Genomic DNA, 57,671 nt, shown 5'->3' with positions numbered 1-57,671 from the left:
CCCAAAGACCACCAGCAGCAGGATCAGGACGAACATATAGGGGATCGACATCAGCACATCGACGATCCGCATCATCACATTGTCGATGCGCCCGCCGAAATACCCCGCGATTGCCCCGTAGAGCGTCCCCACAACCACCGAGATCAGCGCGCCGACGATGCCTACCAGCAAGGAAATCTGGGTGCCTTGCACTGTGCGGGCAAAGAGGTCGCGACCCACGGGATCGGTCCCGAACCAATGGCCGCTTTCGAGCGAAGGCCGACCAGCTTCAATGATGTTGCCCAGCACGTTCCAGTCGATGTCTTCATTGTTCCAGGGCGCGATAAACGGACCGATCAGCGCGAAGGCCGTGACCAGCATCAGTACGATCAGCCCGGCCACCGCCGCCCGGTTGCGAAAGAAGCGTTGCCGCGCATCGGCCCAGAGCGACCGACCCTTGATCGGGGCCGCGCCCGCCAGATCATCAGCGATGGATTTGGTCGCAAACATCGGCCTAATACCTGATTTTCGGGTCGATCCAGGCATAGAGCACATCGACCAGAAGGTTGAAGAAGATGGTAAGCGCGCCCAGCAGGATGGTAATGCCCATCATCACGCCGTAGTCGCGGTTGAGCGCCGAGGCGACAAAGAACTGTCCGATGCCACCGGTAGAGAAATAGATATCGATGACCACCGACCCGGTGATCATACCCACGAAAGCGGGCCCGAGGTAAGAGATCACGGGCAGCAGCGCAGGTTTCAGTGCATGGCGGAAGATCACACGCCGCATCGGCAGCCCCTTGGCCCGGGCGGTGCGGATGTAGTTCGAGGTCAGCACTTCGAGCATGGAGGCCCGCGAGATCCGCGCAATCGAGGCCATGAAGCTGGTCGAGAGTGCAATCACGGGCAGGATCACGAATTGCCACTGGCCGCCCTGCCAACCGCCGCCGGGCAGCCAACCGAGCCAGAGCGTGAAGGTCAGCACCAGAATGGGCGCCAGCACGAAATTGGGCAGCACCTGCGCCCCGATCGAGATGCCGACCGCCAGATAATCAAGCCAGGTGTTGTGGCGCACCGCAGCGAGGATGCCGAGCGCGCCGCCCACCACCACCGCGACCAGAAAGCTCCAGAACCCGTAGGTCAACGTCACGGGAAAGCCCTGCGCGATGAGACTATTCACATCCTGATCGCGGTAGATGAAGGAGGGGCCGAAATCGAATTCGGTCACGACGCCGGTGATGTAGCGCCAGATCTGCATGTGAAAGGGTTGATCCAGCCCATATTGCGCCTGCAGATTTGCAAGGACCGCCGGGGGGATGCCGCGCTCGGTCGCGAAGGGGCTGCCAGGGGCTGCATACATCAGCACGAATGTGCAGACGATCAGGATCAACAGAACCGGGATCGCGACCAGCAGGCGCTTGATTATGAAGACAATCATCTAAATTAGGTAGCTCTGGAGCGGGTAAAGTCACCCGCTCCGATGAGCATCACTCAGGTGCGACGCGGTAAATGTCCCGCACGTACCAGTTGTTTTCCACGTTCTCCATCGGCCAGTTGTTAATGGTCGGGTCGAGCACGAAGTTCTGCGTGTAGTGATAGATCGGCAGGATCGCCATATCCTCAGCAAGAATCTGTTCGACCTGCGTATAGACCGGTTGCGGGTCGGACATGGTGACGCTTTCGGCCATCAGCCGGTCGACCTCTTCGCTGACGTATTTGCCGTCATTGTTGGCGTTGTTCGAGGTCAGAAGGTCGAGGAAAGTCGAGGCCTCGTTATAGTCCCCACACCAGGCCGAGCGTGCGATGTCGAAATTCTGATTGCCCCGAATGTCCAGGTAGGATTGCCATTCGTAGTTGTTCAGCACCGTCGTGACCCCCAAAGGTCGCCACATCTGGCTGATCACGGTCGCGATCTGCTTGTGGTTTTCCGAGGTGTTGTAGATCAGGTTCAGCTCAATGGGATTATCCGGGCCATAGCCCGCTTCTTCCATCAGCGCCACGGCCTTTTCCATCCGCTCCTGCTGGCTCCACAAGGCATATTCGATGGCCGGCAACTCAAAACCTGCCGTTGCCCAATGGGTGAAACTGAAGGCTGGCGCCTGACCTGCCTTGAGCACCTGATCGGTGATCACCTCGCGGTTGATCATATAGCTAAGCGCCGTGCGCACGCGCGGGTCCTGCAGCGCCTCATGGCCGCTCTCGGACTGATTGACGGTATAGTAGTACGAGCATAGCCGGGGCACAGAATGCGCCACATCCGGCGTCTCTGCCTCAAGGCGCGGATAGCTGCCCGCGGGCAGATCATCCATCATGTCGAACTCGCCCGCCTGAAACCGGGTCAACGCCTGATTTGCATCGTTGATCACAAAGCCGGTGATCTCGGTGATGATCACATCCTCAGCGCCCCAGTATTCCGGGTTCTGAACCAGACGCACAAATTCGTTCGTCGCCATGTCATCAAGCTTATAGGCCCCGTTCGAGACGATATTCGCGGGATTGGTCCAGCCCGCACCATGCGCCTCCACCGTCGGTTGGTGCGTCGGCATGAAGGTGTAATGCACAGCCATCTGCGGAAAGTAAGGCAGCGGCTGGGCCAGCGTGACCTCAAGCGTCAGATCATCTACCGCGCGCACCCCAAGCTCTTGCGGGCTTGCGTCACCGGCAATAACGACCGCTGCGTTGGTGATCTGGCTGAGCTCCACATACCAGGCGTATTCAGATGCGGTCGCCGGATCGGCGGCGCGCTGCCAGGCAAAGACAAAATCCTGCGCCGTCACCGGGTCGCCATTGGACCAGCGCGCATCCTCGCGCAGCTTGAAGGTCCAAGTCTGATTATCCTCGGACGACCATTCCTCGGCGACCCCGGGGCGCAAGGTACCGTCCGCGTTCTGAGTCAAAAGCCCCTCGAACAACTGGCGCGCGAGGTGGCCGCCAACCGTTTCCTCGATCAGTTGCGGGTCAATCGATGGGAACTGATCCAGCAGCCGGTATTGAAAGGTCTGATCCTCGGCAAGCGGCTCTCCCGTGACCGGGTGTGTGTCCGCGGCCCAAATTGGGGGACAAAGAGCCAGCGTCAGAAGTGTCGAGGTAGCCAAAATTCCATGTTTGGTCATTATTATCTCCCTGATGTTTGCTGTTGCGGCGTCTGATAGGTTTGCACCTGGCATCGCCATATGGCTGCAAAGATTGGTAGAAATGCCCGCATTGTACACCAAGAAATTTGGCATCGACCGCCGGATCGGCGACAAAACTCCGATACAGGCTTAAACGCCGCGCTTTAGATGAATAGACGCAATGAAAGCCGAGGGCCTGTAACCCGCAAAGCTCCTATCCGAAACTAGCGGGGCGATGTGGCGGCATAGCGCGCGATTTCGCGGATGCTCCATTCAATCGCATCTCGCATGGTGTCGCCGAGCGCCTCGTCGAAGGCTGCTGTCACGTCGCCGGGCGTATCGGAGGTGGCGGGGACAATTTCCTCGAAAGACCGGGATCCGATGATGCGATCAGAGAAAGCATCGATGATCTTGATATTCAGGCGCACATCAATCTGCAGCGCAGACCCTTCGGCACCAACCGGCACAATCGCCTGGAATTCGCGAATGTCCGTCACGATCAGATAATCCGCACGCAGCCCGATGGTGGAGCTTCCGACCGCGGGCACCTTGCCCGTGTTCTCAAAGCTCTCGATCAACAATGCCTGAACAATCAGCGGTGCCCGGTCGACCCAGCGCGCACCGGGCAGATATTGAACCTGCAGCGGCGTGGGCTGCACGGCGATCTGATCGGTATCCACCGCCGCCGTCGCGGTTGGCTGATTGACCACGATCTGATCGCGCAACTGGGGCAAAGATGCGCTGAACGTGCTTTTGGGGCTGAGCACGTAGAGGTCTGTCGGCGTCGCGACCTCGGTCAGGCTTGCCAGCCCCGTGCAGCCCGCCAGTGCCGTCAACAGCAGCAGCCCCCTCATCCATTTCATACTATGTGTTATCATCGGCGAAACTCGGAGTTTTGGGTGCCAAGGAGGAACCGCGCGGGGTCACGTTCGATCTTGTTCACAAGGCGTTCCAGATTAACGACAAGGCTGCGCGCCTCCTCGGTAAAGCGCAGGAACTCAGGTAGCCCCAGCCGCAGGAACTCGGACACCTGTCGTTCATTCCCTGTCACCACCTCGTCCAGCGTATCGGTGAAACTCGCCGCAGATTGCGATGCTGCGAGGACCTCATCCGAAATGGCATCGATATTGGTCGCGGCCCCTTCGACGGCGGTGGTGAAGGCCGTTGCCGCGCCGCGCAGATCGCTGATGATCGTGCCAAAGTCATCTTCGATCAGCGCATTTGCCGAAGAGAACGTCTGATCGGCCGAGTTCAGCGTTTCGGATGCATCCCGCATTGCCGTGTCGATCAACGCCAGCGTCTCGGTCGCGTTTTCAAAGGCCTGCGTCGCGGAGGCCAGCGCCGCCTGCCCATCGTCCGCCAGCACACCTAACCGCTCCGTCACGGCGCCGACGTTTTCGCCAAGCCCCTCGATCACCCGCTCCCCTGTCTGCACGGTTGTGCGCAGATCGGAGGCCAGCGGCGTAAGCTGGTCTTTCGTGAAGGTATCGATGGTCGCAATCGTATCGGTGGCGCTCTCAAACGCCTCCCCCGCGCTGTCCAGCGTCTCGGTGGCAGTCGTCAGCGTCGTTTCCGCCGTATCCCCCAGCAGCGCAAGCCGGTCCGAGAAGGCGGCAACCTCGCGCGCCGCCGAACCCAAATCACTGGACAAGGTTTCAAAGTCGCCAAGCACGCCGTCCAATCGACCCGATGATGTCGCCAGATTATCGAGGATGGTGCTGACAGCCGCCCGGTTTTCGGCGTCAAAAACAGCATTGACGTCTTCGAGCAACGCAATCGCGCGTTCAAGCAGTTCAGGCGCCCCTTCGAAAACCGACTGCAAGGGCGAGCGTTCGGAGCGGATGACAGCATCTTCTGTTAGTGGCTGTGCCATGATCGATCCGCCCGACAATGCAACATAGCTCACGCCCGTCACACCCTGGGCCTGCAATCTGGCGACTGTCTCCGTACTGACCGGTGTGTCGGCATCCACTTCGATGCGCACGCGAACGCGGGAGGGGTCCTCTTCGTCGAGCATCAGTTCGATCACCTGACCGACCGGCAAACCGCTGTAGCGTACGTCGCTCGCCGCGGCCAGTCCGGCCACGTCTTGAAACAGGATATCGTAGTAGGCGTATTGCCGGTCCACTTCGATCTTGGCCAACCACAGCAACAGCCCGACCGCGCCCAGCACCCCTAGCAGGGTGAAGACGCCGATCAGAACGTAGTTGGCCTTGGTCTCCATAAACTGCTGTCGCCTCTACATCTTTTCCTGCGCGGCCCGTGCGCGCGGGCCGGTGAAGTATTCCTGAACCCAAGGGTGGTCCACCTGCGTCATCTCCTCAATCGGCCCTTCGACCAAAACCCGCTGTTCCGCCAGCACTGCAATTCTGTCGCAGATCGCGTAAAGACTGTCGAGGTCATGGGTCACCATAAACACCGTCAGGCCCAGCGAGCGCTTCAATTCGCCGATCAGGTCATCGTAGGCAGCGGCCCCAATCGGATCCAGCCCCGCGGTTGGCTCGTCCAGAAACACGATCTCGGGATCCATCGCGAGCGCGCGGGCCAAGGCCGCCCGCTTGCGCATGCCGCCCGATAACTCCGACGGCAACTTGCCACAGCTGAAAGGGGGGAGACCGACCAGACTGATTTTCAGCTCGCCCAGCGCCTTCATCAGGCTATGGGACAGGTTCAGATGCTCCCGCATCGGCGCCATGACGTTTTGCAGCACGGTCAACGACGAGAAGAGCGCCCCATCCTGAAACGCGACCCCCCAACGGCGTTCGGTCTGCGCCCGCTCCGCGCGACTGCCATGCAGCACATCTGCACCAAGCACATGGATCGAGCCTGCTGCGGGACGGTTCAGACCGACAATTGTGCGCAGCAAAACCGATTTTCCGGTCCCGGACCCACCGACAATCCCCAGGACCTCGCCGCGCCACACATCAAGGTCCAACTGGTCATGCACCACCTGCGGCCCGAACTGGTTGCGCAAGCCGCGCACCCTGATCACCGCCTCGCGGCTGTCGTCCTGCAGACGCGTCATACCCCGATCTCCGCAAAGAAGATGGAAAACAGAGCGTCCGCCGCGATGACCAGAAAAATGGATTGAACGACGGAGATCGTGGTGTGGCGACCCACACTGTCGGCTGAACCGCGCACCTGCATTGCCTGCCAGCAGGCGACGATAGCGATGATCGCTGCAAAGACCGGTGCCTTGATCATGCCGATGGCCAGATGCCAGACATCGGTGTTTTCCTGCAGACGGGTGATGAACATGCCCGGACTGACGTTCAACTGGCTCCAGCTCATCAACGCGCCCCCCAGAAGGCCCGAGATATTGGCGATGAAGCCCAGGATCGGCAGCACGATCACAAGCGCGATCACGCGCGGCAACACAAGTACTTCGATGGGGTCAAGGCCAAGCGTGCGCATGGCATCAAGCTCTTCGCGCACCTTCATCGACCCAATCGACGCGGTAAAAGCCGAGCCCGACCGCCCGGCCACGATGATGGCCGTCAGCAGGATGCCCAATTCGCGCAGGATGGAGATGGCGATCAGGTCGACCACGAAAACCTCCGCCCCGAACTGGCGCAGCTGCGAAGCCCCCTGGAATGACAGGACCACCCCGATCAGGAAGCTCATCAGAACCACAATCGGGATGGCGTTGAGGCCGGTCTCCTCCATCTGGCTGACCAGCGCCGCCGTGCGCCAGCGCCGCGGACGGAACACGGTGGTGGCAAGTGACGCAAGCGTTTGGCCGACAAAGCTGAGCAGAGACAAGATCGACTGGCCCACGCCCGCCGTCTTCAACCCCACCCCGGCGATCCAAGGGAGAATACCGCGCGGCAGATCCTCGATCCCTTTCTCCGACGGCAGCGCCGCGGCGACCGTCGCAATCAGATCGGTCCGCGGGGTGGCCTTTTCGGTGAATTCCACCTGCACGCCCTGTTTTTCCAGACGCGCCTTCAGATCCGCGATCAGCCAAGCGCCACCTGTGTCCAGGGCTTCCAGATTGCTGAGATCGACGTGCAAAACTCTCGCCTGAACCGATGCGCGGGCAAAATCCGCTTCAACCACGCCCAAACTGTCGGTCACCAGCCGTCCGGAGAGGCGCAGAGTGGCCATTCCGTCGGAGTCGTCCAAGCTGAGCATCGGTCGTGACATCAATCGTCCTGGTCAGGCCGCAAAAGACCAATTGGGGCGCGTTTTCGGTATCTTAGAGATTGCGCGCCGGGCAACAAGTCAAGGATGGGCCGTCAGCGCGATTGCGCATGTCCCATATCGGCAAAAAGGGACGGTTTTGGTTGAATTGGGAAGGGCGGGCTTCCGGCCATCGCACCCACCAAGGCGCGGTGATGGGGCAAGAGCAAACTGCGCAAGGCGCCTGTCTGCGCACCGGGAAGCTGGAAAGCTTCACGCGGACGCGCGCTGAGGAAACAATAGAGCTTCCGGACCCAAATAAGCCAATGATCCCCTGCCAATGTCGGCTTGCCATCGAAAGAATTCGCCTGAATACTTTTAGGAGAGTCGACAACCCAACTGTCCAGTTATAGGTGTACTGTCCTAATATGACGCGTCGAAAATCCCGGCGCCAAAACCTTTACGTTAGAAAGTAACCCAATGGGCATAATGCGTTATCCATTGGGCAAAACGCAAATCCGCGTGGAGAGCGATAGTTTGTATCAGACCAAAGGAAATGCCGAAGTCACCGTGGCGATGCTCCGCGCATTTGTGACCTTAGGCAAAAATTTGAATTTAACGAAAACCTGTGAGGAATTGGGCGTTGCCAGGCAGACGGTGCGTCGCCACATCAATGAGCTGGAGGGGATCAAAGGCCAGCCGCTTTTCTCGGTCCAGAACCGCGAATACTCCCTGACCCCCTTTGGGAATGCACTGCTGGCCGATGCCGAGATCATCCTGCGGCAGATCAAAGCCTGGTCCGGTCAGTCCAGATTGACCCGCCGAAGCTCGAACTGGTTGGAAATAGCTCACTATCTGGACGCCAGCGAAAGAGAGTTTTTTTCGCAACAGCATCCCATTAGCAAAATCGCCGAAGACGGCCTTCCAATCATGAAACGGACCCTCTCCGCCTGGGGGAAGGCGCATACGCAAATCGAAGATCCCGCAATGGCCGACGTCCGGCCATATCTGGTGATCTACAGAAAGAACCCGAGTGGTTGGATCTGCGTCGAAATCGGTGTGAAATCGGCATATGCGAAATGGTTCGGGTGGACCTGGTCAAAGAGCGCGATCGGAAAACTCTCAGAAGCAGACAACGCCGGGGACGACTACAATGACTTCATTTCAGGCGCCTATGCCCGGATCCACGGCGAAGGTGGCGTGCGTCTCGATCATCTCTTTGCCTATCTGCCGCGTGAAAGTAATCCAGACCCTATTCCGATCAGTTTTCAGCGCTTGTTGATGGGCTGCGCCTTCCCGGATGGCGCCCCGGGGCTCGCAGTTCTCGTGTTGATGACGAATCAGGTTGAAATCGACGCGCTCCCCGAGAAGGACGTTTTATTCGTCCCGAACGACCTTGTTATGGACTTTGAACCCTGAATTTTACCGTTGCTACAAAGACGTATGCCCTAAAATGGTATTTCGATGATATTTTTCCTTTTATGACTGTAGTCATTCAAAACAAAGGAAAGCAAATGTCGGCACTCAACCTCTACACAATGATTGTTAACGTCGCGAACATAACCAAGGAACTTGAAGCTGCGGGGATGCGCTTAGAGATTGGAGATGATTTTGCGGCATACCGAAGATTACGGAACTCCCAGACGGATCGTTCACCGCTCTACCCGATGTTCGATGTCGCCTGTTCCTATGTCGATGTCTCCAACGCCTTCTGGGTGTGTGGTTTCAACGACAACAACCAATTGATCCACACGCAGGCGATCAGGCTGCTGGACTTGTCCGGCGTGGCTTTGGGCGAACACATCAATATGCATCGCCACAAATACATCACGCCCAATTCAACGCCTGATCCTGACAGAACCTTTTACTCGCGACCGCCTTCCCTGGACCAAATCACCGGGAAGGTTTGCTATCACGGCGAGTTCTGGCTGAGCGGTGGCGAAGGCGGGCACAGAAAACAAGGCTTCACGGCACTGCTGTCACGCGTCGTTTTCGAAATGGCGCTGAAGATGTGGGTGCCGGATTATGTTTTCGGCCTGGTGCCGGAACCGCTTGCGTTCAAGGGCATTCCCAGTCGTTATGGGTACACCCGGTGTGAGCCAGGCGCCTGGTACGGGCCAGACAACGAGATCACAGAAGAGGATTCGCTTGTTTGGATGAACACAGACGACATCGTTCACTTCCTCGAAACCCCGCCAAAAGCGCTTTCGCGTGAACGTCAGATCCCTGCACGCAGATTGAGGACGAATACTATTGATATGGTCGCATGAAAGAATGTCAGGAATCGATAGAGCGTATCTTGGAACCATGACAGTGAGTTGTTGAGTTGAATAAGTTATTTCGGTGGCGGTTGTGACCATGTCCCTGTTCAGGGCAATTGCAGGTCCAATCGCCGCCAGCATCGCCTTCGTCATGGAACTTACGCTGGTTCCTCTCATTCTTCCTGCGATTCAATCGCACTATGACCTGAGCCTTGGAAGCATGGCTTGGGTTTTCAATGCCTATGGCATTGCTGTGGCCGTGGGTGTCATCGCCGGCGGCTGGATCGGTGATGCCTTCGGCGCCAAACGGATCTTTGGCATCGGCGTTCTGATGTTTGCGTTGGGTGCGGCCATTGTCGCATCCTCGGCAAGCTTTGAGGCGTTGATTGCCGGGCGCGTTTTGCAAGGCTTTGGCGGCGGTGTCTTCTCTCCGTTGGTGCCGCTGCTGCTTACAAAAGCCCTGCCCCTGCGGCCCGGGAAAATTCTGATCATCTGGGGCAGCGTGACAGGCTATGTGGCTGCGTTCGCCCCATTTGCAGCAGGTCAGGTGGTCGCCTTCGTCGGATGGCAATCCGTTTTTGTGTTCTTTGTGGTGCTCTCCGGTGCCGTGCTGTTGCTCTCCGCCGGGAATGGCGCCGCACAAACCGAAGCTGCCCCACGCACGACGCCAAATCTGTTCCTGCTGACGAAGGCACGCGTTCTGTGGCTGGTCTTCGGCTACATCTTTTGCACCTACGGGGCGATCACGTTCTATCTGTTCCGGTTGCCGCTCTTACTTGCGGAGACAAACTACACTGTCGAAACGATTGGCGTCGTTCTTGCGACCATATGGATGAGTTTCTCAATCGTCGGCACTCTGCTTCGGAACTGGGTCGATGGCTCCCACATTCGCAGCATCGTGTTGGCGGCACCTGTTCTGATCGCGGCCAGCTTTTTGACGGCATATCTCTCCAGCGACGCGATCTGGCTCATGATCTCCGCGATTTTGATCGGGGCTGGGTTTGCCTGCAGCAACGCGCCGTCCACGCAGTTGGTTCTGAAATTCGCGCCGCCGGGCCTCAGTGTCATCTCTGCCAGCCTGGACATCACCTTCGCAAGGCTGGGCGGCGTCGTTACTGTCGCATGGCTGGCGCAGTCGGATTTCAGCCATTCCGTTTTGGTCATCGCAGGCCTGTCGCTCGCAGCGGTGGTTTTTGCGATGGTTTTCCTGCGCAGAAATAGCGAGGCCTAGCCCGGAGGCGACGGTCGAGCAACAGCCGGAAAGCTTCAGGCTAACAAGAAGAAATCTCGCCGAGAGCCCTCAGCGGTAGGATCACTCATTCGGATATCAGCATACCACCTAAGGTTGACTGACCCTCGGTTATCGCGTTTCATGGCGTGACTAGGGGAATGAGCCATGAAGTGTGCCAAAGCGCCCGGTGCGACGCCTGTGGCTCAAACCGCTACCAATACTGCATCAGCCCGTCGCGAAACATCAGATGGTGCTTTGCGAGGCTTTCAACAATCCGCCGCTACAAGTGCAGCTGTGACACAACTGCAAGCTTTGCAACGCGCCGCAGACGGCGCTGCTGTGGTGCAGCGCTATACGACGATCAAAGGCGATCCCGACAAGCGCATGTCTGGCGGCAAAAAGATCGTGCGGACCGGCCCCAAGACCGTCTTTGCCGACGAAAGCCTGATCGCCGAAGCGAACTCAAAGCTGGAGGGTACCGCCTCCTATGTCCGCCTTGCCGCAGATAGCAGCCGCGAATATGCCACGGATGACAGCGGTGATACCTTGCCGATGATCAAGCTGAACTGGAACGCGCGCATTGATGACAGGAGTTTTATGGACGCGGCATCGGTGGCAAACGAGGAAGGCGGCTTCAAGAGCTTCGCGGACTGTCACCGCACCGCCCAGGCGGTGATGGGATCGACCCAGACCGAAGGTGTCGATACTGAAAAACCGGTGCGGCGCAATTCCAAAGGCGCAGAAACGATTGAGCCCACATCGAAGCGGGAAGTGCGACGCGGTGTCAATGTACGCGGCGACGCTGCCAATCGGGGCGCTTATGCGGTTCTTGGCGATGCTTTGCCAAAGGTGAAAGCCGCCGTGCATGGCATGGGTGAAGTGATTGGGGATGCGCTCAATACCGCAGTGCCAGATGGCGGCGGCCCGATCTCGGGCAAACCCTTCAAGCAGTGGGCGGCCTATGCCGCGATTTACGCCGACCCGTGGCGGCGCGATCTGTTCAGCAAGTTTTCAGGCAGCAACGAATTCGCGACACCGGAGGTTGGCGAAGCACTCACCATCGTGTCGGGTTTCATGGCGAAAGACGCCTTCAAGAACCGTGCCACCTACGATGATCTGGTGGCGCGCATTGGACAGCAGGACGTGGATGCTCTCCACATTACCGCTGACGATAGCTTCGATCAGATGTGGCGAAAACTCGGGGACGCCGGGGATGCACAAAGGGAGAAACTGGCAAAAACGCATATGCTCGCCAAGCTGAACGCCAACGCGGCCGTCTTGGAGGGCTTGTCGGTCTCCGGCACTATTCTGGACGAGTTGCGCGGCGATACCGCGCTGGAGGCAATCGTTTCACGCCTCTCGCGCGAAGATTTCCTGGCGCTCTATAAGTCCGGCGCGATCGACATGGGCCAGACAGCCACCGCCAAGGCAGACGCGAGCATCGATCACGTACCGCCTGACATCGTCGCCGCCTCGGGTGCCATCGCGGCAGGTGCGAGAGACGCATCGACAGCGACAGTGCGCCAGCCCTGGAATTTTCACTGGGCTGGTGTCATCCTGAAAGACGGGGGTGACTATGTCACGCTGGAAAACCTATCGGTCGAAGATCCCGGTACGCTCAATGAGAATTGGTTCTTCCAGATGTTTGGAACAGAGCAGAAAGATCAGACGTTCCACGCACAATACGCCGAAACGGGAGAGTTCGGGAACGTGCCTCTGACGATCAACTACAGCAACCATCCCGAAACGTGAGGTTGTTTCAAAGGTAATGAGGGAGAGCGTCGGGGGCGACCCCTCGCCTACACCCTCTCGCCGTGATCTTCCACAACCTGACTACAACGACGGCAGCCACAAAGCGATTTGCGGAAAGGCGATCAAAAGCGCGACCAATAGCAGCGAACATCCGATGAACGGGAAGGCCGACGTATAAATGACGCGCATCGTCGTGCCTTTGGGTGCCACCCCTTTCATGACAAAGAGCAAGAGCCCGAAGGGTGGTGTCGTAAAGCTGATCTCAAGCGCCAACAGCATGATCAACCCGAACCAGACCGGATCGAAACCCAGGGTCTGGGCCAGTGGAAAGAAGATCGGCACGGTCAGCAGCATCATCGAGATCTGCTCCATGAACATGCCCAGCAGAAGCAAAACGGCAAACATCACCATCAACATGGCAAGGGGCGCCAGTTCAAAAGACGTGGCCCAATTCACCAATCCGCGTGATGCGCCCGAAAACGCCAGCAGCTGACTGAAGGTCGCGGATCCAAAGACGATCAGATAGGCCATCAGCGTCACCCGCAGCGCGCCGACGACGGATTTTTGCATCGCCTCCCACGTCAGGCACCGAAACACGGCGGCCAGGATCAGCACACCAAGTGCGCCGAAGGCGGCGGCCTCGGACGGGGTGACAAAGCCGCGGATCATCAGCACGATGATCACCACCATGACGCCGACCATCGGCACGACCTCGCGCAGCAGCAAGGCCAGCTTCTGTCCGAACCCCATTGGCACAACGTCATAGGCGGGTGCTGCTGTCGGATCGATCTTCGTCTGAAGCCAAATCGTCGCGATGTAGAAAAACGCAAGGATCAGCCCCGGAATGACACCCGCAATCAGCAAAGCCGCCACGTCGATCTGCGCCAGGGTGGCCAGCAAAACCGCAAGGGCCGAGGGTGGGATGATGATCGCCAGCCCGCCAGTGCCCAGGATCGGGCCAATGCTCATATGCGATTTGTAACCCCTGCGGCTCATTTCCGGCACCATCAGCGACCCCAGCAGGGCGGTCGAGCCCATGGACGATCCCGAAAGTGTGGAAAAGGCGGTCCCGCCCAGCACCGTGACATAGCTCAACCGGCCCGGTAGCCGCCCCAAGAGCTTGTCAATCGCATTGAACATCCGCCCACCAAGACCGGTATGAAAGAAAATCTCGCCCATCAGCAGAAACAGTGGGATTGGGACAAGGGCATATTTCGTGAGCGATCCAAACCCGTTGTTCAAAAGCTGGGTCACACCACGTTCCCCGCCCATGAACACCCAGGCGCCGAGGATATTGGCCGCAAGGAACGCCAGGGCTACCGGCATCCCCATGGCCATCAGAAACAGGATCGCGCCCAGCAGCAGCGCGAGCGCCTCAAACCACTCCATTACTCGTGTATCCCCGCTTCGCCCGTGTGCATCAGGTCGGTCCCGAACACGAAACGCGCAAATTCGACGGCCATCAGGCCAAAGCTGATTGGAAAGGCGATGGTGAGCATCCAGCGCGGAACGTAATAGGCGCGGGTATCGAAATCGCCGCGTTCGATATTGGTCAGAAACAGCTCTGCCCCTTTCCATGCCAAAATCAGGCAAACCACCACACAAGCAACCGCGACAGTCCTGCTGACAATGCGGCGCAACCCGTCGGGCAGGGCCGCGGTGACCAATTCGATGTGCACATGCCCCTTTTCGCGCACCAGCCAAGGTGCCCCGAGCATGGTCATGTAAAGAAGCCCGTATTCAGCCGAGGTGAAAAGCCAGGCAAAGGGTTGCAGACCCGCGTTGCGCATCAGCACTGAGGCAATGACCGAGATCATCAGCCACACCAATGTGACGCCCGCAATGACCGCCAAAGAATAGACAAGGGCAGAATACGCCTTGGAGATCATCGCCTTGGGTCTTTCATTGAGAGAACATGCGGACCCGCCTCAGAACGGGCCCGCAAACTGCTTACTTGGCGGCATCGAGGTCGTAGAACAGCTCCAACAGGCGGTCGTAGTTGCCGGTGCCGCCGGGTTGCTCTGCCATCACGCTCTGCATACGCTCCCAGGTTTTTTCACGTGCGGCGGCAAGGTAGTTTGCCTTGGCCTCACCCTCCAGCGACACAACCTGCATGCCTGCGGCCTCCAGTGCGGCAAAATCCTCGTCCCGCTTGATCCGCAGGGCCGCCACGCTGTCTTTTTCATGCTGGGTCGCCACGTCCTGCAGGATCTTTTTCGCCTCGTCGGACAGGGAATTCCACTTTTCAAGGTTCACGATGACCCCGAGATCAGTCGAGAAAAAGCACGGCTCGATCCGATAATTCAAGAACTCGTTCCATTTCAGATCAATGAGCCCGATCTGGGTCCAGCCGGTTGCATCCACAACACCGCGCTGCAGGGCCGAGTAAACCTCGCCGGTGGGCAGGTCGATCACCTGCGCACCCAGATAGTTGTTAAAGAATGCGTTGTAGACGTTGTTGCCGCGCAGCTTGAGCCCTTCGACTTCAAGGTTGCCGTCGGCATCAAAACTGGGCGCATCCCGCGTCCAGAGATTGTAACACACGCCGCTGTCAAACCAGCCGAGGTATTTCAGGCCCATCTTTTCCTGATGGATCTGGTCAATCAACTCGGTGCCGCCATTGGCGCGTGTCTCCACCGCCGTAAGGTTCGACGCCACCATCGCGTCTTTTTCCGGCAGCGCACCGCCATAAAAGGAACCCGGTGTGTAGACCATATCCACGATCCCGTCACGCACGGCATCAGGCTGCTGGAACATGCCGATCGCCTCCGGACCACCGCGCACATCGATCTGGATCACGCCCGTGCCCACATCGTTGACCTTATCCACGAAGGTTAGAAAGCTCTTGGTGTAGATCAGTGTCTCAGGAAACGCGTGTACCGCCGAGATCGTTTCTTCGGCCTGCGCCATGCTGGCGATCAGGGTTGAACTGGCGAGAACACCGCCCAGAAAATTCGTCTTCATGTGATAACCTCCGATTTATTTTGGGGTCGGCGCTGTGCCCTGACCCTTACTTTTTGACATCTTTGCGATGCCGATCTGCGCTATTTTAACCTGCGCGTTTCACTCCACCGCTGCGGGCCAGGCCCAAGCGGCGGTTCGTCTTCGATGATCCTTGAAAGTGTCGATACTGTTGCGGTGCTGCTGCGTCAGATCGATGTCGTCCCAGCCGTTGATCAATTTGATGCGCCAGCTTTCATCGAGCACAAATGTGACGATGGTTTCAGCCAAGGTGATCCGCCCCGCTTCCAAATCAACGCTGGCGCGCACCGTGCCACCTCCGAGTTGATCGATCAGGGCGTCATAGTCAGCGGCGCCAATCCGTGCTGGCAACAGCCCGTTGTTCACCGCGTTGCTGGCAAAAATATCGCCGAAGCCCGGGGCGATTACCGCGCGAAATCCGGCATCAACGAGCACATAAACCGCGGCTTCCCGCGATGATCCGCTGCCGAAATTATCCCCTGCGATCAGGATGCTTGCGTCCGCATGCGCATTGAGCGCGCAGTCTTGCTTCAGGGTCCCCTCCGCGTCGCGACGCAGATCGTGCAGCAGATATTGGCCATAGCCGTCCGCCCGCGGCACAGACATGAAACGCGCCGGGATCAGCTGATCCGTATCGATATTGGCCAAAGGCAAGGCAACGGCCAGCCCCGCATGTGTGCTCCATCCCGCCATCACGGGGCTCTCCCCTGCAACAAAGGGCGCACGTCGGCAATTGTGCCCGTCACCGCAGCCGCGGCCACCATCGCGGGGGACATCAGATGGGTGCGCGCCCCGCGCCCTTGTCGCCCACGGAAATTGCGGTTGGTCGAAGAGGCGCAGCGCATGCCCGCGCCCACCAGATCACCGTTCATCCCCACGCACATCGAACAGCCCGAAGCGCCCCATTCCAGCCCGGCCTCGATAAATATCTCGGCAAGCCCTTCCTGCTCCGCCTGCGCTTTGATCGGCTGGGACCCGGGTGATACCAGCCCCGGCACCTTGGCACGGCGTCCGGCCAGCACTGCAGCAGCTGCGCGCAAATCCTCGATCCGCCCATTGGTGCAGGATCCGATGAAAACCTGATCCACCGGTGTGCCTGCCAGGGTTTGACCGGGGCTCAGACCCATATACTCAAGCGCAGCACGGGTGGCTTCGGCTTTGCCCGCGGCAAGCGCGGTTGGGTCTGGCAAGGTGGCATTTACGGGCAAGGCCTGCTCCGGACTTGTGCCCCAGGTGACCGTGGGCGCGATTTCCGCAGCATCAATCCGGATTTCGCGGTCAAACTCGGCGTTTTCATCGCTTGCAAGATCGCCCCATGCCGCGACGGCTGCTATCCAGTCTTCGCCCTTGGGCGCAAAGGGGCGGTCTTTCACATAGGCCTGCGTGGCCTCATCCGGTGCAACCATCCCGAACCGCGCACCCCCCTCAATCGACAGATTGCACAGCGTCATGCGCCCTTCCATCGTCAGGTCCCGAATGGCGCCACCCGCATATTCAATAGCGTACCCCTGCGCGCCCCCCGTGCCCAACCGCGCGATCCAGTTCAGCGCGATATCCTTGGCAGTCACACCGCGGGCCACCGCCCCCTCGACGATGATCCGCATCGCCTTGGGCTTTTTCTGCCAGACAGTCTGCGTGGCCAATACATGCGCCACCTCGGTCGCCCCGATCCCGAAGGCAAGCGCACCAAAAGCACCATGGGTCGAAGTGTGGCTGTCGCCGCAGGTGATAAGCAGCCCCGGCAGCGTCAGGCCTTGTTCCGGTCCGATCACATGCACAATCCCCTGCCGAGGGTCGTCCAGATCGAAAAGCTGCAGCCCGTGTTCACGCGCGTTGGCCCGCAGTGTTTCGATCATGCGGGCAATCTGCGGGTCGGCGATCTGGCCTCGGTTTCGCGTGGGCGCGTAGTGATCCACCACAGCAAACGTCAATTCGGGGGTTGCAACTTGCGCCTCACGGGCCGCAAGCTTTGCAAACGCATGATGGGAGCCTTCGTGCACCAGATGCCGATCCACCCACAAAAGCGAAACACCATCGTCCCGCCTGAGGATTTCATGAGACGCCCACAACTTGTCGAGCAGAGTTCGCGGCTGGCTCATGCGCCCCCCTGCTCAGCTTGTCCAATGGCAGGTTCCCAATGTCGTCCGCCCCCGTCACCGACACGCTCCAGCGGCATTTCAAGACTGAACATATCGGGCCGATAGAGGCCCGACAGATACTCCACACCATTGCCATCGACATCCCGCACCACGCGTTTCAGGGACAAAAGCGCCGAGCCCACTGCGACCTCCAGCGCCTCGGCGACATCCGGCCCCGCCAGCGTCGCAGATACCGATTGATGCGCTTCCTTGATCTGCACGCCACTGCGTTCCAGCAGCTTGAAAAGCGGGGTGGTCGCCAGATCGTCTTCGGAATAATTCCGCGCGATCGCGGTCGGAACATATGTCGTCAGATGGGAAAAGGGCATGCCATCCGCCATCCGTACGCGTGTCGCGATCTGTGCTTTTTCACCGATCTCCAAACCCATCGCACGCGCGACAAAATCTGGCACCGGGCTGTAGGAAAAGGACAGCAGCCGCGCGGTGGTGGCCTGCCCCATTTCCACCAGTTGCGGCATCAGCGTGTTGAAATTCATCGCGGCCCGCCGACCTGTAAGCGCCTTGGCCCGGACTGTTGTGCCGCTGCCCGCGCGCTTCTCCACCAGCCCGGATTCGCAGAGCGCGTCCAGTGCCCGCCGAACCGTCACCCGCGAGACACCGTAGCTTTCAGCCAGCCGCAATTCACCGGGCAGGTTTTCCCCATCACACAGCCGCCCATCGGATATCTGATCGCGCAAGGACAGATAGACCCGGCGCGCTTTTGCGCCTTCAGGCAATGGTGCTGCGCCGACACTGTCCAAGCGATGATTCCCCTTACGAGACACTTGATAATGGTAAATGTGTCATATGAAAAATCAAGGGATTGTATATCATGGCAGCCAAATTAGACTTAACAAAATCATGAAATATGTATTATCTATAATACTGATATCTTGGAGAGGGCATTATGCCGACGGTCGAGCTTCATGTTCTGGAAGGCTGCTCTGCGACGGAAAAACAGCGACTCGGGGCGGCGCTGACGGATGCCGTGCGTCTCGTCATTCCAGCGGCACCTGACCTTGTAACGGTCATCATCCATGACATGGCGCCCGAAGAGGACTACCGGGGGCGCAGCACCCGCGTACCAGCTGCGGCACGTTCCGATCCCGCCAAGCTGGTGCGTAACTATCTCGCCGCCATGGAAGCGCGCGATCTGGCCCGGGCCGAGGTGATGCTGGGTGACAGCTTTGAGATGCAGTTCCCTGGTGCGGCCCCCATGCGCAAACTAAAAGAGCTGATCGATTGGGCTAGACCCCGCTATCGATCGGTGACCAAAACCTATGAAGGTTTTGACGCCCTGCAAAGCACCGGCGCGGCTGCTATCGTCTATTGTCGCGGAACACTGTCAGGCGAATGGTCCGATGGCACCCCCTTCAGTGGCATCCGCTTTATCGACCGGTTCGAGGTCATTGACGACAAGATCACGCGGCAGGATGTCTGGAACGACATCGCAGAAACAAGGGCACAGTCATGACCGAAATTGACCCGATCACCCTATCCGTCTTGTCGGGGCGCATGGAACAGATCGCTGACGAGATGGACGCAACGCTGTTTCGCGCTGCCTTCAACCCAATCATTGCCGAAGCCCATGACGCCAGCCATGGCCTCTATCACGCGCGCACCGGCGACACGCTGGTGCAGGGCAAATCCGGCCTGCCGATCTTCGTGGGTGTGATGGCCTTTGCCGTGCAGGCGGTGATCGAAAAGGCGGCGAAAGACGGCGATCTCGCTGACGGCGACATCTACATTTTCAATGACGCACATATCGGCGGCACACATCTCAGCGACATGCGGCTGGTGCGCCCCTATTTCCGGGATGGGGAACTCTTTTGCTACCTGGCGTCGGTCGGGCATTGGCACGATGTCGGCGGGGCGGTGCCGGGCAACTACAACCCCGCCGCCACCGAGGTGTTTCAGGAGGCCTTTGTCCTGCCCCCGGTCAAACTGGCACGCCGTGGCGTGATCAATCAGGACATCATCGACATCCTGCTGCGCAATACGCGCCTGCCGCAATCCGCCATGGGCGATCTGAACGGGCAGCTGGGCGCATTGGATCTTGGCATCAAGCGCATGGACGAATTGCTTGACGAATATGGCGCCGCTACGGTGGCGGCGGCGCTTGAGGCCTTGGGGCATCGGGCGGAGGCGCTGATGCGGTCGGAGCTGCAAGACTTACCCGATGGCCGCTGGGAGGCCGAGGATTTCCTCGACAATGACGGCATCACCGATGAACCACTGGCGATCCGCGTGACCCTGGAGATCAAAGACGACAGGATGACGCTCGATTTCACCGGTTCGGCAGCGCAATGCGCGGGTCCGGTCAACATTGCCCTGCCAACCACTGTCGCCACTGCCTATGTGGCGATCAAACACATCTTCCCGACCCTGCCCGCAAACGCGGGCGTGATGCGCCCGATCGAGGTGGTTGTACCCGAAGGATCCCTGTTATCGGCAGAATTCCCGGCGCCCACCGGCGGGTACACCGAAACGATCCTGCGGATGATCGATGTCGTCTTTTCCGCCTTCGCCAAAGCGGCGCCGACCCGCGTGGTGGCCAACGCCTATGGCACAATCAACGCGCTGTCGATTGCCGGCAAACGCAGCAACGGCCAGCCCTGGGTCATGTTCAGCTTTTACGGCGGCGGGCACGGCGGATCGATTGATAGCGACGGGCTCAACCACGGGAATGCACCAATTTCCACCGCGACGATTCCGCCGATGGAAATCCTCGAGGCCGCCTATCCCGTGATGTTCCGCACTTGGGCGCTGCGCCCCGACAGCGCTGGCGCAGGAACCCATCGCGGCGGGCTGGGCGCGATCTATGAGATCGAAGTACTTGAGGAAAACGGTGCGGAGGCCTTTCTCTTTGGTGAGCGCGGGCGGTTTGCGCCCAAAGGCATTGCCGACGGGTCAGATGGTGCCATGAACGTCTTTTCCTATGAGCAGGATGATGGCTGGGCGCATCCCCCGCTGGCCTCGAAAATGCGTGGCATCACCCTGCGACAGGGACAGGCGGTGCGGTTGGAAACACCCGGCGGCGGTGGCTACGGCGCACCGCAGGACCGCGCGCCCGAGGATGTCGCACGCGATGTGGCCCGCGGTCTGGTCAGCGCTGCAATGGCCGATCAACTGCATGGACCCTCCTGGCGGGAGGTTTCACCGTGAGCGGGCGCATGATTGGTGTCGATGTCGGCGGTACCTTCACGGATGTCTTTGTGCTCGATGAAGCCAAAGGTACCGCCACGGTTGCCAAGGTGCCGACCACCCGCCCCGATCAATCGGCTGGGTTTCTCGATGGTATCGGGCGCGAGGTGACGGATCTGTCGCAGACTGCTGTGGTGGTGCATGGCACCACGGCGGGCACAAACGCCCTGCTGGAACGCAAGGGTGCAAAAACCGGGGTGATCTGCACGCAAGGCCTGCGCGATGTGCTGGAAATGCGGCGTCGGGACCGACCGCGCACCTGGGGTCTGCGCGGGAATTTTGAACCGGTGGTGGACCGGCAGAACCGGCTTGAGGTACCTGAACGCACGCTCGCAGACGGTTCAATCCGCACCCCCGTTGATCTGGATGCTGTGCGTGCCGCAGCCCGGCAACTGCAGGCGGACGGATGCGCGGCCGTGGCGATCCTCTTTGCCAACGCCTATGCAAACTCTGAAAACGAGGCCGCGGCGGTGGCCGCCGTGCGGGCGATCTGGCCTAATGACCACGTCTCAGCCTCCCACGAAATCCTGCCGGAAATCCGCGAATTCGAACGGTTTTCTACGACGGCTTTGAACGCCTATTTACAACCCGAAGTCTCTGGCTATCTGGGTCGGTTGGAAAGCGCGTTGCATCAGGGTGGCTTCGAGGGGGAGTTCATGATCGTGCAGTCCAACGGCGGTGTCATGGCGGTGGATACCGCCTGCCGTCTGCCGGTACGCACCGCCCTCTCCGGACCCGCCGCCGGGGTGATTGCGGCGGGCTACATCGCCCAATCGGCGGGCTTTGACAATGTGATTACCGGCGATATGGGCGGCACCAGCTTCGATGTGTCCCTCATCGCCGAAGGCCACTCCATGCTGTCCCCGCAGACCTCGGTTGATTTCGGTATGGTCGTTCGCACGCCGATGATCGAGATCACGACCATCGGGGCCGGAGGCGGTTCCATCGCCTGGGTCGACAAGGGCGGGCTTTTGAACATCGGACCGGAAAGCGCCGGGTCAGACCCCGGCCCTGTTGCCTATGGAATGGGCAATGACCGCCCCACCGTGACCGACGCCAATGTGGTGCTGGGTCGGATCGATCCGGACAATCCGATCGGCGGCAAGCTTGCGCGCCTCGATGTCGAGACCGCAGCCAAAGCGATTGATCTGCATGTGGCCGCACCCCTGGGCCTTGGCACATTAGAGGCCGCCGAGGCGATCCTAACCGTCGCCAACAGCCGCATGGCCGGGGCGATCCGGCTTGTGGGCATCGAACGCGGCTTTGATCCCAAGCGCTTCGCCTTCATGCCGTTTGGCGGCGGCGGCGCGCTGCATGCCGGGGCGATGCTGGCGGAGACGGGCATCGCGCGCGCCATCGTGCCCCGCTATCCCGGTGTAACCTCTGCGATGGGCTGTGTGATCGCGGACATGCGGCAGGACTTCGTGCAGACGATCAATACGCTGGTGAGCACGCTCGACGCAGCGGCGCTGACACGCTTCATGCAATCCCACGCCGATCAGGGCATGGCGCTGCTGGACGCCGCCCGCACCATTTTCGAGGCCCGCGACATCAGTTTCGAGCTGGACATGGCGTACATCGGGCAGACCCATACCGTGTCTGTCCCGCTCAGCGTGACGGTGCAGAACGGCACGGTGCAACCGCCCACGCAGGCAGAGATCGAAACCGCTTTTGACACGGCCTATGACGCAACCTTCGGGCGGTTGCTGAAGGGTGGCGTGCGGCGCATTCTCAACCTGCGCAGCGCCGTCACCGGCAGGCGACCCAAGTTCGATCTCACCACGCTGGCCCCAACACAGGAAGGCGCGGTCAACCCGACCGCGACACGCCCGGTTCATTTCGGGGACGACTGGCAGGACACCGCGATCTATGACCGATTGTCCCTGCCCGTTGGTACGGTGATCAAAGGTCCCGCCATTCTGACACAACCCGATACCACGGTGCTAATTGAGCCGGATCTGCAGGGCCGCGTGGACCAATTCGGCAACACCATCATTGAACCTGCGGAGGAGGCATCATGAGCAGCCCAAGAGACTGGGATCTGGCACGCACCGCGCTGTTGACCATCGATTTGCAAAACGATTTTCTCCACCCCGAAGGCGCCTATGGTCGCGCCGGGCAGGGCTCCGACAGTATCGCCGCGCTGCCGGATCGCATTGCGCCGCTGATCAAGGCCCTGCGCGATCAGGGGGGGCGGTATTTCTCGGCGCAGTTTTCGCTTGTGCCGGACCGCGACGGGACACCACTGATTGCGCCACATCTGAAAGAGTTGCGCCCTTTCCTGGGTAAGGGCGATTTTGCGCCCGGCGGTTTCGGTCACAGCTTGGTCGAAGCGCTGCAGCCTGCGGATTTCGTGATCGAGAAAGTGGCTTATTCCGCGTTCTATCAGACGCGACTGGAATACATCATGCGGGCCGTCGGCGTGGAGCATCTGATCGTCGGCGGCATCGTAACGAATGGCGGCGTGGCCTCGACACTGCGCGACGCCCACCTGCGCAACATAGAGACCGTGATGCTGACCGATGGCTGTGCCGCCTTTCGGCAGGAGATACATGACGCCACGCTGCTTTCTCTGGGCACCGTCACGCATCAGATGACCTGCCGCGATGCCCGGGACTGGCTGGAGGGCACGGCATGAGCCTCAGATCCCGCCTGCAAAGCAAGGACATTCTGGTCGCGCCCGGCGTTTATGACGGTCTGACGGCCTCCCTGGCGACAGATGCGGGGTTCGAGGCGCTGTATCTCAGCGGAGCGGCGGTGGCCTACACCCGTCTAGGGCGCCCGGACATCGGACTCAGCACCGCAAGCGAGATGGCCGACACCATGACGCTGATTGCGGATCGCACGGCCCTGCCGGTGATCATCGATGCCGACACCGGGTTTGGCAACGCGCTGAACTCTCAGCGTACCATGCGGCTCTATGAACGCGCGGGGGCCTCAGCCCTGCAGTTGGAGGATCAAAGCTATCCCAAGCGATGCGGTCATCTGGCGGACAAGTCCCTGATCCCAGCAGCCGAGATGGCGGGCAAGGTCACGGCAATGGCCGACGCGCGCGCAAGTGGTGAAACGTTGATCATCGCCCGCACAGACGCCATCGCGGTTGAAGGGGTCTCGGCGGCGCTCGACCGGGCCGAGATCTATCTGGAAGCGGGCGCCGACGTGCTTTTCATCGAAGCGCCGCAGAGCGCGGCGCACCTGCAAAGCATCACACGACAATTCGCCGGGCGCGTGCCGCTGCTGGCCAATATGGTCGAAGGCGGCGCGACCCCGATCACCAGCGCCGATGATCTCGAAGCGCAGGGCTTCTCCATCGTGATCTTTCCAGGCGGGATCGTTCGGGCGCTGGCGCGCACCGCGCAGGATTATTACAAGAGCCTTCAACAACATGGCAGCAATCGCCCCTTTGCGGATCGGATGTTTGACTTTGACGGGCTGAACAAGGTGATCGGCACCGCGGACATGCTGAAAAAAGGCGTGCAGTATGACGCCAATGACTAGGACGGCGCCGCCGCCCGATACCTTTGATATTACAATCGAAACTCTGATCATCGGCGCGGGTGCCTGCGGGTTGGTTGCCGCCTTGTCCGCTACAGAAACCGGCCAGCAGGTTCTGGTGATCGAGGCAGACCCGGTACCCAGCGGCTCAACCGCATTGTCCGCCGGGCTGATCCCGGCGGCAGGTACGAAAATTCAACGCGCGACTGGCATCGACGACAGTGCGGCCCTCTTTGCATCCGACATCCAGGCCAAGGCGCAGGATGAAAACGACCCAGCACTTGTTGATCTGATGACGAGCGGGGCCGCCGAAGTAATCGACTGGTTGGCGGAAGTACACGGCTTGCCGTTTTCGGTTGTGACGAATTTCGACTACCCCGGTCACTCGCGGCATCGCATGCACGGGTTGCCCACGCGGTCTGGCGCTGAACTGATCGACGCGCTGCGTACCGCCTGCGAGGTCAAGGGAATTGACATCATCTGCGACCGGCGCGCCAGCGTGCTTTTTCATCGCGATGGCGAGGTTTACGGCGTTACGGTGAACCGGCCTGATGGCGGGGTCGAAACCATTGGATGCAAGCGCATGGTCCTTGCCTGCAATGGATTTGGCGGCAACCGGGCACTGGTGAGCCAACACATGTCGGAAATTGCCGACGGGCTGTGGTTTGGCCATGATGGCAACCGCGGCGAAGCAGTGCTTTGGGCCGAAGATATCGGCGCTCAGACCCAGCATCTCGGGGCCTATCAGGGGCATGGCAATGTGGCCCACCCACATGGCATTCTGATCACCTGGGCGGTCATCACCGAAGGGGGCGTGCAGGTCAATCGGCGGGGCGACCGCTTTTGGAACGAAGCACAGGGGTATTCCGAAGCCGCGCGCGCTGTGCTCTCGCAACCGGGCGGCGAAGCTTTCGCCATCTTTGATCATCGTATCGCGGGCATCGCGCGGCAGTTCGAGGATTTCAAACGCGCCGAAACCGCCGGGGCCGTGCGCACAAGTGACACCTTGGAGGGGCTCGCGCAGACGCTTGGCCTGCCGCCCGACAGGCTTGCAAAAACACTCGCTGAAATCCCGCTGGAGGGCACGGACCGCTTTGGTCGCCGGTTTGGAATGACCCCACTCGCGCCACCATATTGCGGCGTGCGCGTGACCGGTGCCCTTTTCCACACACAGGGCGGCGTGCAGGTGAACGCGGATGCGCAGGTCCTGCGCAGTGATGGCACGCCGTTTGATACGCTTTACGCCGGCGGTGGCGCAGCATGCGGCGTGTCGGGCAAGGGCGACAGCGGCTACCTCTCTGGCAACGGTCTGTTGAGCGCGGTGGTTCTGGGCCGACGTGCCGGTATCGCCTCTCCAAGATAAATCGATTTGACAGCGGTAATCCTCACCGGCTGCTTTCGCTGCTTGCGACGCAGATAGATCACCCGCGTTTACCCGGCGCAAAACGCGGCGATCACGCCCCGCTGCCCGCGCCGATATAACGAACCATTCCTGTCTTGAAAGCCACATGAAAATTAGATGAATTCGGCGTTAAGAATTTCTTATTTTCATGTTAAAAAACAATAGCTTGATTGATAATCAAAGTAAACCCCTTCATGCTTGAACCATGCCTGCTCAGCGGCCGCAAGGTCCGGACAGTAGGTGCTCAGCAGACACCGGTTCCAGCGTGTCGAACCCAAAGAGGAGATTCAGATGAAGTACTTCAAGCGCCTTAAGGCAGACGTAGATCCGACCCCGTTTCTCGACGAAATCAACGGCATCGATCATGCATGGGACGCCTCTACCGGGCGGCAGGATAAGATCGCCGTGCAGCGCGAAGCAAAAGCCATTCCCCTACGCGGCCTGCGCAAATCGGCCATCGGGGACCGCAAGCGGCGCGATGTTCATGAAAGCCGGTGGACCACAGGCTCAAAGGACTATCCCGTCGCGCGGGCCTTTCTTGAAGAATTCGCGCGCGATCAGGACAGTATTCTGGGCCGCGCAAAAATCGTCTGCCTGCCCGCCGGGAAACGCGTTTATCCGCATATTGACCGCGGGCTCTATTACCGCGTGCGCAACCGCTATCACTTCGTCCTGACCTCCACCCATGGGTCCTGGATGAAAGCGGGCGACGAAGAGGTGCGCATGCAGCAGGGCGAGCTGTGGTGGTTCGACAATGATCAGATGCATGAGGCCAACAACGATGGCGATCAGGACCGCATTCACATGATCTTCGATATGCTGCCAGGCCATCTCGCCGAAGAGGTCCTTGGCACGGCCGCCTGAACCCATTGCAGAAGGGAGCGTCGCCATGTGCGTCAGTTTGAACACCACGAGACCTGAGGGATCGTCCTATCAGGTGATATTTCGCCCCGGGAACGGCCGAAACGGATTGGCCTGTTGGCTGGCGCTCCCGCATACCATTACCCCCGACGCGCCACCGCTGGTGGCCGTTCATGGGATACGGCGCGGTGCCGAATTGCAAGCAGCACTGTTTGCCGACCGGGCCGCGGCGCTTGGACGGCCCGTGATCGCACCTGTTTTCGACACAACCAACTGGCTTGGCTACCAGCAGGCGTTCCTGTGTGGGCGCGCCGACTTGGCGCTGTTGGATTTGATCTTGTCACTCCGAAACATGGGGGTCGTGCAATCAGAAAAGCTTGATCTCTTTGGATTTTCCGGTGGCGCGCAGTTTGTCCATCGCTTTGCCCTGCTGCATCCGGAACGCGTCTCGCATCTGAGCATCGCGTCGCCGGGGTGGTACACGTTTCCGGACACCGCCTCCTATCCTTATGGGCTATGGCCCCGACCTGAACATGCGGACGAATGGAGCTACAGCATCATCGCGAACCTGGACCGTTTTCTGACCTTGCCGATGAATGTCTGTGTCGGCGAAAATGACCGTGTGCGGGACAAGAATACCCGCAGCGGCGCCGCCATCGATGCGCAGCAGGGGTTGCACCGTCTGGATCGTGCACGCCGCTGGACGGACGCGGTGCGCACGGCGGCAACCGATCTGAAAATCGAACCCGACGTGTCCTTGCACGTGTTGAAAGGCTGCGGTCACGACTTCGAAACATGCGTCACAAAGGGCCAGTTGGACAGGATTGTGATCGCCGATGAACCGACAGAATCCGCTGGCATCTGCCGCGGTACCTGTTCCGCACAACAGCAGCGCGCCTGTCACGTGGCTCGCCACCTGAAACCCTTTGACCAGATGGAGGCCACGGCATGAGCACGATACCCAAAATCCTGGGCGAAGGACGCCGCCGCGGCATCTGCTTGCTGATCGGATTGGCCTTGGGCCAGGCCACGGCAACCGGTCTGGCGGCATTCGCCACCCGCGATGTTTTCGCCGCCTTTCGCGATACGTCCCCGGTCCTGCCAGTTTTTGCGCTGGCCGCACTGGCGATGGCCGGTTTGGCCATTGGCACCTTTCGGTTCTACGAACGGCTGGCGGCGGAAAAGGTCGGCCAACATTTCGCGGCGTCGCTTCGAATGAAACTGTTCAAACATATGGCCCGGGTCTCCGCACGGGACATCGCCGCACGGCGCAATGGATCCTTGGCCCTGAGGTTCGTGGGCGATCTAACGGCGGTGCGGGCCTGGGTCAGCATGGGGTTGGCCCGGATGATTTCCGCGCTGATTGTCCTGCCCGTCGCGACCGGCGTTTTGTTCTACATGAATTTCGAAATCGGTTTGGCCGCTGCTGTTCCAATTGCGCTTGGCCTGTTGATTTCGGCGATGCTTGGGCCACGGCTTGGCCCCGCACACAAGCGGCTGCGCGCCCGACGCGCCCGGCTCGCGGCGGATATGAGCGAGCGGATCCCACATGCGCCGGAACTCCGGCTGCTCGGGCGTATGCAGACCGAAACCCGGCGGATCAAGGTGAAGACCGACAAGCTCGTTGACGCGGCCCTTGCGCGTGCGCGCGGCGCGGCCTTGTTGCGTGCGATCCCGGATGTGGTCTCCGGAATAGCCGGCGCAAGCGTCTTTCTGGTGGCGCTGCACCGCGGGCTTCCTGCCGCAGAGGCCGCTGGCTGTCTGGCCGCCGTCGGGCTGATGATCCAGCCGATGCGGGATCTTGCCGGTGTTTGGGATCGCCATCGCGCCTGGCGCAATGCGCGTGAGAAATGCCTCAAACTGCTGAACATGCCAAAGCTTGAAATTGACCGCTCCACGGATACTGCAGTGCCCGATGCCCCGCCCGCGCTGATTTTTTCGGATGTCTGCGCCGGGGCCTTGGCGGATATCAATCTGACCGCACTGCCCGGTCGCAAGATCGGTGTCGTCGGCGCAAACGGCGCTGGCAAATCGACATTGCTGAGCCTCGCCGCCGGGCTGGAGCATCCGCAGTCCGGCAGCGTGTTGCTGGGCGATATCTCGCCCGCAGCTCTCACCACACGGGAACGGCGTCAGATGATTGCTTTGATCGGTACCCGGTCACCGATCCTGAAGGGGTCGCTGCGCCGCGCGCTGACGATGGGGGTGCAGGGGCGGCCTGATGATGCTGACATTCTGCGCCAGGCCGACAATTTTGGTCTGAGCAAGGTCATCGACCGTCTGGATGGGCTGGACGGCACCGTCGCCGAGGGCGGGCGCAACCTGTCCGCCGGGGAAATTCGCCGCATTCTGCTGACACGCGCGGCGCTGTCCAAACCACGTCTGATGTTGCTGGATGAACCCGACGACGCGCTGGACCGGGACGGCCCGGACCTGGTGCGCGCATTGGTTCAGGGCAGCGACGCAACCACAATTCTGATCACGCACAACATGGAAATCGCCAAAATGATGGATGAGCTTTGGGTGATCGAAGACGGGCGCATCGCGCAAACGGGCACACCGGATGCCGTGCTGGTTGATTTTTGAGATCAGGTAGATTGGCATGCGGCGCTTGCGCAGTTTGAGGTCTGCTCCCTCCCTCAAACTGCGCAATGCGTATTTAGGTCAGGAGCATGCTCCTGGCCGATTACATGATGAAGATGGAGGAGTGGCACGCTTTTCGGTGCTGGCCTTGCCACCAGCCCCCAGGTGCGATCAGCCGAAACGATACCCCGCGCCGCGTACGGTGGTGATCAGCCTGCCATAGGGGCCGAGCTTCTTGCGCAGGCGACCGATATATACGTCCACAACGTTGGTCATCGGATCCTCGTGGGTGCCCCAAACCGAATTCAGGATACGCTCTCGGCTCAGCGCCTTGTTCTTGCTGGCCATCAGAATAGCGATCAACTCACGCTCCTTGGCCGACAGATCCACGGCAACGCCATCAACCGTGAGCACCATAGCGCTGCTGTCGTAGATCAGGCCCTGATGCTGCAGTTTACCCTCGTTCGCATCACTGACATAGCCGGTGACACGGCGGTGCAGCGCCTGAATACGTGCGATCAGCTCATCAAAATCAAAGGGTTTGGGCAGGTAGTCATCCGCCCCCAACCGCAACCCGGCGACGCGTTCATCTGTGCTGTCCAAGGCTGTCAGCATCAAGACCGGCGTGACATTCGAGCGGGCACGCATTTTCTGGCAGACCTGTTGCCCGCTGATCCCGGGCAACATCAGATCAAGCACAATCACGTCGAAGTCCCGATCCTGCATGATTTCCAACCCGGCTTCGCCGTCGCTGGCATGTTCGACGACCCAGCCTTCGGCTTTCAATCCGCGCCGCACAAAATCGGCGACCCGCAATTCGTCTTCAATCAACAGGATATTCATAGTCTTTGCGCCTTCTCGTTGTCTTTCGGGCGCGTTGCTGTCGCCCCTCTGAAAAGACAAACGGGTCGGACCGCTGGTTATTCCCAATTTTATTCTTGGACCCAAATTTTCCTGCAAAAACTGTTTCAGGATTGGGAGACAACCCGCAAGGGCGCGGAGACGGGCAACTCCATGATGCTCGAAAGTCCGCCGCCGTCCCGGTCACGCAACAGCGCATTTCCGCCATGCGCACGCGCAATGGAGCGCACCACGGGTAGGCCAAGACCGGCCCCGTCCTCATATTGATTGGCCGCGTTTGATCCACGAAAGAAGCGCTCAAACGCTTTCTCTTTTTCGCTGTCCGGCAGCCCTGGTCCGTTGTCCTCCACGCAGACGCGGTATCCGGTGGCTGTCCGTATCAGACGCACCGCAATCTCCGGACCACCATAGCGTCGGGCGTTCTGAATCATCGCCGCGATACATTGGCGAATGCGGGAGACGTCCAGCGACATCTCGGCAGTTTCCAGATCACTGATAACGGGAATGTCCGGGCCGAAGACGTCAACCGCGTCTTGGAGCAGCTGTTTAAGGTCGACCCGTTCCAGCTTGAGGCGGGTCTGACCAGCCTCTTCGCGGGAAATGAACAGCAGATCGTTCACCAGTAGATTTGTGTGTTTGGCGGTCTCGCGCGTGCGGCGCAGAGCTTCGCGATATTCTTCGATCGTCTTGTCCTGCCCACGCAGGGCAACATCACTTTCGCCCTGTATGATGGTCAGCGGCGTGCGCAATTCATGACTGACATCCGCAAGCATCTGGCGGCGCGCGTCCTCGGCAAGGCGCGATTTCTGGAGCAGGTTTTCGAGCTCCGCCGTCCGGTCCTGAACGGCTTCCTCCAATTCGATGTTTTGTGTGGTGAGCGATGCCGTGCGCGCTTCAACCATGGCGGCCATATTGTCCATGACGTCGCCGATCTCGGAAATCTCGCTCCGCCCCCGCAACCCCATACGATGAGAGAAATTCCCATCCGCCAGAGCGCTTACACCTTTCATCAAATGACGCATCGGTTGCACGATGGCGCGAGTATAGATCCATAGGGCGCCACCGGCCACGCTCAGCGCCAGCATCACAAGAAAAAACGCAACGCTATTGGCCAACCGGAGATGTCGCTCCGCAGCGACGCGGGTCTCTTCGACCTCTTCCAGCTCTTCCGCGAGGGCGGCGTTGATCATGGAATGGAAATCGCGATCAATCTCATCGTCCAGCATGACGGAGAGACCTGTCCAGTTGCGCCCGAATTGCTCCACCGCGGTGTCTTTGCGCACGATTTCAAAGCGCGCGATCAGGTCTTCGATCTTGCGCTCGATCTGGGACAGCAATTGAAGTTCCTCGATCTCCTCATTGCCCACCAGGTCAATTTCCTGACCGATCAGGGAACGGATGCTGCGAATGTTCGCGCGGATCAGGCGAATCAATTCCGCTTCACCCGCACCCTGGTCGCGATCCCCGATCAGCATGGCATCGCCGTATTGCTTGAACAGCTGATAGGTATTGCCGCTCAGCTGCAGATGCTCCTCATAGGACTCATGCGCCAGGTTGATGCGCGCGTTGAAGAATGCGGCGCGTTGTGCGGTCCAGTAGGCAAGAACAGTGCCGCTCAGCGCAACAACCAACATGATCGCGGCAAGAACGCGTAGCAGATTGGCGATGGTCATCGTTTACTCTCCGGTGGCCCAAATGGATGCGATCTTCGACGGGTATTCTCTCGGCAACGGTGCACGGCTTCGCATAACCTAGCGCGATAGCGCGGCGTTACACTACGCGCAAATAGGGCCGCATGAAACACGCGGCCCCTCCTGACAGATATCAAGATTGTACTCATGCGGCGGTCATCTTTTCAACCAGGACAGGTTCTTGGGCGTTGTGAGACTTGGGCGTGCGCAAAATACCCCGCGCAACCGCCATCACCGCGGCGGGTGTGCACAGGTCCTCTCGCGACAATTGCGGGATGCCCGTCGCGATCTTCGCCTCCATCATCGCCAGCGGTGACTGCGTCAGCTTCCCCGACATCGCAAACGGCCGCAGCCCGTGATCTGCCAGCACCTTGGTACCACCGACAGCGCCCAGAGCATCAGGTGTTGCAAACAGGATGGCATCCAAACGATCCCGTATGGATGATCCGGCGAGTATTTCCTGGGTTTCCTGCTGGAACACACCGTCCGCAATCTCCACCACCACGATATCCGCGCCGTTTGCAGCCGCCGTGCCCACCAAAGTCTCGAAGCCCTGCTCGACCCGGTCCATTGGCATCCGGTAGGTCGTTGGCATACCGGCATCCGTGAAGTCCATGGCGCTGACGCCCGCGTCCTCGAATGCGTTGAAATCCCCAAAGGCGCCGGTGCCGGTCGCCTTGATGCCCGCAACGCTGAAACCAGCACGCGAAAGACCATGTGCCAGGCTGACCGCCGCTGTGGTTTTGCCCGCATTCATCGACGCGCCAAACACGCCGATGACGGTCACATGGTCAGGAATTTCAGCGGCTGGCAGCCCGTAGCGCGCAATGTTGATCACCTCGCCGGAGCGGTCAGTCAGCAAGCCAATCGGGCGCAGTTTCGTGGGTTCGGCCATCCGCGCGTGGGCGTGCTCCATGGTGCCGACAACGCCACCACCGGCCAGCAGATCCGCACCGTCGGCGGTGATCCGTGCGGCCCCCTCAAACTGATCGGGGGCATAACGGTCACCGATGCAAAGGACCACCTTATCCCCCAGATAGCTCGTCGACGCACGCCCGCTGGAAAGCTGGATTTTCTGGTGTTGGTTGATTTCAGTAATCTCGCAGAGCACCAGATCACCGGCAACGCCAAGGGCGACCGCAGCGTCCAGACCAGCGACATCATCATGATTGACGCGGCGGGTGGTGAACGCCCATTTCGCACCCAGGTGCAGCATTGTCAGGTCGAAATCAAAGTTGTGAATGGTCATGTCAGTCATCCTCTTGGGTTGGTTTGTCTGAGGATCAATTTAAGCAGGCGGGGTGTCAGTATCCTGTTGGCGGAATGAATGGTTTGATAAAATTAAATGAACGGAGGATGAACTTTTAATGTACTGTTTTAAAACAATAAAAACGGCCCCGAAGAAGAGGCCGTGGCGCGCCGAGAATTTTGTGTGAAGGGCTTAGCGCAGCGCCGCCAAAGCAGCGGCTTCGTCACTTGGATCGAGCGGCGGACCGGCATTATTGGCGGAAAGATACGCGTCCAATGTATCCAGCGAAGAGGCAGGTGCGTAACCGGTGTCCGTCGCCGCAGCAGCTGCAACCGCCATCTGAACATCCCACTGCCCGCCTCGTTGGCAGGCGACGGAAACGATTGTCATGCCGTCCGTACGGTCAAACTCAAATTCCCGACACAGCGTTTGCGCACCGTCAAAGAAGGTGGCAATTGGGGCAATGCGCGCACCATCCGTCAGCAAGGCGTCCTCACCAGACGGTACCGTATTGAGGGCCGCGATGATCCGCGCATCCGTGAGCGCCGCGATTTCGATACTCCCCAAGCCACCGCTGCTGTTCGGTGACAGCATCAGGCCTGCGCCCAGGCCAACGGCCAGGGCCAAGCTCGCCGCCAGTGGCAGCTTCCAAAGTGGGGGCGCCGCTGGTGCGGAGGGTTTCGGCTGAAAGGCGACCACTGTGTCATCGGATACGGTTTGCACTTTCTGACCCGCGGCCGCCAACTCCCGCACACGCTGAACCAGATGGTCTGGCACGGGCGCATGCAGCGCCGGCTCCCAGGCTTCTTTCGCAACAGCCCTTGTCTCAATGAACAAAGCCAACCGGTCCGCAAGCTCGACACTGTCGGCCAGGGCCAGGTCCATTGCGGAAGCACGATCCTCAGGCAATTCACCGTCGGCATAGGCCATCAATTCTTCATCTGTAAAATCAGACTGTTGCATCTCAGCTGTCTCCTTGACTTCCAGAAGAACGTGCAGTGTCGCGGTTTATTCCCAGTTTTTCGCCAATGGCGATACGTGCCCGTGCAAGGCGGCTCATGACAGTGCCGATTGGCGTGCCCAAAACCCCCGCCGCTTCTTTGTAGCTCATCTCCTCCACGCAGATCAGCATGATCACGTCGCGTTGATCCGCCGGTAGCGTATCAATCGCGGCCTTGGCGGATTGCAGCATCAGGGCGGTTTCGGTTACCTTGGTGCCATCAACGGTGCTGGCATCGGGCGCATCGTCGATATCGATCTGGGTGCCACGCGTTTTGGTGCGGCGCGTCATGTCGATCCAGGCATTGCGCAGGATGCGAAACAACCACGCCTCAAGGCGCGTGTCCGGATCAAATTGCGTGCGTGCCGCAAAAGCACGTTCAACCGTGATCTGCACAAGATCGTCAGCCGTATCCGGCGATCTGCACAGCGAGATTGCGAAACGCCGAAGGTTGGGGAGAAACGCAATGATGTCGTCTGCAAACTTGTCTGACATCGTTGTTCTTTTCTCTCACTTTTATGAGTGGAATTTTTCGCGCTTTGCATCGTTACCTTTATGGCAATCTGGAACTGTGGCGCAATAACTAGCGACATGAGGCTGCCAAAACGTGCAACTTGCGGCTTAGATGGAGACCCCGAATGCTGAAGTACTTGTTTCATATTGCGCTGACGCTCTTGGTAATCGCGGCGCTGCCACTTGTCTCATCCGAAGGTCCGTTTTCCGCAGTCGCTTTGGCGGATGACGACGACGGCGACGATGGTGACGACAGAGATGATGATCGTGATAACGACGATGATGACGGGCCGGGGAGCCGGGGCAGAAACGGCAATGGTGCAACAGGTGGGGCCAATCCGGGTGGCAATCTGCTCGACCTGCTTTTCGGTCGAACACCGCCCGCGCGCACCACACAAAGCCCGCCGCCGCAGCCGCTTCCAACCCGCGCCGCTGATGAAATCGTTGTCCTCGATTTGTCGCAGGAAGATTTGGACGGATTGCTGGCACTTGGATACGAAGTGCTGCAGGTCACCGAGGTCACGCTCTTTGACAGCACCCTGCGACGGATGCGTGTACCTTCCGGCACACCGCTGGAAACAGCCCTCGAAGAAATCCGCCAGCTTCCCTCCGGGCAAGCGGCTGACTTCAACCATTTCTACAGAATGAGCGAGGGGTTCAACACGCCGTGCGAAGGCCTGCACTGCACCTCCTTTGATCTGATCAGCTGGCGACCGCCTGCCTCTGCCGTGGCGAGCTGCGGCCGGCCGACAGTGCGCATCGGACTGATCGACACCGACATCAACCCCGACCATGAGGCCTTCATCGGCAGCCAGCTCTCGGTGTTGGACTTTGATACCGGGGGCCTTGCGACATCGGGCGCGCAACATGGCACAGCCGTGGCGGCAATCCTCATTGGCTCGCGCACGGGGCGGGCACACGGGTTGCTCCCCGAGGCCCAGCTTGTTGCGGTGGACGCCTTTTATGCGGCTGGTCGGGATGAACGCAGCGATGCCTTCAACCTCGTGCAGGCGATGGATCAGCTCGCAGAGGCTCAGGTCGATGTTATCAACATGAGCCTCGCTGGCCCCCACAACGTCCTTTTGGAAGAGATGGTGGCGCAGATGAGCGACGCGCAAATTCTGATTGTCTCGGCGGCAGGCAATGACGGCCCGCGCGCAGCACCGGTTTTCCCGGGCGCTTATGATCCGGTTCTGACAGTCACCGCAGTGGACGCCTCGGGCCGGGTTTATCGCCGCGCGGGCCGAGGACCACATGTCGATCTGGCAGCCCCTGGGGTTGAAGTATGGACGGCCGCATCGGTGCGGGGGGTGCGCACCAAAACCGGCACTTCCTTTGCCGCGCCATTTGCCACCGCCGCCGCTGCCGTTTTGATGTCCGAGCAGCCCGACATGACGGTCGCGCAGGTCAAAGCCTTCCTGCGCGAGACCGCATTGGATTTGGGCGACGAAGGCCCGGACGAGGTATTTGGCGCGGGGCTCGTGCAATTCGCGCCGATCTGTTCCGGGCTGCCGCCAACAGAACCGCTGCTTCTGGAGTAAACCTTACCGCCACCCACTCTCTGATCACCGCGCCAAACAGCGACATCAGGTCAAAAGGAATCCGCGGGACAGGCGCCCGGCCGTGGCGTTCCGGTGCATAGCAAATGTATCCCGTAACGGTTGGTTTCTCGTGTCGGGAGGCGCTTGATTTTGGAGTTATTGCTCTGCGGTCATCCGACGATGTGTTGGAGAGAAAGCCAAGACCCAACGCTTTCAAGCGGACTTCCGGGGGCGATATTCCCCATACTGCCGCGGGTCTGGGCGGATCTGCGCCAATGTTACGATTTTATGACAACCGCAGGAATAACCGGCCCGACATCACGTATTCCCCCCAACACTGTTACTGCGGAAGGAAATCAGATGACCGGCCTTGCACTGTCCCAAAAGCTGTTTGGAGATTGCCCGTTGCGCGAAACGGAGGTGCTGGCGGTTCCCTTGGCTATGGCCGCCGCGCTGCTGTTCTGGGCGGTGCCTGAGACGCTCGATGCTGGCGGTCGCAACGCCCTGACCATCACCGCGTTTGCGGTGATGGGCTGGACGATGACGCGTGTTCCGGATTCATTGGTGGCCATTGCCGCGGCACTCGCCCTTGTGCTCACCGGCACCCTGCCAGAGGAACGGCTTTTTGCATCATTGGGTCGAGAACTGGTCTGGTTGCTGGTGGCGGCTTTTGTCATTGCCTCCGTGTTGAAAACCAGCGGATTGATGGAACTGCTGGTCGCCCGCGCATTGGTGCCTTTCGGCAATTTCATCTCGGTCGCCTATGTTTTGACCTTCATGATCACCGCTACGGCTTTCTTCATTCCATCGACATCGGGCCGGGCCGCGCTCTTGCTGCCCGTCTTTCTGGCCCTCAAAGAGCAATTGCCGGACACGCGGCTGATCCGACCCCTGGCGCTGCTTTTCCCCACGGTGATCTTACTGTCTGCTGGTGGTTCGCTCCTGGGGGCCGGAGCGCATCTGATTGCGGTGGACGCCATTGCCCGATCCGGTGGCGCCGCTATTGGTTACCTGGAGTGGATGCTGCTCGTCCTCCCGGTCTCCTTGATCTCCAGCCTCCTCGCAACCGGATTGATCCTCTGGCTCTTTGTACCAGCCGACCTGCGCCGCGCACCGCTTGCCCTGCGCCGGCCCCCTGCACCGCTTGATACACGGCAAAAACGATTGGCCCTCATCCTCATCACACTGCTTGCGTTGTGGGTGACAACCGGCCTGCATCATGTGTCGATTGTCGTGATCGCATTGGGCGGTGCGCTGGCGCTGCTTGCCAAACCCTTCACCGACCGCAAAACCAAGGATATTTTCCGCGACGTTGACTTGGAACTGATCCTGTATCTGACGGCGACGATTGTCATTGCGGATGCGATGATCGTGACCGGCGCAAATCGGGGGCTCGCTGACGGGATGCTTTCGTTTTTGCCGGAAGCTTTTGCCAAAAACCGGGCGGTCGCGGTCGGGTTCATGGCGCTGATTGCAGTGCTCTCCCATCTGGTGATCACCTCGCGCAGTGCGCGCGCCGCTGTTCTGATCCCCGCCGTGGCCCTCCCGATTGCTGCATTCGGACATGATCCCGCGCTCATCGTGATGGTGGCGGTGCTTGGCACCGGATATTGCCAGACGATGATGGCCAGCGCCAAGCCAGTCGCGATTTATGGGACGATGGACCAGCCGACGTTTGCGCAGCGTGATCTTTTCCGCCTTGCGCTGCCGCTGATGCCCGCAGTTGCCGTGCCGCTCTGCGCCGCTGCACTGATCCTATGGCCATGGCAACTCGGTGTGAAACCCGCATCGCTAACGCCCTCGTTAGAGATCGAAATTACGATGATTGAAGGCCCTACCCTAACGCAAAAGCAGTTTGCGATCCAACACGCGGGTGGTGGTGTTTCCGCGGCCATCCCGTTGCAAAGCGCAAGGCCAGTACCGCGTCCAAACTGGATGTCTGAAGCGCGCGGTATGGAAGTTACGACCATCAACAAGCGGCCCATCGCATCGTCTCGTCGCATAACGCAGCTCGAAGCTGATCTGCGCGCGGTGAGGCGTGGCATCGGTCAGGTTACTCAAAATCTGCGCCAGAGGCTCGGCCTGCGCTAGGTGGGCAGAACACCGCTTGCGTTGCAAAGTTTCTCCCACAATCCGGAATAATTCCTGATCCCTTTCGTTCTCCTTTTATGAAGAAAATTCAAGGAGATAAAGAAATGTCTTTCACGATCCTGGTGGCACCTTCGGGCTTCAAAGAATCTCTTTCTGTCAACGATGTGACCCGCGCAATCAGCTCCGGCGTTCAAAGCGCGCTGCCGTCCGCCCGTGTGCTCGAAGCGCCTATGGTCGATGGCGGCGAGGGTTTCACCGAAGCCCTGATCAACGCCACCAAAGGCACGCTTCATGAGGCCACGGTAACCGGCCCGGTTGGGGAAAAGGTCTCTTCCTTTTTCGGCATCATGGGGGGCGACGGCCCGCGCACGGCGGTTCTGGAAATGGCGGCAGCGGCGGGCCTCAGCCTCGTGCCCAAAGACAGGCGCGACCCTGGCCGCACCACCAGCTACGGCGTTGGCGAGCTGATCTTGCGCGCGCTGGATCATGGTGCGGACAGGATCCTGATCGGTTGCGGCGACAGCGGCATCAATGATGGCGGCGCTGGCATGGCGCAGGCCCTCGGCGCGCGCCTGCTGGACGCGAGTGGGCAGGAAATTGGCTTTGGCGGGTACGAACTGGCGCGAATTGCACAGATCGACACCAGCCCAATCGATCCGCGATTGGCGCAGGTCTCCATCGACGTGGCGGTAAACTGGCACAATGTCCTGCTTGGCCCAAAAGGTGTTGCCCGCGTATTCGGCCCGCAAAAAGGCGCCTCCCCCAATCAGGTCGACGCGTTGGAAGCAGGGCTTGAACGCTACGAAGCTGTCATCCGTCAGGCCATCGGTCTGGACCTGGGGCAGGCCAACGGCTCCGGCGCATCCGGCGGGCTTGGCACCGGTCTTGTCGCTTTTGCGGGGGCGACGCTGCACCCCCGGTTTGACATCGTGATGCAGTATCTTCGGTTTGATGACATGCTGGAGAATGCCGATCTGGTGATCACTGCAGAAGGCTCTTTGGACGGGCAATCGCCCTACGGCAAAGTGCCCTGCGAAGTGGCGCGGCGTGCGCGTGATCGGGGCATCCAGACCATCGCGTTGGCGGGCACCATTGGCAAAGGCGTGCACGAAACTCTGGACAACGGCATTGATGCTTTTGCCTCGATTATCAAACGGCCCTGCTCGCTTGATGAGGCCATCGACAAGGGCGAAAAGCTGCTCCGGCGCGCGGCAGAAGACGCAATGCGCATGATGATCGTCGGCATGCGATTGACAGATCGGGCCATCCCGATCGCAATCTGATCGTGCGCTTTTGTCCTGCCGAAACCTGCGTCCTGGCATCCACCCGTGATCTCTTGCCAGATCGCTGGTGGTCAATGCTCCGCCAGGCTGCAGGCATTGTACTTCCGGGCCAAATGGCATGGCATGGATCACTTCACCGCCATGGTTTTGGGCAGCGGTACGGACTTGCGGCCCCGTCCCATGAGGATCAACGCGACGCCCACGCCAATGATAAGGGCGGTTATCACCTCAGATGCGCCGGCCGGTTCCGCCAGAATGGCCAGACCCAAGCCCAACGTCACAAGTGGAATAAGCGCGGGCAGCGTGGCACCAATGACTGGGCCCAGAAGCTCCGCAGAGCGGTTGAAAGCGAAGACTGCGAAAACACTGACCAACACGCCCTGAAACCCGGCTTGCAGCATGATATCCTGCAATGGCGCATCGGCTATCCTTTTCGGGAGCAGGGTGAAATAGATCGGTAAATACACAAGCGCCGACCCCACAGCGACAATTGCGGTTGCATGCAGCGCCGAGATCCGCGCCCGGCGCACCACCGCCGCGTAGGCCGCCCACATCACACCGGTCGAGATCAGGATGACGTGCCCGGTGGTGAGCCCGGTCGGATGATACCATGCGGAGCCCAGCAATCCGGCAAGGATGCAAAGGATACCAATTCCCCGCAACCATCGCAGGCGGTCTTGAAACAGCATCGCTCCCAAAACCGCGGAGCTGACGGCCATGATGCCGGGATTAAACGCACCCGCCGCCGACGCAGGCGCGGTTTGCAGTGCCTGTGACACCAGAACGATGTAAGGCGCGCCAAATCCGCAGATCACCAGCACAAGGCCAACCGCGCCCAATCGTCGAAAGGCAAATCCGGTTTTGAGGATGACCGGCATTAGCACCAGAGCGGCAGAGCCGAACCGCAAGGCTGTCAGGTCATAGGCGTTCAGATGCGTCGTCACGCCCAGGCGCAGCAGCACCAGCGACCCGGACCAGACAAATACCGCCGTAAGCGCCCACAGCGTTCCAATCAAAGTCGCGTTCTGGATTTTAGCCATGTGCCCTCCATTTTTTGGGAGAGCCTAGGCTTTGACCGAGAGTTAGAAAAACGATATGTTCTCTATTTGTGAATCACTTTTCCTCAACCATTACTGACAAGCAATCACCGCCCCTTGCGAACAGAACCTTCAACATGGAGGCGCTGCGCAGCTTCGTGGCGATTTGCGAAACCGGCACCTTTCGACGAGCAGCGGCACGTGTGAACCGGTCGCCCTCGGCGATCAGCTTGCAGATTGGCAAACTGGAAGAACAGATCAACGCCAGGCTGATGACCCGAGACGCCCGCCATGTCGAATTGACGGATCAGGGCGAGGTCCTGCTCGGCTATGCCCGGAGGCTGCTGGGGATCAGCGACGAGGCAATGGCGCATTTTCGCGGCTCACCGCTGACCGGGCATCTGCGATTGGCGGCGCCACATGATCTCGGGGTGTCGCAGGTGCCTGGGATTTTACAAAAGCTCGCTGAAACCCACCCCGGCATTGTGGTCGACGTATCCCTGGGAACGAGCAAGGCAGTACAGAACATGTTTGCGAACGGAGAGGTGAACGTCGCGCTCTTCAATGAGGTCAGGGACACGTCCATGAAGGTTCAGCAACTCTCTTCCGAGCCGCTGATCTGGGCGATGTGCGAAGGTGGACGTGCAATTGAGCGCTCTCCCCTGCCGCTTGCGATTGCAGAGGTTGGTTGTGCGTGGCGCGAGGCTGCCCTGCAGGCCTTGGAAAAGAAAGGGTTATCCCACCGTGTCGCCTATTCAAGCGATACCTCAATGGGTCAGATCGCGGCGTTGAATTCAGACCTGGCAATCGCTGTTTTACCCAAATCGCTGGTTACTGGAAAACTGGTCGAAGCCCCCTCTGACTACGGATTGCCGCCGCTGCCCAAGACGCACATCTTTCTGGCGCATGATGGCGGCGATTTGGCAAAGGTGCTCATTACCAGCCTGCCGCATGAGGGTGGTAGGTGACGGGCGCGCGTGAACCGTTTGCATAGGCATAGAATATCGCCTTTTAAATCTGGCTGATGTGGCCTGCGACGACTAGCTGAGAAGCCTATGCGAACATATGTCATGACCCGTATTTACCCATTTGCCGGCATGACCATTGGCGATTTCGAAACCGGTTCTTTTTGCACCCCTCACCTCGCGTTTTTCAACAAAATCAAGCCGATCCCTACCACTGGCGTCTTGTCTGAGTGGAACCCCTCCCCACATATAAAGCAGGTCGAAAACACATGGATCCGGGAGGGGGATAGGAAAGTGAAAAGCATCATCGTGGCGAGCGATTTGTCAGAGCGGTCGCGCCAGGCGGTTCGGCGCGGCGTCAACCTGGCGGCGGATTTGAATGCCAAGCTGACTGTATTGCACGTGGTCGACGATGCCATGCCCACAACGCTGTCGAATCAGGTCCAACGCGAAGCGGCTGGCACGCTGTCCGACGAGGTTGCAGCAGACGCAGACGGTCGCAAGATAGACCATGAGATCAAGGTGGTTGTCGGTGACACAATCGAAGAAATCAATGCACAGGCCCGGTCGTTGAATGCCGACCTGTTGATTGTCGGCCTGCATCGCCGCAGGGTCTTTCTTGACCACATCAAAGAGACCACGATGGAGCATCTCATCCGTTCCAGCCGTTTGCCAGTCCTCCTTGTGGCAAATAAGGCAGATGAAGCCTATGCCCGCGTTTTGGGCGGCGTTGATCTTTCACGGGTTTGCGCCTCGGCCTTGCACAAGATCCGAATGATCGCGCCGCGGGCCGAATTGACCCTTTTTCACGCCCATGAGGTGTCGTTTCGCAAAGAAGCCGAGCGTGATTATGCCACTTGGAAGGCCGTATCCGATCTTCCAGGTGACCTGCCCGATCCGGTTTTTGTCGAAGCGAAAGCGCGTGATGCGCTGCATGAGGTCATGGACAAGGGACACTATGACCTGCTGGCCATCGGGGCGCATACGCGATCAAACGCAGGTCGGTACATTCTCGGCGGTTTTTCCGCCGGTTTGATCCGTAACCCGCCCTGTGATCTCCTGCTCGCCAAATAGATCGGAAGCGCGGGGGATACGCCGCGAAATGTCAGATCGGTCAGCTTTGAACCTTCAGGATACGGCTATGTTTTTGAACTTCGGCCCGAAGCGCGCCGAATGTGCGCAGGCCGCGCGCTTCAAGAATGGGCAGCATGGACACAAAAGCATGAGCCGTGGCCATCGCATCGCCCAGGGCCGTGTGACGTAGCGCATCGGGGATTTCCACCGCGAGCCGGTCACAGATAGCATCCAGCGTGTGCTCTGCCGACCCGCCAAAAACAATGGCGGAGAGATGCACCGTGTCCAGCACCGGGTTGTCGAAGTCGACACCACTTTCAGCCGCGCAGCCGTGCAGAAACGCCATATCAAAAGGCGCGTTATGGGCAATGATCACCGCCCCCTGCGCAAAGGTATGAAAATCCGCGCAGGCCTCGGGAAAGCCGGGGGCGCCTGCGACCATATCGTCGGTGATGCGGTGCACCTTGGTTGATCCCGGCGGGATCGGCCGGCCCGGATCCACCAGCGTCTCGAACGTCTCTGCGGCGATGACCTTTCCGTTGACAACCCGGACCGCCCCCAATTGCACCACCGCGTCCGTCGTTGGATCAAGCCCGGTGGTTTCACTGTCAAAAACAGCAAAGGTCAGATCCCGCAGGTCGGCATCGTCGGGGTCATCGGGCCGGTTTCTTTCAAACAGGTCAAAGTCATAGACGAGGGGTCGGGCCGCATCAGGGTCCAGCGGCTCCAGCATCAGAACGTAACCGGCTTCCGCATCGAACCGGCGGATATGTCCCGTGTAGATCGCGCCGGAGCGCCCCTTTGTGGTGATCTCGCAGCGTTCTATGCCCTCGGTGCGCATGCGAGCCAGCGCTGCGTGAATGGCGGTGTCTTCCAGATAGTCGAACACCGAAGCATTCAGCCGGGCGGGTGCTTCGCACTCCATCAGATCGGCCGCTTGCCCGTCATAGAGTACGATCTGATGATCAGGTGTGGCGACGATCATAGCCACGGGAATGTCCGAGAGAATGCGCAACAATTGAGCGCGGTGCCGTTCCAGCCGGGCGGTTTTCTGGGCGACGGTCTCTGCCGTATCTTGTGCCGCAGCGCCAAGCTTTGCATGGATCGCCGAGGCGGCAGGGGCCAGATCGCCGAGATATTTCGCCGCTGTCGCATCGATCTGTCCGCTGATGTCTGCGTTGGCGCGCACCCGGAATTGCGCCGCGATATGTTCGATCGGTTTGCAGACATTTTCGTCGAAAAGTCGCCAGACAAAGGTCGCCAGCGCAAGCAACCCGAAGGCCGAAACGATGCCCACGGTCATGAAGGACGACAGCGCCTCGGGATCACCAAGCTGGCGAAACCCCAACCAGAGCGCGCCGCCAATGACCGCCAGCCCGCCGCCCCCGATCAGACCGAAGAACAGAAACACCCGCAAGCGGAGGCTGAGCGTGGACATGTCAGACCTCCTCGCAGGCAGCTTTCAAAACGGGATCATCCGTCGCAACCGCGCGCCAGTCTGCATTAAGCACATCGCCGCCCGTGTCAAACTCAATGCCATCGACCACATCCGCCCGCTGCGCATTGGCGCAGTCAAAGAGCATCGGCACCTTTGCCGTGCGTGCCCAGCGGCCGTAAAACACCAGATCAACGATACGCCGCGAGGGCTGTTCAGGATGGGTACGCAGGCTCGCCTGATCGACGGCCACGAAACGGGATACGAAGGGCCGCGCGTAGGTCCAGGGGCGGTAGAATGCCTGTTCCTCCACCGTCTGGGCAACCACCAACCCCTGAGGCATATTGGCCGTGGTGCGCCCGTACCAGCCGTATTCGCTGGAGATCGTCGCCAGCAGCATTGCAGCGCCCGCCGCCGCGGGCACCAGCCATTTCGGCAGACGGCCCTTGAGCGTCCGGTTCACGGCCCAGACGATCAGCGCCGCAGCCGCTCCTGCAACAATCGTTCCGATCAATTCAAAAAACATGTGCCTCCCCCTCTTGTCGCGATCCTAGCCCAATACACCCCGTCCCTGCATCAACGCTGATTGCATCGTCTTGATCACCACAAAGGCGTCCCGCAGATGGCTGCGCTCAAAAGCTGAGAGCCGGGCGGGTGGCAGGAAATTATCGGGTGCCTCACCCTGCTTGATCAGGTTGGCCTGATGGTTCAGCCGGGTTTGGGCGACCAGATCGTAGGCATCGAGCAAATCGCGCCCACCGCTTTTGCTGACCACATCCGCCGCCATCGCGGCCTCCAGCCGGGCGCGGGTATTGATCACGTCGAGCTTGCCCTGCAGCGCGTACATGCGTCCCAGATCGACCACTGGCACCACGCCGTTGAGCTTGAGATCAATGGTGTTGCGCCGCTCGCCCGACCGAATCGTCGCCAGCCCCTTCAGCAGGCCCAGCGGCGTGGCATGGGTCAGCGCGTTGCTGGCCATATGCGCGGTGAAGATGGAGTTGGCGGCTGAGGCCTCCAGCGTCTCCATCTGCAAGCCTTCGAACAGGCTCGCATCCCCGCCGATGGGCCGCAGGTCGAACATGACGGAGGCCAGCATCTGTGCCTCTTTGCTCGGGCTTTTGATCCAGGATCGAAAATACTCGCGCCAGACCGACACCGGCTGGCACCAGCGCGGGTTCGTCGCCATCATGTCACCGGGGCAATAGACGTAGCCACAGGCGTCCAGCCCGTCGCTGACAAACTGCGCGAATGGTCCGAAATAGGCGAGCGCCTCGGCGTCCAGACCATCCTCCAAAATCAGGCAATTGTCCTGATCGGACACGCCCGTCTGTTCCTGCCGCCCCTGGCTGCCACAGGCGAGCCAGACATATCGTGCGGGCGGCGGACCGAATTCCGCTTCTGCCAGATGCAGGAGGCGGCGGGTGACCACATCGGCGATGTCGGTGATCAGGCGCGTGACCACATCATGGCGATTGCCTGCGGCCACCAGTTGCACCAGCAGGTTTGGGATGCGTTTGGTCACTTCGGCCAGCGCTTCGGCGGTCTCCGCGCGGGCGGCCTCTGCCACAAACCCTGCGGTGTTGGAGGCCTGAAACCGGGTCAGGTCGGTCTGTGTGACGATGCCCACCAAGCGGCCTGCAGAGACCACCGGCAGGTGGCCCAAACGGTATTCCATCATCATATGCAGCACGTCCGACCCGATGGCGGAGGGTGGCAAGACACGCGGGTTTGCGGTCATCACCACGCTGACCGGCGTGTCATGTACCAACCCATCAGCCAGCGCTTTTCCTGACAGGTCGCGTATCGTCAGGATGCCGATCAGCGCGTCATTCTCGACCACACAAAGACAGGAGATATGGCGATCCCGCATCAGCTGCGCCGCGGCCTGCACGGTCATCGTCGGTGGGCAGGTCAAGGGGCTTGGGACCATCAGGGTTTCCACCCGGACACTGGTCAGATCGAACGCGCGCAGGGCTTCGGCCGCCTCACCCGACCGCGAGCGGTCAAAGAAACGGTGGAACGGCTCATGCTCCGCGCGGAGCTTATGAAATAGATCACGCGGCAGGCAGATCAGCTGGCTGTCTTCGGTGGCACTGGCCGAGGTCGCGGCCTTGCCGTCCTGCAAAAGCCCCCGTTCGCCAAAGGAGTTCTGCCGCTGAAGCTGGGAGACTTCCTTACCATGCGCATCGCGCACCGACACCTGACCGCTGAAAATAATGTAAAGACCGTGTAGCGGCGCACCATGTTGGTAGATCGAATCACCAGCCGCCATGGCCACCCATTCCACCCGGTTGGCAATTTCGCTCAGCACCCCGTCCGGCAAAGCATCATAGGGATGGATTTGAGCGAGGAAAGACTGCGCCGTCTCGGTCATGAGGAAGTCCTGGATGTCAGGGCGTCGAAACACCCCGCGGTTGCAAAAGTCAAAGGTGGGGCCAGCGGTATCTGCACCGCTGGCCCCCTTGGTTTAGTGGTCGACCGCGGCACCGGCACCGGCAGGCACCCGCACGCTTTCGACAAGGTCCTTGATCTCCTGCGGGGTGTCCCTGGTCGACATCGACACCGCGTAAGCGACCCCGAAGTTGATCAGCGCACCCACTGCACCGATTGCCGTGGACTGGATGCCAAAGAGCGATCCGTCAACGGTATCGGGGAAGGAATTGGTGCCCGCGATGAAGAGCCACCCCTTGTGCAGGAAGATGTAGACCAGCGTGAAGATCAGACCGGCCAGCATGCCCGAGACTGCGCCCACGTTGTTCACCCGCTTGGAGAAGATGCCCATCATCAGCGCCGGGAAGATCGACGCCGCTGCCAGACCAAAGGCCAGCGCCACGGTTTGCGCCGCAAATCCTGGGGGGTTGAGCCCGAGGATCGTAGCCACACCAATGGCCACGGCCATGGCGATCCGCGCGGAGAGCAGTTCCGCCTTTTCCGACATGTTCGGCGTCAACTGACCCTTCAGCAAGTCGTGAGATACCGCTGAAGAGATCGCCAGCAGCAGACCCGCCGCTGTGGAGAGCGCCGCCGCAAGGCCGCCCGCCGCCACCAGACCGATCACCCAACCGGGCAAGTTCGCGATCTCGGGGTTGGCCAGCACGAGGATGTCGCGGTTGAAGTTAGTCAGCTCATTGCCTTCCCAGCCGTTTTCCGCGGCCTTTGCCGTCATCGCGTCGGACTCGTCGTTGTAATATTGGATCTTGCCGTCGCCGTTCTTGTCTTCCCAGTCGAGAAGACCGGTTTTCTGCCATGTGGCCATCCAATCATAACGCTCATCGCTTTCGATGGTCTCGACCGATACCGCCTCACCGTTGGTACCATTGGGCCACATCAGCTCGGTGATGTTGAGCCGCGCCATCGCACCGACGGCCGGGGCTGTCAGGTAGAGCAAAGCGATGAACACGAGCGCCCAGCCCGCCGACCAGCGGGCGTCGGACACTTTCGGCACGGTGAAGAAGCGCATGATCACGTGCGGCAGACCCGCTGTGCCGATCATCAGCGACAGCGTGAAGAGCACCATGTTGAGGTTATCCTTATGCGCTTCGGTGTAGCTCGCAAAGCCCAGGTCGGTCACGATCTGGTCGAGCTTGGTCAGCAGGTAGACAGAGCCCTCGCCGCCGGTTGCAGTGGTCTCGGAGAAGAGCCCCAGCGCTGGGATCGGCATGCCCGTCAGCTGCAAGGAGATGAACACGGCCGGGATCGTATAGGCCATGATCAGCACCACATATTGCGCCACCTGCGTATAGGTCACGCCCTTCATGCCGCCGAACACCGCGTAGGCAAAAACCACACAGGCCCCGATCAACAGACCAGCCGTGTTGGAGATTTCAAGGAACCGCCCAAAAGCCACGCCCACCCCTGTCATCTGACCAATCACATACGTCGTGGACGCAACGATAAGACAGATAACAGCGACGAGGCGTGCAGTTGGGGAGTAAAACCGGTCACCAATAAATTCGGACACCGTAAACTTGCCAAACTTACGCAAGTAAGGGGCAAGCAACAGCGCCAGCAACACGTAACCACCGGTCCATCCCATCAGGAAGGAGGAGTTGTCGTAGCCGGTAAAGGCAATCAGGCCGGCCATAGAGATGAAGGAGGCCGCAGACATCCAGTCCGCCGCCGTGGCCATGCCATTGGTCACAGGGTGGACACCCCGACCGGCGGCATAGAATTCAGATGTGGAGCCCGCCCGGGCCCACACCGCGATGCCGATGTAGAGCGCGAATGACGCGCCAACAAACAGCAGGTTTAACGTAAACTGGTCCATCAGATCAGTCCTCCTCTACGCCGTATTCACGGTCGAGTTTGTTCATCCGCCAGGCGTAGAAAAAGATCAGGCCAAGGAAGACGAGAATGGAGCCTTGCTGGGCAAACCAGAAGCCCAGATCGGTACCGCCAACCTCGATGCCCGCGAGCACAGGCCGCAGCAGAATGCCGAAACCGAAGGATACCAAGGCCCAGATGATCAGGCTGATGGTGATGATGCGAATGTTTGCCGACCAGTAGCCGGTGCCATCCTCCGCGGCCTTTGTTCTTATCGATTGATCCGTCATTGAGTGTCCCTCCTCATTTGATGTTCCCAAAGCGCTCGAGCACCCCAAGCGGGTGCGCAAGCTTTTGATTTCAGGCCGTAATAGGGGTCACCACGCGGGCGATCTCGCGCCGTATGGTATCAATTTCCCCCATCGCGTTGATGCGTTCCAGCGCCCCTTTGCTGTCGTAGTAACGGATCAGCGGCTCGGTCTGTTCGTGATAAGCATCCAGCCGCGACATCACCGTGCTGGCATTGTCATCGGCGCGGCGCTTCATGTCCTGCGACCCGCAAGCATCACAGATGCCGTCGGTTTTGGTCGGTTTGAAGGTGTCGTGATATCCTTCGCCACAGCCGCCGCAGGTGAAACGCCCGGTGATGCGGATGACCATTTTCGCATCGTCGACTTCGAGCGAGATCGCCGCATTGATCCGTTGACCGGCTTTCGCCAGCAGGTCGTCCAAGGCTTCGGCCTGGCCGGTGGTGCGGGGGAACCCATCCAGCACAACGCCCTGCGCGCAATCCGCAGCCTTCAGCCGGTCGCTGAGAATGGCCAGAACAATCTCATCACTAACCAGACCGCCTGCTTCCATGACCGCGTTGGCTTCCTTGCCCGCCGGGGTTCCACGGGCCACCGCCGCGCGCAACAGATCGCCGGTCGACAGTTGCACCAGCCCGAATTTCTCTTCCAGCATGCGCGCCTGCGTACCCTTGCCGGCGCCCGGTGGGCCCAACAGGATCAGGACCGGGGCAACGTGAGGTGTGCGTGTTCCGTCCATCATGTGTCCTTTCTGTTCATGCGGTTATCAATCAGGTCATCCACCACGCTGGGATCGGCCAGCGTCGATGTATCGCCAAGGGTCGCGTAGTCGTCCTCGGCGATCTTGCGCAGGATGCGCCGCATGATCTTGCCGGAGCGGGTCTTCGGCAGGCCCGGCGCCCATTGGATGAGATCAGGCTTGGCAATCGGGCCAATCTCCGTGCGCACCCAAACCTCAAGCTCCTTGCGCAGCTCGGGCGATGACACTTCGCCATTCATCAGGGTCACGTAGGCGTAGATGCCCTGCCCCTTGATGTCGTGCGGATAGCCAACAACAGCGGCCTCAGCGACTTTTGCATGTGCGACCAGCGCGCTTTCGACCTCAGCAGTACCCATGCGGTGACCGGAGACGTTGATCACGTCATCGACACGGCCGGTGATCCAATAGTCCCCATCCGCATCGCGGCGGCAGCCGTCACCCGTGAAGTAATAGCCTTTGTAATCAGAGAAATAGGTTTTCTCGAACCTTTCATGATCGCCCCAGACGGTGCGCATCTGACCGGGCCAGCTGTCGGCGAGCACCAGGACACCTTCGGCCTCGGTTGTCGTGATCTCAACACCCGATTGCGGGTCGAGCACCTTGGGGATGATTCCGAAAAATGGCTGTTGAGCGGAACCCGGTTTCAGCTCGGTGGCCCCCGGCAGTGGTGTCAGCAGGTGCCCCCCCGTTTCGGTCTGCCACCAGGTGTCGACGATGGGGCATTTGCCCTTGCCGACAACCGTGTTGTACCAATTCCAGGCTTCGGGATTGATCGGTTCGCCCACGGTGCCGAGCACCCGCAAGTCAGACAGATCATATTGGTTCACGGGGTCATCGCCCGCCGCCATCAGCGCCCGAATGGCTGTGGGCGCGGTGTAGAACTGGTTCACCTTATGCTTTTCGCAAACCGCCCAGAAGCGCCCCGCGTCGGGGTAGGTTGGCACCCCCTCGAACATGATCGTCGTCGCGCCATTGGCCAGCGGGCCATAGACGATGTAGCTGTGCCCGGTGACCCAGCCCACATCCGCCGTGCACCAGAAAACATCGCCATCGTGATAGTCAAAGGTGATCTCATGGGTCATCGCGGCATAGGTCAGATAGCCACCAGATGTGTGTACAACGCCCTTGGGCTGCCCGGTGGAGCCGGAGGTGTAGAGGATGAACAGCGGGTCTTCGGCATTCATCGGCACCGGTGCGCAGGTGTCGTCTGCCTCCAGCGCCATTTCGTTGTAGTCGTAGTCGCGGTCGGTCCAGGTGGTTTGACCGCCCGTGCGTTTGACCACCAGACACTTGACCTTGTCATTGCAGTGCAGCAGGGCCGCATCGGTATTTGATTTCAGCGCGGTTTTGCGGCCACCCCGTGGGGCTTCATCGGCTGTGATCACAACCTTCGCGTCGCATCCGTTGATCCGAGCGCCAAGCGCATCCGAGGAGAACCCGGCAAAGACAATCGAGTGGATCGCCCCGATCCGCGCGCAGGCCAGCATCGCGTATGCGGCCTCCGGGATCATCGGCAGGTAGATCACCACCCGGTCACCTTTGCGCACGCCAAGCGTTTCGAGGATGTTGGCCATCTTGCAGACGCTGCGATGCAGGTCCTTGTAGGTGATGTGCAGGGCGTCGTCCTTTGGATCATCTGGCTCCCAGATGATCGCGGTCTGATCGCCGCGCGTGGCCAGATGGCGGTCGATGCAATTGGCCGCGACGTTCAGGACACCATCTTCGAACCACTTGATCGAGACATTGCCCAGGGTGAAGTCGACATCTTTGACTTTCGTGAAGGGCTTGATCCAATCAAGGCGCCCGCCCTGCTTGGCCCAGAATGCCGCCGGATCGGCGACCGACGCCTCGTAAAGCGAGGCATATTGCGCCGCATTCACGTGCGGCGTTTTTGCGTCGGACGTCGCCACATTTGACGTTTCAGATTTTCGGGTGATGGGCTCTTCTACGGTGTCCATTTCGGCCTCCTATGCGTAATGGCGGCGGGGAAATTTCCGTATCGACAGGTGGATTTCGCCCCGAGGAATTGTAAATACCTTTAAGGCACTCAATGTAAAATAGTCATTATCTTACTGTATTTGGTCATTTTTTTTGTAACTCTATTTTCAATTTAAAGTTGAAACTGTAAACTATTGGTGCGACAATTTGCCAAAACCCAACGATCACAGGGCCTTGTGTGTTAACGTGTTGTTAACCAAATTTACTGTTAGCGCCCCAACAATTTGGCGGCCCACAGCCGCGATTTATGGATCGCTTGGCAAGCGGAGTTGGGGCAGCGATCAAAAGTTTTTTTCAATGCCGCTGAGCGCCGAATCTGGCGCGCCGCGGTCAGGCGACCGAGCGGGCAAAAACTGGTCATACGTTCGCGGTTTTTCGGGGAATTATTTGGCGCTCAGGACGGCAATCACACCAACCAGGATCAAGCTCAGCGCCCAGACCACATCCAAATTGAACCATGACTTCGACAGAAACTTGAGCCCCAGCCAGAAATACATGCCCGCCGCAAGCGCGCCGCCTGCCACGGTCATGGCAAGGGTATGCGATGCGGCAACAGCCAGCGCGATATTGAAATTGGACGCCATGAGTACACCTGCCGCCGCGTGGCCTGCATCGGTATCGGCGATGGCGCAAATGCCCAGATAGATGGGGACGAGCATCAAGCCCGCGCCATGAGCAAGTGCCGCAAGAAACGACCAAAGCCCCAGCTTGCTGGGTTTGACACGGGCCAGAAATCTGGGGTGACGCCTGTTCCAAAGCAGGTAGACCCCTAATGTGATCACAAGAACGCCGGCGCCGATGCGGATTTCGGCCTCCCATTGCACCAGCGTGATCATCATGGTGAACGGCAACAGGATCGCGGTCATGGCCAGCAGATGCCCGATGGCCAGCGCGACAAGCGCGCTCAACAGCGCCGCGGTACGATGTTCAAAAAGCGCGGCTGACACCGCAAGCGGCCACCCCATGCCGGGGTTCACACCGTGATAGAAACCGGAGAAAATGACGGCCCCCCAAAGGGCCGCCATGGAGGTTGGATCATCCAAGGGTCAGACGTTGGGGTAGCAGAAACTGTCTGTGGAACAGTCGCCCCCCTCCAGCCGGATCTGGTGTGACCGCAGACCCTTTGGAAAATCTACGTAGAAGTCATTGTCGAGCGTCAGCCCGCCGTTTTCGCCGACATGCGCCATGACCATCTGCCCGCCTTCATCATCGGGATAGAACTGATCGTCCCAGGTGGAATAGAGCGAATTGGTCCAGTAGACGCGTTTGCCATCCCGGCTGATCTCCACCATCTGCGGCCCATAGGCAAAGGGTTTGCCATTCGGGTGTGCGGTCCCGCGTGCGATCCCGCCCAGTTCCACCTTACCCGCAAGCTTTGGAGTCATCGGGTCGGTCACATCATATTGATGCATCTCGCCCAACCCCCAACACGCGACATAGAGATACTTGTCATCCAGGCTGAGGTCGATGTCTGTGACCAGCGGCGGCACCGCGCCAAATCCTTTCAGCAGTTCAGGCAGGTTGTCGGCATCCTCTGGCCGTGGATCGATGGTGATGGTCTTTTTCGACTGCCAGACGCCATCGTCATCACGCCACCAGGTAAAGATCGCCCCCTGCAAGTTGGTCGTGTCGACCACCACACCACAAAATCCATAGGATTTCGCCGGATCATGGGCGGGCCGGATTTCCAGCGCCATCTGATGGTTCTCGCCAAAATCCATCGTCTGGATATTCTTGCGCGCGCGCAGGTCCCAGAAATGGATTGAGTGGCCGTATTTGTTGCTCAGCAGATCCTCTGGCACCACTCCGTTTTCGAACTGCGGCGGCAGGCCCCATTCGGAGGAGACCATGTAGTCCTGCGGCAAGTTCCACCAGAAATCATAGTGCTTGTCCTGCTTACCCCGGTCCATCTCGTAGCGGCCGATGATCTCGAAGGTTTCGCAATCCATGATGAAGATGCCCGGCGGACCGTCCGTCCCATCCTCACCCCCGCCCCCGAGGGTCGAGACATAGATCCCCTCGGGCCCGCAGTGGATCGTGTGGGGCCGCGAATACCCGGTCTTGGCAAAGACTTCTTCGGGCTCGATGATCTTGTGGATTTTTGCCTCAAGCGGCTCTTTGACATCGATTATGTAGATCCGCGATGACCGGATGCCCGGTACGATGAGATACCGCCGTTCCAGAAACGCATGACCGGTCAGCGGCGACAGCGCGGAAGAGCAGGCATTCCAGCCAAAATGGTGGAATTCGTCCCCCTGATAGGGCGCAATGACCTGATGCACGATCTGACCATAGCTGTCTGACTTTGGGTTCACATCGACCACAGCAATGCCATCGGATTGTGACCCATCCGGACTGAGCATCACCGTGAATGCGTAGTTTTCGGTGGGCGCTTGCATGGCAAGCTGCGGTGTGGCGTGGAATGTTGGATCTGGTCTTAAATTCACGAATTTTCCTCCCGGTCGTTGTCCGTTGTTTAAGTGCTGTGCCTTCGGTTTTACCTCTTGGTTTTCTGGACTTCGGGATATCGAAGTCGCGCAAAATCGCGGTTTGATTGGTCGCGTTTTTAAATGTAAGACAATTGAAGTCGACTTGGCGCTTCAATGCAAGGTTTTTATGGGCACTGCAGTTAAGAGATTAGTCTTAGTTTGCGGATCCTTTTGGCGAAAACACCGGTTTCAAACCCAGGTCGCTGACCCCGCAAGAGCTTCGCAGACGCATCGGTCATCTCCAGAGTACTGACCGGGCTCCAGACATCGGTTTTCCACCTCCCGTCGCAAAGCCATCTCGGGACAGGGAGGCTTGTCATTGCTTCGGCAATAGTATCATATTCATTAAATAGAATTTGTTTTGAGGGAGGAGCGCTGTAATTAAACTGGACAGGCGACAGGTTGTTTCAGGCCTGGGCGGTCTTGCCCTTTGCGGACCACCCTGGCGCGCGCTGGCTCAGACAACACTCCGTTTGGGAACATTCGAAGTCATGAGCATCAGTGATGGTCATCTTGTCCTGCCGGGCGGGTTCTTTTTCGATGGATTACCAAAGGCAGATCTCGACGTCATCCTCACCAAACATGGCATCTCTACCGATCAGGTTGAGCCACCCTGCAACCTGACCCTCCTGCGTCAGGCGGATAAAGCCGTTCTGTTCGACGCAGGTTCTGGCGCTGGTTTCATGCCAAGCGCCGGACGGATGCTCGATAAGCTTGAAGCGGTTTGCGTCACGCCCGATGACATCACCCATGTGGTTTTCACCCATGCGCATCCCGACCACCTTTGGGGAATTCTCGATGATTTCGACGATCCGGTGTTTCCCGACGCGCAATTGATGATTGGTCAGGCTGAATGGGACTATTGGACCGATCCCGATACGGTAAATACCATCGGCGATGCGCGTGCGTCCTTTGCCGTAGGCGCCGCCCGCAGGCTTGAGGCGATCCGGGATCAGATCACGTTTTTCCGGGACGCAGAGGAGATTTTGCCGGGCGTAATGGCGCATGGCACCCCTGGCCATACGCCGGGCCATATGTCCTTCGAGATACGGGAGGGATCAGAGGCGCTGCTGGTTGGCGGGGACGCGATTGGCAACGCGCATGTGGCTTTTGCCCGCCCCGACTGGCCAACAGGGGCAGATCAGGACCGCGACCTGGGCGCGCAAACCCGGATGCGCTTACTCGACCAATTGGCAACAGATGAGATCGCCCTGCTGGGGTTTCATCTGCCTGGTGGTGGTCTGGGCTGGGTCGCACGCGATGGCGATGCCTATCGATTTGTGACGGAGGATATGTGATGCGATGGACCCTGATTGCGCTGCTCGCCTCGACAGCGAGCGCCAGTGAAGATATCGCGGACAAATATCCCGGCTCGCTGCTTTACAACAAACCGGTCGAGGTGATCCCGGGGGTGTTTTCCGCCATCGGGGCCACCGCCCCGCCGACCTATGAAAACGCCGGGCATAATAATAACCTCAGCTTCATTGTCACAGGCGAAGGCGTTGTCGTGGTCAATGGCGGCGCGGCATACGGGCTGGCAAAGGCACTGCACGATGAAATCAGAGCGGTGACCGATCAGCCGGTCAAACTGGTGTTCAATGAAAACGGTCAGGGCCATGCTGTTTTAGGCAACAGTTATTGGGCCGAACAGAACGTGCCCATCATTGCCCATGCCGATGCCGCCGAGGAGGTGGCGGAATATGGTGGCAGCATTCTGGAGGGCATGAAGCGGTACAACCGCGACCAGGCGGCGGGTACCACGCTGCAGGGTCCGACCGAAACGTTTGAGGATGACTACATCGTTGAGATGGGCCCATTCCGGATCGAAGCGCGCTATCTTGGCCCGGCACATTCGCCCGGCGATATCGTCATCTGGCTGCCAAATCAGAGCCTGGTGATCGCTGGTGACATGGCCTTTCACGAACGTATGCTGCCGATATTCGAACACACCTATACGGCGGATTGGCTGGAAACCTGGGACAGTGAATTCGAGGCGTTTGGCGCGACCTATGTCATTCCCGGCCACGGGCACCCGACAAATATGGATCAGGTGCGGCGCTACACGAAAGGCTATCTGGAATATCTGCGTGAAAAAGTGGGCGCGCATCTGGAGGCGGGAGGTGGGCTGGCGGAAGCCTATTACGTGGACCAATCGCCCTATGCGCATCTCGATACCTTCGAGGAACTAGCCACCAAGAACGCGGGCCGCGTTTTCGAGCAGATGGAGTTCGAATAGGCCGCTCAGGCCGGTGTTGGCACCCGCAGGTTTTGCGTCAACCGATGCGTGATCGCCGCGCCCACCCACATGCAAAAGACCGCCACCCAAGCGGTGACGGCAAAGATGGCGCCACCGGACATCCCCGCCCCAACGGCGCAGCCGCCCGCCAGCATGCTGCCAAAACCCATCAGGCAAGCCCCGATCAGGTATCGCTCCATCGGGGTTTCGGGGCCGAAACGTTCGATTTTCGCTTCTCCCGCGGCCAGCGCCATCAACCCTGCACCAGCAAACACGCCCGGGACCAGCCCAACGCCAAACCCCAATGGCATCTGGGTGCTGTTCACGAGACCCATCAGCGTGTCGGTGGACGGTCCGGTAAATGTGATCGATGAGATCGCGACCACCTCAAACGAGGTTTGGGCAATGGCGAAGGTCAAGAGCCAGCCCAAAGCAACGGCTCCGCCAACGCAGATGGCGGCGACCATCCGCGAAGGCCCGGTCCGGCATCCTGCGGAAAATGCTAGTGCCCCCAACAGACCAAGCGCTGCGAGACCGCTCGCCGCTCCCGACGTCAGGCCAAGATGTGCCAATAGGCTGCGCGCTGCGCCGCCTTCGATCAGCCAAAGTTGCGCCAGATCCTCACGCATGGGAGCCAAGACGCCACGTAGCGATGCCTGGGCCACCAGCGTCAGAACCAACCCCGTCACGATCGCGCGCAGATTGCCGGTCGCCGAAAGCACCAGCAATCGACTGGCGCAGCCGCGTGCGAGGATCATACCCGCACCGAACATCAGCCCGCCGATCACTGCGCCTGACATGCTGCCAGTGGCCGCCAATTGGCGTGCCTCCGAGACATCGAGAAAACCCGCTGCAATGGCGGCCTGCACACAAAAGACGGCGGCGCAAAACGCAATGAGCCAGATGAACAAACGCTCGCCAAAGTGACCCTCCGACACCTCCACGGTGGCGGCCCGCAGGCAAAACCTTGCGTGTTGCGCCGCGATGCCAAAAACCAGGCCGACCAGCGCGCCAGCCATCATCAAGACCGCGCCCTCCCCGAATTGATCCATCAGGTTTTCCAGCATGAGACTGCCTTTCCGCTGCGCGCGGGTCTAATGATCAATCGCGTGGAGAGCTTTGACCTGTGTCAAGCTGATGCACACACCGGACAAAGCTGGCAGCCTTTACTCCATGGCCTCCTGCACGATCTCATCGAGCAGCGCCTGCACCTGCTGCATTTCGCCCTCGGGGTATTGGCGATAGCCGATCATCACCGCGCCCGCCTGATCCGCGACGAAGATGCCATAAGGGCAATGGGCAATGTTCATCGGGTCGGCTTCCATCACCCGGCGCGACACTTGCGCCGAGCAAAACAGGAAGATGTCCGCTTCCTTGAAAAGCTCAACATCTGACCCAACATCCGCCGCTGTCCGGCTCAGCATTTCGCCGGTATGGCTGACGTAGTCGATCACCAGACCGCGCCCGACAATGGCGCTTTCGACGGCAAAGGTCGCGTCTTCGAAACTGCCATCAAAAGGATAGGTAACCGCCTGATCTGCCGCACCGGCTTGGCCGGCGATTAGGGCAAAAGCCCCGGCAATAAGGATATGTTTCATCACGTGACCTCCCAGGTTGTTTCGACATTCTCGCACAAGGCGCAGGCCCGGGCCTTGATCTACCGCAGGCCCGGGGCCGCCAAATCAGCTGAACATATCTGCGGTGATGCCTGCGTACCAGCCTTCGGATTCCTCGTAGGTCGCGCGGCGTAT

Annotated in this window: 50 protein-coding genes (1 of these 50 running past the window's edge); 20 read left to right on the top strand and 30 right to left on the bottom strand. The window is 59.7% G+C overall.

Annotated elements, in window-relative coordinates; translation table 11 throughout:
- The 7 genes from Q1A20_RS07030 to Q1A20_RS07000 form a co-directional block, all read right to left on the bottom strand.
- Positions 1-489 carry the 5' portion of an ABC transporter permease subunit gene (locus tag Q1A20_RS07030; RefSeq protein ID WP_298975785.1) on the bottom strand. It extends 429 nt beyond the left edge of the window, so the window shows 489 of its 918 coding nt (coding positions 1-489); its start codon is at positions 487-489; its stop codon lies beyond the left edge, outside the window.
- A gap of 4 nt (positions 490-493) precedes the next feature.
- Positions 494-1,417: an oligopeptide ABC transporter permease OppB gene (oppB, locus tag Q1A20_RS07025; protein WP_299402497.1), complete on the bottom strand. Its 924-nt coding sequence runs from the start codon at positions 1,415-1,417 to the stop codon at positions 494-496.
- Positions 1,418-1,466: 49 nt separating this feature from the next.
- The gene (locus Q1A20_RS07020) at positions 1,467-3,092 is read right to left on the bottom strand and encodes a peptide ABC transporter substrate-binding protein (RefSeq protein ID WP_299916555.1); all 1,626 of its coding nucleotides are present in this window, start codon (positions 3,090-3,092) and stop codon (positions 1,467-1,469) included.
- A 224-nt stretch (positions 3,093-3,316) separates the two neighbouring features.
- Positions 3,317-3,955 (bottom strand): ABC-type transport auxiliary lipoprotein family protein, encoded by a 639-nt coding sequence (locus tag Q1A20_RS07015; protein WP_299916553.1) that lies wholly within the window; start codon positions 3,953-3,955, stop codon positions 3,317-3,319.
- A gap of 11 nt (positions 3,956-3,966) precedes the next feature.
- Positions 3,967-5,316: an MlaD family protein gene (locus tag Q1A20_RS07010; protein WP_299916551.1), complete on the bottom strand. Its 1,350-nt coding sequence runs from the start codon at positions 5,314-5,316 to the stop codon at positions 3,967-3,969.
- Positions 5,317-5,331: 15 nt separating this feature from the next.
- Positions 5,332-6,117 carry an ABC transporter ATP-binding protein gene (locus tag Q1A20_RS07005; RefSeq protein ID WP_299916549.1) on the bottom strand — a complete coding sequence of 262 codons (786 nt, stop codon included), beginning with the start codon at positions 6,115-6,117 and terminating at the stop codon, positions 5,332-5,334.
- Positions 6,114-7,238 (bottom strand): MlaE family lipid ABC transporter permease subunit, encoded by a 1,125-nt coding sequence (locus tag Q1A20_RS07000; protein WP_299916547.1) that lies wholly within the window; start codon positions 7,236-7,238, stop codon positions 6,114-6,116. Before Q1A20_RS07000 ends, Q1A20_RS07005 begins: the two co-directional genes overlap by 4 nt.
- A gap of 456 nt (positions 7,239-7,694) precedes the next feature.
- Here Q1A20_RS07000 and Q1A20_RS06995 point away from each other — a divergent pair, with 456 nt between their 5' ends.
- From Q1A20_RS06995 to Q1A20_RS06980, 4 genes are all read left to right on the top strand, one after another.
- Complete coding sequence (locus Q1A20_RS06995) at positions 7,695-8,633, top strand: LysR family transcriptional regulator (RefSeq protein ID WP_299916545.1); 939 nt, start codon at positions 7,695-7,697, stop codon at positions 8,631-8,633.
- A 95-nt stretch (positions 8,634-8,728) separates the two neighbouring features.
- Entirely contained in the window at positions 8,729-9,484 is a 756-nt protein-coding gene (locus Q1A20_RS06990) for a hypothetical protein (RefSeq protein WP_298975764.1), read from the top strand.
- 88 nt (positions 9,485-9,572) lie between these two features.
- A complete protein-coding gene (locus tag Q1A20_RS06985; RefSeq protein WP_299402487.1) occupies positions 9,573-10,706 on the top strand; it encodes an MFS transporter in 1,134 nt (377 codons plus the stop codon).
- A 294-nt stretch (positions 10,707-11,000) separates the two neighbouring features.
- On the top strand, positions 11,001-12,458 hold the full coding sequence (locus Q1A20_RS06980) for a hypothetical protein (RefSeq protein WP_299402485.1): 1,458 nt from the start codon (positions 11,001-11,003) through the stop codon (positions 12,456-12,458).
- An 81-nt stretch (positions 12,459-12,539) separates the two neighbouring features.
- On the opposite strand, the gene Q1A20_RS06975 is transcribed toward Q1A20_RS06980, so the two are convergent.
- The 6 genes from Q1A20_RS06975 to Q1A20_RS06950 all read right to left on the bottom strand — a co-directional run bounded on the left by Q1A20_RS06975 (position 12,540) and on the right by Q1A20_RS06950 (position 18,339).
- Complete coding sequence (locus Q1A20_RS06975) at positions 12,540-13,847, bottom strand: TRAP transporter large permease (RefSeq protein WP_299402483.1); 1,308 nt, start codon at positions 13,845-13,847, stop codon at positions 12,540-12,542.
- Positions 13,847-14,347, bottom strand: coding sequence for a TRAP transporter small permease (locus tag Q1A20_RS06970; RefSeq protein WP_299402481.1), 501 nt, complete (start codon positions 14,345-14,347; stop codon positions 13,847-13,849). Before Q1A20_RS06970 ends, Q1A20_RS06975 begins: the two co-directional genes overlap by 1 nt.
- 61 nt (positions 14,348-14,408) lie before the next feature.
- On the bottom strand, positions 14,409-15,422 hold the full coding sequence (dctP, locus tag Q1A20_RS06965; protein WP_299402479.1) for a TRAP transporter substrate-binding protein DctP: 1,014 nt from the start codon (positions 15,420-15,422) through the stop codon (positions 14,409-14,411).
- A gap of 99 nt (positions 15,423-15,521) precedes the next feature.
- On the bottom strand, positions 15,522-16,133 hold the full coding sequence (gene leuD, locus Q1A20_RS06960) for a 3-isopropylmalate dehydratase small subunit (RefSeq protein WP_299402466.1): 612 nt from the start codon (positions 16,131-16,133) through the stop codon (positions 15,522-15,524).
- Entirely contained in the window at positions 16,133-17,539 is a 1,407-nt protein-coding gene (gene leuC / locus Q1A20_RS06955; RefSeq protein WP_299402465.1) for a 3-isopropylmalate dehydratase large subunit, read from the bottom strand. The genes leuD and leuC overlap by 1 nt, the downstream gene beginning before the upstream one ends.
- Positions 17,536-18,339, bottom strand: coding sequence for a GntR family transcriptional regulator (locus Q1A20_RS06950; protein ID WP_299402463.1), 804 nt, complete (start codon positions 18,337-18,339; stop codon positions 17,536-17,538). The genes leuC and Q1A20_RS06950 overlap by 4 nt, the downstream gene beginning before the upstream one ends.
- Before the next feature lie 146 nt (positions 18,340-18,485).
- On the opposite strand from Q1A20_RS06950, the gene Q1A20_RS06945 reads away from it, so the two are divergent.
- The 9 genes from Q1A20_RS06945 to Q1A20_RS06905 all read left to right on the top strand — a co-directional run bounded on the left by Q1A20_RS06945 (position 18,486) and on the right by Q1A20_RS06905 (position 29,126).
- Complete coding sequence (locus Q1A20_RS06945) at positions 18,486-19,052, top strand: tautomerase family protein (RefSeq protein WP_299402461.1); 567 nt, start codon at positions 18,486-18,488, stop codon at positions 19,050-19,052.
- The gene (locus Q1A20_RS06940; RefSeq protein ID WP_299402460.1) at positions 19,049-20,743 is read left to right on the top strand and encodes a hydantoinase B/oxoprolinase family protein; all 1,695 of its coding nucleotides are present in this window, start codon (positions 19,049-19,051) and stop codon (positions 20,741-20,743) included. Before Q1A20_RS06945 ends, Q1A20_RS06940 begins: the two co-directional genes overlap by 4 nt.
- Before the next feature lie 8 nt (positions 20,744-20,751).
- Positions 20,752-22,803, top strand: a complete 2,052-nt coding sequence (locus Q1A20_RS06935) for a hydantoinase/oxoprolinase family protein (RefSeq protein ID WP_299403221.1) — start codon at positions 20,752-20,754, stop codon at positions 22,801-22,803.
- Positions 22,800-23,420 (top strand): cysteine hydrolase family protein, encoded by a 621-nt coding sequence (locus Q1A20_RS06930; protein ID WP_299402458.1) that lies wholly within the window; start codon positions 22,800-22,802, stop codon positions 23,418-23,420. The genes Q1A20_RS06935 and Q1A20_RS06930 overlap by 4 nt, the downstream gene beginning before the upstream one ends.
- Positions 23,417-24,280 carry an isocitrate lyase/phosphoenolpyruvate mutase family protein gene (locus Q1A20_RS06925; protein WP_299402457.1) on the top strand — a complete coding sequence of 288 codons (864 nt, stop codon included), beginning with the start codon at positions 23,417-23,419 and terminating at the stop codon, positions 24,278-24,280. The genes Q1A20_RS06930 and Q1A20_RS06925 overlap by 4 nt, the downstream gene beginning before the upstream one ends.
- On the top strand, positions 24,264-25,640 hold the full coding sequence (locus Q1A20_RS06920; protein ID WP_299402455.1) for an FAD-dependent oxidoreductase: 1,377 nt from the start codon (positions 24,264-24,266) through the stop codon (positions 25,638-25,640). Before Q1A20_RS06925 ends, Q1A20_RS06920 begins: the two co-directional genes overlap by 17 nt.
- 330 nt (positions 25,641-25,970) lie before the next feature.
- Positions 25,971-26,543, top strand: a complete 573-nt coding sequence (locus tag Q1A20_RS06915) for an aspartyl/asparaginyl beta-hydroxylase domain-containing protein (protein WP_299402454.1) — start codon at positions 25,971-25,973, stop codon at positions 26,541-26,543.
- Between the two features lie 25 nt (positions 26,544-26,568).
- Positions 26,569-27,492: an alpha/beta hydrolase gene (locus tag Q1A20_RS06910; RefSeq protein ID WP_299402452.1), complete on the top strand. Its 924-nt coding sequence runs from the start codon at positions 26,569-26,571 to the stop codon at positions 27,490-27,492.
- Positions 27,489-29,126: an ABC transporter ATP-binding protein gene (locus tag Q1A20_RS06905; RefSeq protein WP_299402451.1), complete on the top strand. Its 1,638-nt coding sequence runs from the start codon at positions 27,489-27,491 to the stop codon at positions 29,124-29,126. Before Q1A20_RS06910 ends, Q1A20_RS06905 begins: the two co-directional genes overlap by 4 nt.
- 168 nt (positions 29,127-29,294) lie before the next feature.
- Here Q1A20_RS06905 and Q1A20_RS06900 read toward each other — a convergent pair whose 3' ends face one another.
- The 5 genes from Q1A20_RS06900 to Q1A20_RS06880 form a co-directional block, all read right to left on the bottom strand.
- The gene (locus tag Q1A20_RS06900; protein WP_298975729.1) at positions 29,295-29,966 is read right to left on the bottom strand and encodes a response regulator transcription factor; all 672 of its coding nucleotides are present in this window, start codon (positions 29,964-29,966) and stop codon (positions 29,295-29,297) included.
- A 125-nt stretch (positions 29,967-30,091) separates the two neighbouring features.
- A complete protein-coding gene (locus tag Q1A20_RS06895) occupies positions 30,092-31,657 on the bottom strand; it encodes a HAMP domain-containing sensor histidine kinase (RefSeq protein ID WP_299402449.1) in 1,566 nt (521 codons plus the stop codon).
- A 163-nt stretch (positions 31,658-31,820) separates the two neighbouring features.
- The gene (locus Q1A20_RS06890) at positions 31,821-32,924 is read right to left on the bottom strand and encodes a hypothetical protein (protein WP_299402447.1); all 1,104 of its coding nucleotides are present in this window, start codon (positions 32,922-32,924) and stop codon (positions 31,821-31,823) included.
- 192 nt (positions 32,925-33,116) lie between these two features.
- Entirely contained in the window at positions 33,117-33,887 is a 771-nt protein-coding gene (locus tag Q1A20_RS06885; protein WP_299402446.1) for a hypothetical protein, read from the bottom strand.
- 1 nt (position 33,888) lies between these two features.
- Positions 33,889-34,419 (bottom strand): RNA polymerase sigma factor, encoded by a 531-nt coding sequence (locus Q1A20_RS06880; protein ID WP_299402444.1) that lies wholly within the window; start codon positions 34,417-34,419, stop codon positions 33,889-33,891.
- A gap of 143 nt (positions 34,420-34,562) precedes the next feature.
- Between Q1A20_RS06880 and Q1A20_RS06875 the strand changes: the two genes are divergently transcribed.
- The 3 genes from Q1A20_RS06875 (at position 34,563) to Q1A20_RS06865 (ending at position 39,352) form a co-directional block, all read left to right on the top strand.
- Entirely contained in the window at positions 34,563-35,978 is a 1,416-nt protein-coding gene (locus Q1A20_RS06875; RefSeq protein WP_299402443.1) for a S8 family serine peptidase, read from the top strand.
- A gap of 360 nt (positions 35,979-36,338) precedes the next feature.
- Positions 36,339-38,069 (top strand): SLC13 family permease, encoded by a 1,731-nt coding sequence (locus tag Q1A20_RS06870; protein ID WP_299916537.1) that lies wholly within the window; start codon positions 36,339-36,341, stop codon positions 38,067-38,069.
- 104 nt (positions 38,070-38,173) lie between these two features.
- Positions 38,174-39,352 carry a glycerate kinase gene (locus Q1A20_RS06865; protein WP_299402440.1) on the top strand — a complete coding sequence of 393 codons (1,179 nt, stop codon included), beginning with the start codon at positions 38,174-38,176 and terminating at the stop codon, positions 39,350-39,352.
- A 128-nt stretch (positions 39,353-39,480) separates the two neighbouring features.
- Here the strand turns inward: Q1A20_RS06865 and Q1A20_RS06860 are convergent, their stop codons facing one another.
- Complete coding sequence (locus Q1A20_RS06860; RefSeq protein WP_299402438.1) at positions 39,481-40,392, bottom strand: DMT family transporter; 912 nt, start codon at positions 40,390-40,392, stop codon at positions 39,481-39,483.
- A gap of 134 nt (positions 40,393-40,526) precedes the next feature.
- Between Q1A20_RS06860 and Q1A20_RS06855 the strand changes: the two genes are divergently transcribed.
- Positions 40,527-41,357, top strand: a complete 831-nt coding sequence (locus Q1A20_RS06855) for a LysR family transcriptional regulator (RefSeq protein ID WP_299402437.1) — start codon at positions 40,527-40,529, stop codon at positions 41,355-41,357.
- A 291-nt stretch (positions 41,358-41,648) separates the two neighbouring features.
- Positions 41,649-42,428 (top strand): universal stress protein, encoded by a 780-nt coding sequence (locus Q1A20_RS06850; protein ID WP_299402435.1) that lies wholly within the window; start codon positions 41,649-41,651, stop codon positions 42,426-42,428.
- 40 nt (positions 42,429-42,468) lie between these two features.
- On the opposite strand, the gene Q1A20_RS06845 is transcribed toward Q1A20_RS06850, so the two are convergent.
- The 9 genes from Q1A20_RS06845 to Q1A20_RS06805 form a co-directional block, all read right to left on the bottom strand.
- On the bottom strand, positions 42,469-43,866 hold the full coding sequence (locus tag Q1A20_RS06845; RefSeq protein WP_299402433.1) for a 3'-5' exonuclease: 1,398 nt from the start codon (positions 43,864-43,866) through the stop codon (positions 42,469-42,471).
- A 1-nt stretch (position 43,867) separates the two neighbouring features.
- Positions 43,868-44,389, bottom strand: coding sequence for a hypothetical protein (locus Q1A20_RS06840; protein ID WP_299402432.1), 522 nt, complete (start codon positions 44,387-44,389; stop codon positions 43,868-43,870).
- A gap of 24 nt (positions 44,390-44,413) precedes the next feature.
- Positions 44,414-46,240 carry a DUF294 nucleotidyltransferase-like domain-containing protein gene (locus Q1A20_RS06835; RefSeq protein WP_299402430.1) on the bottom strand — a complete coding sequence of 609 codons (1,827 nt, stop codon included), beginning with the start codon at positions 46,238-46,240 and terminating at the stop codon, positions 44,414-44,416.
- Positions 46,241-46,333: 93 nt separating this feature from the next.
- Positions 46,334-48,133 (bottom strand): sodium:solute symporter family protein, encoded by a 1,800-nt coding sequence (locus tag Q1A20_RS06830; RefSeq protein WP_298975700.1) that lies wholly within the window; start codon positions 48,131-48,133, stop codon positions 46,334-46,336.
- Positions 48,134-48,137: 4 nt separating this feature from the next.
- Positions 48,138-48,419: a DUF4212 domain-containing protein gene (locus Q1A20_RS06825; RefSeq protein WP_298975699.1), complete on the bottom strand. Its 282-nt coding sequence runs from the start codon at positions 48,417-48,419 to the stop codon at positions 48,138-48,140.
- A gap of 70 nt (positions 48,420-48,489) precedes the next feature.
- A complete protein-coding gene (locus Q1A20_RS06820; protein WP_299403219.1) occupies positions 48,490-49,176 on the bottom strand; it encodes an adenylate kinase in 687 nt (228 codons plus the stop codon).
- Positions 49,176-51,155 (bottom strand): acetate--CoA ligase, encoded by a 1,980-nt coding sequence (gene acs, locus Q1A20_RS06815; RefSeq protein ID WP_299402428.1) that lies wholly within the window; start codon positions 51,153-51,155, stop codon positions 49,176-49,178. Before acs ends, Q1A20_RS06820 begins: the two co-directional genes overlap by 1 nt.
- Positions 51,156-51,578: 423 nt before the next feature.
- On the bottom strand, positions 51,579-52,220 hold the full coding sequence (locus tag Q1A20_RS06810; protein ID WP_299402427.1) for a hypothetical protein: 642 nt from the start codon (positions 52,218-52,220) through the stop codon (positions 51,579-51,581).
- Between the two features lie 21 nt (positions 52,221-52,241).
- A complete protein-coding gene (locus tag Q1A20_RS06805) occupies positions 52,242-53,642 on the bottom strand; it encodes a selenium-binding protein SBP56-related protein (RefSeq protein ID WP_299916532.1) in 1,401 nt (466 codons plus the stop codon).
- Positions 53,643-54,175: 533 nt separating this feature from the next.
- Here Q1A20_RS06805 and Q1A20_RS06800 point away from each other — a divergent pair.
- Together Q1A20_RS06800 and Q1A20_RS06795 are read left to right on the top strand one after the other, a co-directional pair.
- Positions 54,176-54,982, top strand: coding sequence for an MBL fold metallo-hydrolase (locus Q1A20_RS06800; RefSeq protein WP_299916530.1), 807 nt, complete (start codon positions 54,176-54,178; stop codon positions 54,980-54,982).
- Positions 54,982-55,920, top strand: a complete 939-nt coding sequence (locus Q1A20_RS06795; protein WP_299916528.1) for an MBL fold metallo-hydrolase — start codon at positions 54,982-54,984, stop codon at positions 55,918-55,920. Before Q1A20_RS06800 ends, Q1A20_RS06795 begins: the two co-directional genes overlap by 1 nt.
- A 5-nt stretch (positions 55,921-55,925) precedes the next feature.
- Here the strand turns inward: Q1A20_RS06795 and Q1A20_RS06790 are convergent, their stop codons facing one another.
- Together Q1A20_RS06790 and Q1A20_RS06785 are read right to left on the bottom strand one after the other, a co-directional pair.
- Positions 55,926-56,987 carry a YeeE/YedE family protein gene (locus Q1A20_RS06790; RefSeq protein WP_299916526.1) on the bottom strand — a complete coding sequence of 354 codons (1,062 nt, stop codon included), beginning with the start codon at positions 56,985-56,987 and terminating at the stop codon, positions 55,926-55,928.
- A gap of 99 nt (positions 56,988-57,086) precedes the next feature.
- Positions 57,087-57,518: a DUF302 domain-containing protein gene (locus Q1A20_RS06785; protein WP_299916524.1), complete on the bottom strand. Its 432-nt coding sequence runs from the start codon at positions 57,516-57,518 to the stop codon at positions 57,087-57,089.
- Positions 57,519-57,671: the final 153 nt, after the last annotated feature.

It is taken from the genome of uncultured Roseobacter sp. (genome assembly GCF_947501835.1).
Lineage (GTDB): Bacteria > Pseudomonadota > Alphaproteobacteria > Rhodobacterales > Rhodobacteraceae > Roseobacter.
Note: the sequence above shows the minus strand (reverse complement) of the source record. Positions and strands in the feature narration are given on the sequence as shown.

Excerpts from the sequence above, each read along its gene's own strand:
- oppB (WP_299402497.1), bottom strand. The coding sequence starts at position 1,417 with ATGATTGTCTTCATAATCAAGCGCCTGCTGGTCGCGATCCCGGTTCTG.
- Q1A20_RS07020 (WP_299916555.1), bottom strand. The coding sequence starts at position 3,092 with ATGACCAAACATGGAATTTTGGCTACCTCGACACTTCTGACGCTGGCT.
- Q1A20_RS07015 (WP_299916553.1), bottom strand. The coding sequence starts at position 3,955 with ATGAAATGGATGAGGGGGCTGCTGCTGTTGACGGCACTGGCGGGCTGC.
- Q1A20_RS07010 (WP_299916551.1), bottom strand. The coding sequence starts at position 5,316 with ATGGAGACCAAGGCCAACTACGTTCTGATCGGCGTCTTCACCCTGCTA.
- Q1A20_RS07005 (WP_299916549.1), bottom strand. The coding sequence starts at position 6,117 with ATGACGCGTCTGCAGGACGACAGCCGCGAGGCGGTGATCAGGGTGCGC.
- Q1A20_RS07000 (WP_299916547.1), bottom strand. The coding sequence starts at position 7,238 with ATGTCACGACCGATGCTCAGCTTGGACGACTCCGACGGAATGGCCACT.
- Q1A20_RS06995 (WP_299916545.1), top strand. The coding sequence starts at position 7,695 with ATGGGCATAATGCGTTATCCATTGGGCAAAACGCAAATCCGCGTGGAG.
- Q1A20_RS06990 (WP_298975764.1), top strand. The coding sequence starts at position 8,729 with ATGTCGGCACTCAACCTCTACACAATGATTGTTAACGTCGCGAACATA.
- Q1A20_RS06985 (WP_299402487.1), top strand. The coding sequence starts at position 9,573 with ATGTCCCTGTTCAGGGCAATTGCAGGTCCAATCGCCGCCAGCATCGCC.
- Q1A20_RS06975 (WP_299402483.1), bottom strand. The coding sequence starts at position 13,847 with ATGGAGTGGTTTGAGGCGCTCGCGCTGCTGCTGGGCGCGATCCTGTTT.
- Q1A20_RS06970 (WP_299402481.1), bottom strand. The coding sequence starts at position 14,347 with ATGATCTCCAAGGCGTATTCTGCCCTTGTCTATTCTTTGGCGGTCATT.
- dctP (WP_299402479.1), bottom strand. The coding sequence starts at position 15,422 with ATGAAGACGAATTTTCTGGGCGGTGTTCTCGCCAGTTCAACCCTGATC.
- leuD (WP_299402466.1), bottom strand. The coding sequence starts at position 16,133 with ATGGCGGGATGGAGCACACATGCGGGGCTGGCCGTTGCCTTGCCTTTG.
- leuC (WP_299402465.1), bottom strand. The coding sequence starts at position 17,539 with ATGAGCCAGCCGCGAACTCTGCTCGACAAGTTGTGGGCGTCTCATGAA.
- Q1A20_RS06945 (WP_299402461.1), top strand. The coding sequence starts at position 18,486 with ATGCCGACGGTCGAGCTTCATGTTCTGGAAGGCTGCTCTGCGACGGAA.
- Q1A20_RS06940 (WP_299402460.1), top strand. The coding sequence starts at position 19,049 with ATGACCGAAATTGACCCGATCACCCTATCCGTCTTGTCGGGGCGCATG.
- Q1A20_RS06935 (WP_299403221.1), top strand. The coding sequence starts at position 20,752 with ATGATTGGTGTCGATGTCGGCGGTACCTTCACGGATGTCTTTGTGCTC.
- Q1A20_RS06930 (WP_299402458.1), top strand. The coding sequence starts at position 22,800 with ATGAGCAGCCCAAGAGACTGGGATCTGGCACGCACCGCGCTGTTGACC.
- Q1A20_RS06925 (WP_299402457.1), top strand. The coding sequence starts at position 23,417 with ATGAGCCTCAGATCCCGCCTGCAAAGCAAGGACATTCTGGTCGCGCCC.
- Q1A20_RS06920 (WP_299402455.1), top strand. The coding sequence starts at position 24,264 with ATGACGCCAATGACTAGGACGGCGCCGCCGCCCGATACCTTTGATATT.
- Q1A20_RS06915 (WP_299402454.1), top strand. The coding sequence starts at position 25,971 with ATGAAGTACTTCAAGCGCCTTAAGGCAGACGTAGATCCGACCCCGTTT.
- Q1A20_RS06910 (WP_299402452.1), top strand. The coding sequence starts at position 26,569 with ATGTGCGTCAGTTTGAACACCACGAGACCTGAGGGATCGTCCTATCAG.
- Q1A20_RS06905 (WP_299402451.1), top strand. The coding sequence starts at position 27,489 with ATGAGCACGATACCCAAAATCCTGGGCGAAGGACGCCGCCGCGGCATC.
- Q1A20_RS06900 (WP_298975729.1), bottom strand. The coding sequence starts at position 29,966 with ATGAATATCCTGTTGATTGAAGACGAATTGCGGGTCGCCGATTTTGTG.
- Q1A20_RS06895 (WP_299402449.1), bottom strand. The coding sequence starts at position 31,657 with ATGACCATCGCCAATCTGCTACGCGTTCTTGCCGCGATCATGTTGGTT.
- Q1A20_RS06890 (WP_299402447.1), bottom strand. The coding sequence starts at position 32,924 with ATGACCATTCACAACTTTGATTTCGACCTGACAATGCTGCACCTGGGT.
- Q1A20_RS06885 (WP_299402446.1), bottom strand. The coding sequence starts at position 33,887 with ATGCAACAGTCTGATTTTACAGATGAAGAATTGATGGCCTATGCCGAC.
- Q1A20_RS06880 (WP_299402444.1), bottom strand. The coding sequence starts at position 34,419 with ATGTCAGACAAGTTTGCAGACGACATCATTGCGTTTCTCCCCAACCTT.
- Q1A20_RS06875 (WP_299402443.1), top strand. The coding sequence starts at position 34,563 with ATGCTGAAGTACTTGTTTCATATTGCGCTGACGCTCTTGGTAATCGCG.
- Q1A20_RS06870 (WP_299916537.1), top strand. The coding sequence starts at position 36,339 with ATGACCGGCCTTGCACTGTCCCAAAAGCTGTTTGGAGATTGCCCGTTG.
- Q1A20_RS06865 (WP_299402440.1), top strand. The coding sequence starts at position 38,174 with ATGTCTTTCACGATCCTGGTGGCACCTTCGGGCTTCAAAGAATCTCTT.
- Q1A20_RS06860 (WP_299402438.1), bottom strand. The coding sequence starts at position 40,392 with ATGGCTAAAATCCAGAACGCGACTTTGATTGGAACGCTGTGGGCGCTT.
- Q1A20_RS06855 (WP_299402437.1), top strand. The coding sequence starts at position 40,527 with ATGGAGGCGCTGCGCAGCTTCGTGGCGATTTGCGAAACCGGCACCTTT.
- Q1A20_RS06845 (WP_299402433.1), bottom strand. The coding sequence starts at position 43,866 with ATGTCCACGCTCAGCCTCCGCTTGCGGGTGTTTCTGTTCTTCGGTCTG.
- Q1A20_RS06840 (WP_299402432.1), bottom strand. The coding sequence starts at position 44,389 with ATGTTTTTTGAATTGATCGGAACGATTGTTGCAGGAGCGGCTGCGGCG.
- Q1A20_RS06835 (WP_299402430.1), bottom strand. The coding sequence starts at position 46,240 with ATGACCGAGACGGCGCAGTCTTTCCTCGCTCAAATCCATCCCTATGAT.
- Q1A20_RS06830 (WP_298975700.1), bottom strand. The coding sequence starts at position 48,133 with ATGGACCAGTTTACGTTAAACCTGCTGTTTGTTGGCGCGTCATTCGCG.
- Q1A20_RS06825 (WP_298975699.1), bottom strand. The coding sequence starts at position 48,419 with ATGACGGATCAATCGATAAGAACAAAGGCCGCGGAGGATGGCACCGGC.
- Q1A20_RS06820 (WP_299403219.1), bottom strand. The coding sequence starts at position 49,176 with ATGGACGGAACACGCACACCTCACGTTGCCCCGGTCCTGATCCTGTTG.
- acs (WP_299402428.1), bottom strand. The coding sequence starts at position 51,155 with ATGGACACCGTAGAAGAGCCCATCACCCGAAAATCTGAAACGTCAAAT.
- Q1A20_RS06810 (WP_299402427.1), bottom strand. The coding sequence starts at position 52,220 with ATGGCGGCCCTTTGGGGGGCCGTCATTTTCTCCGGTTTCTATCACGGT.
- Q1A20_RS06800 (WP_299916530.1), top strand. The coding sequence starts at position 54,176 with ATGAGCATCAGTGATGGTCATCTTGTCCTGCCGGGCGGGTTCTTTTTC.
- Q1A20_RS06795 (WP_299916528.1), top strand. The coding sequence starts at position 54,982 with ATGCGATGGACCCTGATTGCGCTGCTCGCCTCGACAGCGAGCGCCAGT.
- Q1A20_RS06790 (WP_299916526.1), bottom strand. The coding sequence starts at position 56,987 with ATGCTGGAAAACCTGATGGATCAATTCGGGGAGGGCGCGGTCTTGATG.
- Q1A20_RS06785 (WP_299916524.1), bottom strand. The coding sequence starts at position 57,518 with ATGAAACATATCCTTATTGCCGGGGCTTTTGCCCTAATCGCCGGCCAA.